Origin of the sequence: Arcticibacter tournemirensis, from assembly GCF_006716645.1 — a bacterium.
Taxonomy (GTDB): Bacteria; Bacteroidota; Bacteroidia; order Sphingobacteriales; family Sphingobacteriaceae; genus Arcticibacter; species Arcticibacter tournemirensis.
Window position 1 is genome coordinate 3,111,818 of record NZ_VFPL01000001.1, and the last position, 57,671, is coordinate 3,169,488.

46 protein-coding genes (2 of these 46 running past the window's edge) are annotated in these 57,671 nt (G+C 42.9%); 25 read left to right on the forward strand and 21 right to left on the reverse strand.

Features of this window, described 5'->3' with window-relative positions:
* The 4 genes from BDE36_RS13160 to BDE36_RS13175 all read right to left on the reverse strand — a co-directional run.
* On the reverse strand, window positions 1-1,078 hold the 5' portion of the coding sequence (locus BDE36_RS13160; RefSeq protein WP_128769012.1) for an anthranilate synthase component I family protein. The gene continues 206 nt to the left of window position 1, outside the view; 1,078 of the gene's 1,284 nt are visible here — the first part of the coding sequence; the start codon lies at window positions 1,076-1,078; its stop codon lies off the left edge, out of view.
* Between the two features lie 16 nt (window positions 1,079-1,094).
* Window positions 1,095-2,369, reverse strand: coding sequence for an adenylosuccinate synthase (locus BDE36_RS13165; protein ID WP_128769013.1), 1,275 nt, complete (start codon window positions 2,367-2,369; stop codon window positions 1,095-1,097).
* Between the two features lie 17 nt (window positions 2,370-2,386).
* Window positions 2,387-2,860: a Fur family transcriptional regulator gene (locus tag BDE36_RS13170; RefSeq protein ID WP_128769014.1), complete on the reverse strand. Its 474-nt coding sequence runs from the start codon at window positions 2,858-2,860 to the stop codon at window positions 2,387-2,389.
* Window positions 2,861-3,048: 188 nt separating this feature from the next.
* Complete coding sequence (locus BDE36_RS13175) at window positions 3,049-5,280, reverse strand: RelA/SpoT family protein (RefSeq protein WP_128769015.1); 2,232 nt, start codon at window positions 5,278-5,280, stop codon at window positions 3,049-3,051.
* A gap of 119 nt (window positions 5,281-5,399) precedes the next feature.
* Here BDE36_RS13175 and BDE36_RS13180 point away from each other — a divergent pair, with 119 nt between their 5' ends.
* Window positions 5,400-6,026: a DUF4294 domain-containing protein gene (locus BDE36_RS13180; RefSeq protein WP_141815245.1), complete on the forward strand. Its 627-nt coding sequence runs from the start codon at window positions 5,400-5,402 to the stop codon at window positions 6,024-6,026.
* 146 nt (window positions 6,027-6,172) lie between these two features.
* Window positions 6,173-6,892 carry a bacillithiol biosynthesis deacetylase BshB1 gene (gene bshB1 / locus BDE36_RS13185; protein ID WP_141815246.1) on the forward strand — a complete coding sequence of 240 codons (720 nt, stop codon included), beginning with the start codon at window positions 6,173-6,175 and terminating at the stop codon, window positions 6,890-6,892.
* A 12-nt stretch (window positions 6,893-6,904) separates the two neighbouring features.
* On the opposite strand, the gene lat is transcribed toward bshB1, so the two are convergent.
* Entirely contained in the window at window positions 6,905-8,236 is a 1,332-nt protein-coding gene (lat, locus tag BDE36_RS13190; protein WP_141815247.1) for an L-lysine 6-transaminase, read from the reverse strand.
* A 47-nt stretch (window positions 8,237-8,283) separates the two neighbouring features.
* Complete coding sequence (locus BDE36_RS13195) at window positions 8,284-9,192, reverse strand: 1-aminocyclopropane-1-carboxylate deaminase/D-cysteine desulfhydrase (RefSeq protein ID WP_141815248.1); 909 nt, start codon at window positions 9,190-9,192, stop codon at window positions 8,284-8,286.
* Between the two features lie 172 nt (window positions 9,193-9,364).
* Between BDE36_RS13195 and BDE36_RS13200 the strand changes: the two genes are divergently transcribed.
* From BDE36_RS13200 to BDE36_RS13235, 8 genes are all read left to right on the forward strand, one after another.
* Window positions 9,365-10,402 (forward strand): RluA family pseudouridine synthase, encoded by a 1,038-nt coding sequence (locus BDE36_RS13200; RefSeq protein ID WP_141815249.1) that lies wholly within the window; start codon window positions 9,365-9,367, stop codon window positions 10,400-10,402.
* A 36-nt stretch (window positions 10,403-10,438) separates the two neighbouring features.
* Window positions 10,439-11,272, forward strand: a complete 834-nt coding sequence (locus BDE36_RS13205; protein ID WP_141815250.1) for an aminotransferase class IV — start codon at window positions 10,439-10,441, stop codon at window positions 11,270-11,272.
* 337 nt (window positions 11,273-11,609) lie between these two features.
* Entirely contained in the window at window positions 11,610-14,051 is a 2,442-nt protein-coding gene (locus tag BDE36_RS13210; protein ID WP_141815251.1) for a DUF5686 and carboxypeptidase regulatory-like domain-containing protein, read from the forward strand.
* A gap of 286 nt (window positions 14,052-14,337) precedes the next feature.
* On the forward strand, window positions 14,338-15,651 hold the full coding sequence (locus tag BDE36_RS13215; RefSeq protein ID WP_141815252.1) for an ammonium transporter: 1,314 nt from the start codon (window positions 14,338-14,340) through the stop codon (window positions 15,649-15,651).
* A gap of 306 nt (window positions 15,652-15,957) precedes the next feature.
* Window positions 15,958-17,037: a COX15/CtaA family protein gene (locus BDE36_RS13220; protein ID WP_141815253.1), complete on the forward strand. Its 1,080-nt coding sequence runs from the start codon at window positions 15,958-15,960 to the stop codon at window positions 17,035-17,037.
* Window positions 17,038-17,103: 66 nt separating this feature from the next.
* Entirely contained in the window at window positions 17,104-19,116 is a 2,013-nt protein-coding gene (locus BDE36_RS13225) for a thioredoxin domain-containing protein (protein ID WP_141815254.1), read from the forward strand.
* Between the two features lie 69 nt (window positions 19,117-19,185).
* Entirely contained in the window at window positions 19,186-19,683 is a 498-nt protein-coding gene (locus tag BDE36_RS13230; protein ID WP_128769026.1) for an FKBP-type peptidyl-prolyl cis-trans isomerase, read from the forward strand.
* A 222-nt stretch (window positions 19,684-19,905) separates the two neighbouring features.
* Entirely contained in the window at window positions 19,906-20,238 is a 333-nt protein-coding gene (locus tag BDE36_RS13235) for a hypothetical protein (protein WP_141815255.1), read from the forward strand.
* Window positions 20,239-20,256: 18 nt separating this feature from the next.
* On the opposite strand, the gene BDE36_RS13240 is transcribed toward BDE36_RS13235, so the two are convergent.
* From BDE36_RS13240 to BDE36_RS13250, 3 genes are read right to left on the reverse strand one after another with little or no spacing between them, the layout of a single operon-like run.
* The gene (locus BDE36_RS13240; RefSeq protein ID WP_141815256.1) at window positions 20,257-20,889 is read right to left on the reverse strand and encodes an HAD family hydrolase; all 633 of its coding nucleotides are present in this window, start codon (window positions 20,887-20,889) and stop codon (window positions 20,257-20,259) included.
* Window positions 20,890-20,894: 5 nt separating this feature from the next.
* A complete protein-coding gene (locus tag BDE36_RS13245) occupies window positions 20,895-21,500 on the reverse strand; it encodes an LEA/WHy family protein (protein WP_141815257.1) in 606 nt (201 codons plus the stop codon).
* A gap of 56 nt (window positions 21,501-21,556) precedes the next feature.
* Entirely contained in the window at window positions 21,557-22,246 is a 690-nt protein-coding gene (locus tag BDE36_RS13250; protein ID WP_202618145.1) for a class I SAM-dependent methyltransferase, read from the reverse strand.
* Window positions 22,247-22,336: 90 nt separating this feature from the next.
* On the opposite strand from BDE36_RS13250, the gene BDE36_RS13255 reads away from it, so the two are divergent.
* Window positions 22,337-23,113: an SDR family NAD(P)-dependent oxidoreductase gene (locus BDE36_RS13255; protein ID WP_141815259.1), complete on the forward strand. Its 777-nt coding sequence runs from the start codon at window positions 22,337-22,339 to the stop codon at window positions 23,111-23,113.
* Between the two features lies 1 nt (window position 23,114).
* Here the strand turns inward: BDE36_RS13255 and BDE36_RS13260 are convergent, their stop codons facing one another.
* A complete protein-coding gene (locus BDE36_RS13260; protein WP_141815260.1) occupies window positions 23,115-23,696 on the reverse strand; it encodes a hypothetical protein in 582 nt (193 codons plus the stop codon).
* A 78-nt stretch (window positions 23,697-23,774) separates the two neighbouring features.
* Between BDE36_RS13260 and serC the strand changes: the two genes are divergently transcribed.
* The 5 genes from serC to BDE36_RS13285 all read left to right on the forward strand — a co-directional run bounded on the left by serC (window position 23,775) and on the right by BDE36_RS13285 (window position 28,367).
* Window positions 23,775-24,842 carry a 3-phosphoserine/phosphohydroxythreonine transaminase gene (gene serC, locus BDE36_RS13265; RefSeq protein WP_141815261.1) on the forward strand — a complete coding sequence of 356 codons (1,068 nt, stop codon included), beginning with the start codon at window positions 23,775-23,777 and terminating at the stop codon, window positions 24,840-24,842.
* Between the two features lie 90 nt (window positions 24,843-24,932).
* Window positions 24,933-25,886, forward strand: coding sequence for a D-2-hydroxyacid dehydrogenase (locus BDE36_RS13270; RefSeq protein WP_202618144.1), 954 nt, complete (start codon window positions 24,933-24,935; stop codon window positions 25,884-25,886).
* 100 nt (window positions 25,887-25,986) lie between these two features.
* On the forward strand, window positions 25,987-26,913 hold the full coding sequence (locus BDE36_RS13275; RefSeq protein ID WP_141815262.1) for an L-lactate dehydrogenase: 927 nt from the start codon (window positions 25,987-25,989) through the stop codon (window positions 26,911-26,913).
* Between the two features lie 93 nt (window positions 26,914-27,006).
* Entirely contained in the window at window positions 27,007-27,645 is a 639-nt protein-coding gene (locus tag BDE36_RS13280; RefSeq protein WP_128769035.1) for a carbonic anhydrase, read from the forward strand.
* A 35-nt stretch (window positions 27,646-27,680) separates the two neighbouring features.
* Window positions 27,681-28,367 (forward strand): hypothetical protein, encoded by a 687-nt coding sequence (locus BDE36_RS13285; protein WP_141815263.1) that lies wholly within the window; start codon window positions 27,681-27,683, stop codon window positions 28,365-28,367.
* Here the strand turns inward: BDE36_RS13285 and BDE36_RS13290 are convergent.
* The 10 genes from BDE36_RS13290 to rpsA form a co-directional block, all read right to left on the reverse strand.
* Window positions 28,364-29,656 carry a bifunctional folylpolyglutamate synthase/dihydrofolate synthase gene (locus tag BDE36_RS13290; RefSeq protein ID WP_128769037.1) on the reverse strand — a complete coding sequence of 431 codons (1,293 nt, stop codon included), beginning with the start codon at window positions 29,654-29,656 and terminating at the stop codon, window positions 28,364-28,366. The two genes, BDE36_RS13285 and BDE36_RS13290, sit on opposite strands and share 4 nt — an antisense overlap.
* A 182-nt stretch (window positions 29,657-29,838) precedes the next feature.
* Window positions 29,839-30,657: a RodZ family helix-turn-helix domain-containing protein gene (locus tag BDE36_RS13295; protein ID WP_128769038.1), complete on the reverse strand. Its 819-nt coding sequence runs from the start codon at window positions 30,655-30,657 to the stop codon at window positions 29,839-29,841.
* Between the two features lie 4 nt (window positions 30,658-30,661).
* On the reverse strand, window positions 30,662-31,057 hold the full coding sequence (locus BDE36_RS13300) for an ExbD/TolR family protein (RefSeq protein ID WP_128769039.1): 396 nt from the start codon (window positions 31,055-31,057) through the stop codon (window positions 30,662-30,664).
* Window positions 31,058-31,067: 10 nt separating this feature from the next.
* Window positions 31,068-31,766, reverse strand: coding sequence for a MotA/TolQ/ExbB proton channel family protein (locus BDE36_RS13305; protein WP_128769040.1), 699 nt, complete (start codon window positions 31,764-31,766; stop codon window positions 31,068-31,070).
* A 5-nt stretch (window positions 31,767-31,771) separates the two neighbouring features.
* Complete coding sequence (locus BDE36_RS13310) at window positions 31,772-32,776, reverse strand: HU domain-containing protein (protein WP_141815264.1); 1,005 nt, start codon at window positions 32,774-32,776, stop codon at window positions 31,772-31,774.
* Window positions 32,777-32,816: 40 nt separating this feature from the next.
* Entirely contained in the window at window positions 32,817-34,484 is a 1,668-nt protein-coding gene (locus BDE36_RS13315) for a TonB-dependent receptor (RefSeq protein ID WP_128769042.1), read from the reverse strand.
* A gap of 4 nt (window positions 34,485-34,488) precedes the next feature.
* On the reverse strand, window positions 34,489-37,515 hold the full coding sequence (locus BDE36_RS13320; RefSeq protein WP_128769043.1) for a tetratricopeptide repeat protein: 3,027 nt from the start codon (window positions 37,513-37,515) through the stop codon (window positions 34,489-34,491).
* A 325-nt stretch (window positions 37,516-37,840) separates the two neighbouring features.
* A complete protein-coding gene (locus BDE36_RS13325) occupies window positions 37,841-38,779 on the reverse strand; it encodes an aspartate carbamoyltransferase catalytic subunit (RefSeq protein ID WP_128769044.1) in 939 nt (312 codons plus the stop codon).
* 16 nt (window positions 38,780-38,795) lie between these two features.
* Entirely contained in the window at window positions 38,796-39,338 is a 543-nt protein-coding gene (gene pyrR / locus BDE36_RS13330) for a bifunctional pyr operon transcriptional regulator/uracil phosphoribosyltransferase PyrR (protein ID WP_128769045.1), read from the reverse strand.
* A 96-nt stretch (window positions 39,339-39,434) separates the two neighbouring features.
* The gene (rpsA, locus tag BDE36_RS13335) at window positions 39,435-41,399 is read right to left on the reverse strand and encodes a 30S ribosomal protein S1 (protein WP_128769046.1); all 1,965 of its coding nucleotides are present in this window, start codon (window positions 41,397-41,399) and stop codon (window positions 39,435-39,437) included.
* A 214-nt stretch (window positions 41,400-41,613) separates the two neighbouring features.
* Between rpsA and BDE36_RS13340 the strand changes: the two genes are divergently transcribed.
* On the forward strand, window positions 41,614-41,832 hold the full coding sequence (locus BDE36_RS13340; RefSeq protein WP_141815265.1) for a hypothetical protein: 219 nt from the start codon (window positions 41,614-41,616) through the stop codon (window positions 41,830-41,832).
* An 11-nt stretch (window positions 41,833-41,843) separates the two neighbouring features.
* Here the strand turns inward: BDE36_RS13340 and cmk are convergent, their stop codons facing one another.
* Entirely contained in the window at window positions 41,844-42,539 is a 696-nt protein-coding gene (cmk, locus tag BDE36_RS13345; protein ID WP_128769048.1) for a (d)CMP kinase, read from the reverse strand.
* Between the two features lie 205 nt (window positions 42,540-42,744).
* Between cmk and arfB the strand changes: the two genes are divergently transcribed.
* The 8 genes from arfB to BDE36_RS13385 form a co-directional block, all read left to right on the forward strand.
* Window positions 42,745-43,098 (forward strand): alternative ribosome rescue aminoacyl-tRNA hydrolase ArfB, encoded by a 354-nt coding sequence (arfB, locus tag BDE36_RS13350; RefSeq protein ID WP_141815266.1) that lies wholly within the window; start codon window positions 42,745-42,747, stop codon window positions 43,096-43,098.
* Between the two features lie 529 nt (window positions 43,099-43,627).
* On the forward strand, window positions 43,628-44,572 hold the full coding sequence (locus BDE36_RS13355) for a hypothetical protein (RefSeq protein ID WP_141815267.1): 945 nt from the start codon (window positions 43,628-43,630) through the stop codon (window positions 44,570-44,572).
* A 414-nt stretch (window positions 44,573-44,986) separates the two neighbouring features.
* The gene (locus tag BDE36_RS13360; RefSeq protein WP_141815268.1) at window positions 44,987-45,235 is read left to right on the forward strand and encodes a hypothetical protein; all 249 of its coding nucleotides are present in this window, start codon (window positions 44,987-44,989) and stop codon (window positions 45,233-45,235) included.
* Entirely contained in the window at window positions 45,232-45,645 is a 414-nt protein-coding gene (locus BDE36_RS13365) for a type II toxin-antitoxin system VapC family toxin (RefSeq protein WP_141815269.1), read from the forward strand. The genes BDE36_RS13360 and BDE36_RS13365 overlap by 4 nt, the downstream gene beginning before the upstream one ends.
* 300 nt (window positions 45,646-45,945) lie before the next feature.
* Window positions 45,946-50,070 (forward strand): hybrid sensor histidine kinase/response regulator transcription factor, encoded by a 4,125-nt coding sequence (locus BDE36_RS13370; protein ID WP_161993421.1) that lies wholly within the window; start codon window positions 45,946-45,948, stop codon window positions 50,068-50,070.
* 275 nt (window positions 50,071-50,345) lie between these two features.
* A complete protein-coding gene (locus tag BDE36_RS13375; RefSeq protein WP_161987626.1) occupies window positions 50,346-53,498 on the forward strand; it encodes a SusC/RagA family TonB-linked outer membrane protein in 3,153 nt (1,050 codons plus the stop codon).
* A gap of 4 nt (window positions 53,499-53,502) precedes the next feature.
* Complete coding sequence (locus BDE36_RS13380) at window positions 53,503-55,230, forward strand: RagB/SusD family nutrient uptake outer membrane protein (RefSeq protein WP_141815272.1); 1,728 nt, start codon at window positions 53,503-53,505, stop codon at window positions 55,228-55,230.
* 26 nt (window positions 55,231-55,256) lie between these two features.
* A protein-coding gene (locus BDE36_RS13385) for a SusC/RagA family TonB-linked outer membrane protein (protein ID WP_161987627.1) crosses the window boundary here: on the forward strand, window positions 55,257-57,671 show its 5' portion. It continues 642 nt past the right edge of the window; the window shows 2,415 of its 3,057 coding nt (coding positions 1-2,415); its start codon is at window positions 55,257-55,259; its stop codon lies beyond the right edge, outside the window.

Sequence of the window (57,671 nt, forward strand, 5' to 3'; positions counted from 1 at the left end):
CTGAAAAGACCCCTCGTTTGGTTAGCTCGTATTGTTCTATCAGCTCCATTGCGCTCACTTTAGGTGCGCCTGTCATTGAGCCCATAGGGAATGTCCGCTTCACTATTTCTGCATTTTGAAGCGAAGGATCGGCCTGGCACACAACCGTGGATATCATCTGATGGACATGCCGGAACGTATAAATGCCGAAAAGCTCTTCGACTTCTACTGTGCCGGGGATTGCACATCGGGTTAAATCATTCCTCACCAGGTCTACTATCATAACGTTTTCTGACCGCTCTTTCTCGTTGTTTTTTAGCTCATCCTTTAAGAACTTGTCTGTTTCGGCGTTCCCACCGCGCGCTGAAGTACCCTTGATAGGCTGGGAGATGAGTTTGTTATCCCTGCGGCATAAAAACCGCTCGGGCGTAGCAGAAATGATGAACTGTTTTCTAAGCTTAAAAAAAACCGAAAAGGGAGCAGGTGATAAATTGTTAAGCAGTTTGAATGCGGTTACAGGATCTAGTTTCGCATCAGTAGCATAAAACTCCTGACACAAATTAACTTCATAAATATCTCCTCTGGCAATATGCCTTTTTATCTGATGAACAGTGTCGATGTAACTAGCCTTGCTGAACCTGCTTTTAACACTTCCTTTAAAGAATATCGGAACATCCCGCACTGTTTCCTTTTCTATCAGTTGGGCCAGCTCAGTGGCATCAGGAGACTGTATTTCGACAATATTCCCTCTGATAATTATCAAATGGCGTGGCACAAAAAAAAACAAGTCGGGGAATTGAAGGTGATCCGGATTTTCAGAGCTTAAATCCTCAAGCTCATTTTTCAGGTCATAACTGAGGAAACCTGGAATCCAGCAATTATATTGACTGAGGAAGAATTCCAGCTTTTTAAAGCCTTCATCTTTATATGAATCAACTTCATGCAAGACGTCGGCAGCAATTAAGGTGTCAAATGCCGAATAACGATCGGAATATTGATTAGAATTCAAAAAACAGGCCACTTCTTTCGAAGCGGCCCATTGTAAAACCTTGTCTTTAAAAACAGAGATATTCTCCGGATAATGATATACAGTTTTCATTCCCGGAGTAATGTGATTAATTTAAGACTAATGTTTGGACACGATCAGGTCCTACAGATAAATACTTCACAGGCACTCCTACCTGTTTTTCAATGTATTTCACATAAGCCATCAATTTTTCAGGAACTTCTGCAATCGTTTTAATGGAGGTAAGATCTTCGTTCCATCCCTCAATTTCTTCCAATACAGGCTCGGCCTTTACCGTACAGATATCGTAAGGCATATAATCAATTACCTCACCATTGTATCGGTAATGAGTACATGCATATATCTTTTCAAAGCCACTCATTACGTCTGCTTTGGTCATTACAAGTTCTGTAACGCCGTTTAGCATTACTGCATATTTCAAAGCCGGAATATCAATCCAGCCGCAGCGTCTTGGTCTTCCTGTAGTAGCACCAAATTCGCGTCCGACAGTCCGAAGCTCTTCGCCGGTTTCATCAAATAATTCGGTAGGGAAGGGGCCACTTCCTACGCGAGTGCAATAGGCTTTAAAAATGCCGATTACCGATCCTATGTTCCGTGGTGCAACGCCAAGTCCGGTACATGCTCCGGCAGCAGTGGTGTTAGATGATGTTACAAATGGATACGATCCAAAATCAACATCCAATAAAGTTCCCTGCGCTCCTTCTGCGAGCACTGTTTTTCCTTCAGCAAGATACTGATTAACGAAGTGTTCGCTATCTACCTGAGGGATGGTTTTAAGAAAATCAATCGCCTCAAAGAACGTCTTTTCTTTTTCTGAAAAATCAGGGACATCACCGTAGTGACTAAGTATAGATTTATGCTTGTTAACAAGCTTCTGATATCTTTCTTTGAAATCCGGCAGTAAGGTATCGCCAACGCGCAGTCCGTTACGGCCTGTTTTATCCATATAGGTCGGACCAATTCCTTTTAGCGTTGAACCAATCTTTCCTTCACCCATCTTGCTCTCAGAAGCAGCGTCAAGCAGCTGATGAGTGGGCAGAATAAGATGTGCCTTTCTCGCAATTACCAGTTTTTTTGCAGCAAGAGGATCAAACCCGCTTTTTCTCAGGGTATCCAGCTCCCTCTTTAGGATGATAGGATCAATTACGACTCCATTGCCAATGAGGTTCATGTTCCTTTCATTGAAAATTCCCGAAGGAATTGTGTTCAGAACATATTTCTGATTGTCAAATTCAAGAGTATGACCAGCATTTGGTCCACCCTGGAAACGTGCAATCAAATCATATTTGGGACTAAGGACATCAACAATTTTTCCTTTACCTTCGTCGCCCCACTGAAGGCCTAACAATACATCAACAGCCATGAATATTTGGGAATATTTTAGTTTTTTAAATAAGATTCACAGTAACCTTCTTTCAGTTTGGTGCAGTTACCGTAGAGATTCAGAGAATGGTGTTTGATTTCAAATTTAAGAAGTTCACCCATCATACTTTGTATCTGCCCAACCCTTGGATCACAAAACTCCACTACTTTTCCGCAATCAATGCAAATAATGTGGTCATGTTGTTTGTATCCGTAAGATTTCTCAAACTGGGCCATGTTTTTACCAAACTGGTGTTTGGTAACGAGATCACACGAAACCAAAAGCTCAAGTGTATTATAAACCGTTGCGCGGCTCACCCGATACTTCTTGTTTTTCATGTGAATATATAGGGATTCTACATCAAAATGATCGTTACGCGAATAAATTTCTTCAAGGATGGCAAAACGTTCCGGCGTTCTTCTCAGATTTTTATTTTCGAGGTATGCCTCGAAAATCTTTTTTACCATCGCTATAGTTTCTTGTAAAGGCATATATTTCCTGACTCAGCGTTCAAATTTATCTAAAAAAATAAGAAATCTTAAATTTAGCACATAAATAAAGATGTTTGGTGCTTCGAACCGGAACGCAGATACGATTAAAAGTATATCTTCATCTACATATAAATGGTTATTATCGACTTTTATTATCGCCGCTTTACATATCCTGGCTATTTTGTTTCTTAAGATAGTCCAAATACTTTTTGCGGTTCTGAATCAAAGCGGGTAACAGATGTAACTCCCTTAACCTGCTTTAATTTCTTTATCAGATTTTCCAGGTGATGAGTGTCGTTCACATAGACCATAATGGAGCCTTCAAATATACCCTCATTGCTATCCACAGTAATCGATCGCATGTTCACCTTGAAGTCGTTGGAAATGACAGTGGTTAATTTATTAATCAATCCAACTTCATCAATACCTGTAATCCGTAATCCTGTTAAAAAGGCAAGTTCCTTTTGTGACGTCCATTTTGCTTTCACTACGCGATACCCGTAGTTGGCCATTAATTTAGTGGCGTTCGGACAATTAGTACGGTGTATCTTGATGCCATCGTTAACCGTAATAAACCCAAACACATCATCACCAGGGATAGGATTGCAACAAGATGAAAGCTTATAGTCGATCTTTTGCATATCCTCGCCAATAAGCAGCGTATCGCTGTCTTTTGCTTTAACCTTATTAATGATACCTTCAATTTGGTTAGAGTCGATCCTCTCAGGAGTACGGTTTTCGACCGTTTTTTCAGAAGCCTGAAATTCTTTCAGGCTTTTTAAGTCGAAGCTGCCTTTAGCTATATTGTAAAAAAGCTCAAGCGTTGAGCTGAATTTAAAGTAGTTGGATATCTTATGAATATTTTCTGTGTTGTAGGTTATCTTAAGCGACTTAAGCTTCCTTTCCAGAATTTCTTTGCCTTCCTCTGCCACACGGCGTTTTTCTTCCTTTAGAGAAGATTTGATCTTGGCTTTGGCTTTCGCTGTTACAACGAAGTTCAGCCAGTCTTCCTTTGGACTTTGCTTAGAGGACGTTATAATCTCTACCTGGTCGCCGTTCTGCAGCTTATGTGACAGAGGCACCAGTTTATGATTTACCTTGGCGCCAATACACTTAGCTCCCAGGTCAGAGTGGATTTCAAATGCAAAGTCGAGTGCGGTGGCGTCCAGAGGCAGCTGCATTAAAGCTCCCTTTGGAGTGAAAATGAAAATTTCATCGGAGAAAAGATTCATTTTAAAGTCGTCGAGGAAGTCAAGGGCGTTTGATTCAGGATTCTTAAGAAGTTCCCTCACTTTTTGTATCCACTGATCCAACCCGCTGTCTGACGACGATTCTTTGTATTTCCAATGAGCGGCAAAGCCTTTTTCCGCAATTTCATTCATTCTTTGTGTTCGGATCTGCACCTCCACCCACTGTCCTTTAGGGCCCATAACGGTAGTGTGCAGCGACTCATACCCATTAGCCTTAGGCGATGATACCCAGTCGCGTAACCTGTCGGGGTTAGGGCGATACAGGTCCGTTACAATAGAATATGCTTTCCAGCAATCTGCTTTTTCGGTTTCGGGTTTGCTGTCAAGGATGATCCTGATGGCAAAAAGGTCGTATACCTCTTCAAAGGGAACGCCTTTTTTTCGCATCTTATTCCATATGGAATGAATAGACTTTGGACGGCCATATACATCAGCATGTAAACCTTGTTCTGTCAATATCTCCTTTATAGGCCCGATGAACGCTTTTACATATAGCTCACGCTCAGCTTTCTTTTCATTTAATTTCCTGGCAATAAACTTATACGTTTCAGATTCGGTGTACTTCATGGAAAGGTCTTCCAGCTCCGACTTCATTGCATAAAGTCCCAGGCGATGTGCGAGGGGCGCATATAAGTATATCGTTTCTGAGGAGATCTTAAGCTGCTTATCGCGCGGCATATGATCCATAGTCCGCATGTTATGAAGCCGGTCCGCAAGTTTTATCAGGATAACCCTTACGTCGTCGGCAAGGGTAAGCAGCATTTTCCTGAAGTTCTCTGCCTGAAGGGAGCTGTTGTAATCAAAGACCCCCGATATTTTGGTAAGGCCATCAATTATTTTAGCTATTTTCTTCCCAAATTCACGCTCAATATCTTCAAGAGTTATGGCGGTGTCTTCAACAACATCATGCAACAGGGCACAAACAATAGATGTAGTTCCAAGCCCAATTTCTTCGGCCGCAATCTGGGCCACAGCTATAGGATGGTATATATAAGGCTCCCCCGATTTTCGCCTCATATCCTTATGGCTTTCGAGCGCGAGTTCAAACGCCTGCCTGATCATGCGCTTGTCGCCCTTCTGCATCGTTGGTTTACAGGCTTTGAGAAGCGCCCTGTAACGCTTTAATATTTCCTTTTTTTCAGCCTCAATATCAATTACTAATTCGTTCATCTTCAATCCTCAGCGATCCTGCAAAAATAATGGTGTAACTTATAACTTTTGGGTTACTATTTCGTACTATATGTAATTAATAATTGTACGAATAAGTGTATGTTTGTACTAACTAAGATATGAAAAATTTTCCTCTTTTCCTTTTTTTTAGCTTGTTTTTCCTGCAATTTTCTAATGCCCAGGAAAAATTTGATCCAAATGTAAAGGGCAAGAATGATACCATTCGTGTTGCCGTTACCAAAGATGATAATGGTGAATTCATTCCCTGGATACCACTTGCCGATGTTAACATAAGAGATTTCCGCATTTTTGCTTCCGCCGAAGCGAGGGCGCAATATAACCGGTTACGATATAACGTCCTTAAGGTTTTACCCTACGCGAAATTTGCCCGTGACCGCTATAGCCGGCTACACGAAGACCTGGCGCTGACCGACAAGCGCAAAGAGCAGAAAGTTCTGGTGAAAGCCTGCGAACGGGAGATTAAAGACATGTTTAACCGTGAGATAAAGAACATGACCATTACTCAGGGGGAAATATTGATTAAGCTGATTGACCGCGAAACCGGGAATAGCAGCTATGAGCTGGTGAAACAGTTAAAAGGTGGTTTTACCGCTTTTTGTTACCAGTCTGTTGCCCGGGTTTTTGGGCACAACTTAAAACAAAAGTATGATCCGCAGCAGGAAAGGGATATTGAAAATATCATACAACGTTATGGCTATTACAATTCGCCTTATAATTACTATTAATGGCTTTGCTGTCGACGATTAGTTTCAGCGATCCAGTATAGTTACCTTGCTTGTATCTTTGTTATCCCTATTGATTCCGCTCTAAAATAAATACATCAAACTTAAGCTGAAGGCCTGAACGCTGACAGCTGAATGCTAATATATATATGAAAATAGACCTTCTTGTTATTGCTGTACATCCCGACGATGCTGAATTAAGTTGTTCTGGTACCCTTTTGAAGCATAAAGCTTTAGGGAAGAAAACTGGAGTAATAGACCTTACAAGAGGCGAGCTGGGCACCCGCGGCAATGAAACAACCAGAGCAGCCGAAGCTGCCGACGCTGCCAGGATCCTGAAGCTTGATGTTAGAGAAAACCTGGGTATGAGAGACGGATTTTTCAAAAACGACGAAGAACATCAGCTAATGATCATCAGGAAGATACGTCAGTATGAACCGGAAATTATCATTACCAACGCCCTGACAGATCGTCATCCGGATCATGGAAGAGCTGCCGGCCTGGTAAACGATGCTGCTTTTCTTTCGGGCCTGGTAAAGATAAAAACCGAACTTGATGGAAAACAGCAGAACGCATGGCGGCCTCGTCTCCTGTTGAATTTTATACAGAACGCATATATAAAACCAGATATAATAATTGATATTACTCCCTTCTGGGAGGAAAAAATGGCTTCAATTGCAGCCTACAAAACGCAGTTTTACAACCCTGATGCGAACGAGGAACATGAGACGTACATTTCAAGCCCGGAGTTCGTAAAGGTTATTGAAGCGAAGGCGCGTGAATTGGGAATAAGCATAAATACAAACTATGCAGAGGGCTTTACATGCAGTAAGTTGTTGGGCGTTGATAATTTGTTTGAGCTGAAATAGCAGTACTTTCTCTTATAGTTCTTTCAGGATTTTTCCCATAACCTCAATTCCCTGGTCTATATGCTCATTTTGCATTATCAACGCAGGCCTGAAGCGAATTGAGTGACTGCCGCAACCTATAAATATCGTGTTGTGATCGAAGCCTTTACGGATAAACTTGTTACGTTTAATTGTATCTGGGAAATCGAACGCGCTCAGCAGTCCAAGGCCTCTCACGTTCGACACTACAGGATACTGATCTGATAAATTTTTGAAGCATTGCTGAAGATAAGCGCCGGTATTCGCGGCATTTGCTACGAGTTGATCCTCCTCAATGATCTGCAGTATTTTAGAAGCCCGCACCATATCGGTGAGGTTTCCGCCCCATGTTGAATTAAGACGGGAAGGAACGGTGAAGACGTTCTTGTCAATCTCGTCAACTTTTTTCCCTGCCAGTATCCCGCATACCTGCATTTTCTTGCCGAAAGCGATAATGTCGGGTCTGGCTTTTTCTCCAAAGTGTTCATAACACCAGAATTTTCCTGATAGCCCTACGCCGGTCTGAACTTCATCGTAAATAAGGAAACAGTCGTTCTCATCTGCGAGAATACGGAGCTGTTCAGCAAATTCGGCCCTTATATGGTTCTCGCCGCCTTCTGCCTGTACTGGCTCAATGATGATGGCACACACATCATCTTTGTTATCCAGAAATGCCTGTTTTATCTGCTTAATAGCTATAAGCTCTCTTTCTTCAAGGTCGCGTAGTTTTTCATCCGTTAAAGGAAAACTGATAGCAGGCGTGGTTATTCGCGGCCAGTCGAATTTTGCATACCATTTGGTTTTATCGGGATGCGTGTTTGTAAGGCTCATGGTATAGCCCGTCCGGCCGTGAAAAGCATGTTCAAAATGAATTACTTTGAAACCGCGTTCCTCAGTATATCCTTTCCTGAAGTTCTTCTGGACTTTCCAGTCCATAGCGGTCTTGAGTGCGTTTTCAATTGCCAATCCGCCACCTGCTATAAAAAATGCATGAGGCAGATAGTAAGGAATAGCTATTCTTGAGAATGTAGCCACAAATTCTGCATACTGCTGCGTATAAATATCGGAGTTCGAAGGGTTGCTTAATGCTGCAAGCATCAGGTTTTTCTTAAACGTCTCGTCGCCCAGCATTTTTGGATGATTGTAACCCAAAGGAACAGAGGCAAAGCATGTAAAGAAATCCAGCATATTTCTGTTGTGCTTTGAGTCGTACATGTAAACTCCGCTACTTTTCTCCATGTCAAAAACGAGATCGTAACCATCGGCCAGAATATGCTTTCCTAATACTTGATGAACGTTTTCTGCTTCTACTGATAACTGATACATACCAGGTCCTCCTTAGAAACAAATGTATTAAAAAGATGAGCTAATTGTTAGTGCCCCGACTGGGTTTTAAAAGTCATTTTTTCCTTCAGGCCCAGGAGACCGAATAAACCTCCTGTATGAACAGCTAGAATATTAGTTCCGGAAGGAAAGTAATCCTGTCTGATAAGATCGAATACACCGTACATCATTTTTCCTGTGTATACCTGATCGGCCAGAATTCCGGTAGAAGCTGAGAAATCAGAGATGAAATTTAAAAGATCAGGCTGTGTTTTGGCATAACCACCGAAGTGATAGGAGTTATGGATCTCATATAAAGGATTGTCAATGAAGTGTTTATTAACCTCTTCTTTTAGAAATTCTGCACCTTTTAAAACCGGAATTACATGAAGCAACGCTCGGGAATTATTAATTAGCAACCCCTTTAGAATACCGGCTGCGGTAGTGCCGGTACCTGCTGCGCAGAATATATGCTGATAGTTCCCCTTTAACTCTGTCACTAGTTCCGAACATCCCTGTACGGCCTCGGCACCGGCGCCTCCTTCATCTATAAAGAAGGCCGAGGTATCATTGCTGTAAAAAGTGTCGAAGAGAAGTCTTTTATTTCTGTAAGCATCCCGCTCTGTGAACTTTAATTCCATGCCAAACATCCTGCAAAGGAAAAGTGTCTCGCTCGCTACGCCTTCGCCTCGCACAAAGGCAGTTGCTTTAAACCCGAACTTCGCCGCTGCACAGGCTGTCGCCAGAAGATGATTGGACCATACTCCTCCGAAAGTTATCAAATGATTTTTGTCCTCTTCTCTTGCCTTTATTAGATTGTACTTCAATTTTCTCCATTTGTTCCCCGAAATGAATGGATGGATCATGTCGTCCCTTTTTAAAAACACCCGCACCTCCTTTTCTTTAAAGAGGGGATGAAATATTTCTTCTTCCGGACTATATATTTCGAAGGCAAACATTGGGCAAAGGTACTGCGGGAAGTTGAAATGCGGAAGGTGAAAGTTGAAAGTCTAAAGTTTAATGTTGAAAGCTTAAAGGTGAAAGTATAAAGCTTAAAGTAATATTTCTGAAACTGATTTCTGATGGCTCAAATAACGCCAAACGAGAAGCGAAAAATATTACTTTTGCGGAATGCTGGAAGAAGAAGATCTTCGGGAACCTGATGAACAGGACTTGTACGAACACCTCAGAGTCGTAGTAGACAAGGGACAGTCGCTGTTGCGGATTGATAAGTTTTTGATGCATCGGATTGAAAACGCTTCTAGAAATCGTATTCAAAGCGCAATAGAAGCCGGTAGTGTGCTTGTTAACGAGAAGATCGTTAAATCGAGTTACAAGGTAAAACCCATGGATGTGATTTCTGTGGTGCTTCCTCATCCGCCAAGAGATACAGAAGTTTACCCTGAAGATATACCGTTGAATATTGTTTATGAAGATGACGATGTCCTGGTTATAAATAAGCCGGCAGGAATGGTTGTTCATCCGGGCTACAATAATTACTCGGGGACTTTGGTGAACGGACTTGTATTTCATTTTCAGCAACTGCCTCAGCTTCCCGGAAATGACGGCAGACCGGGGCTTGTTCACCGGATTGATAAAGATACCTCGGGGCTTTTGCTTATCAGTAAGAATGAACGCTCTATGGCCTGGCTCGCAAAGCAATTCTTCGATCATACCATAGCAAGGAAATATATGGCGCTTGTTTGGGGCGACCTTGAAGAAGACGGAACTGTAAGCGGTTATATTGGCCGAAGTATAAAGGACCGGCGGGTAATGGATGTATATGATGATGAAACCAGGGGTAAATGGTCGGTTACCCACTATAAAGTGCTCGAGCGCTTTAATTATGTCACTCTCATTGAGTGCCAGCTTGAAACCGGAAGAACCCATCAGATCAGAGCCCACATGAAACATATAGGTCATCCTCTTTTTAGCGACGCCACGTATGGGGGAGACAAAATTCTTTCAGGAACTATTTTTAGTAAATATCGTCAATTCGTTGTTAACTGCTTCGACCTTATTCCCCGCCAGGCGCTGCATGCCTTGTCGTTAGGATTTATACATCCCTCCACGAAAAAGTTTATTCATTTTGAATCAGATTTACCCGCTGACTTCCAGGCAGTGTTGCAGAAATGGAGAAATTATATTGATAGCGGTAAATCACAATAGGCTTTTTGGGGTTAGTATTAAAGAACTTTGAACTTTATGAATTTTATTAATTACAACGGAGAAATATTTCCGGCAAATCAACCGGTACTCACAACAGGAAACCGCAGCTTTAAATACGGTGACGGTTTGTTTGAGTCGATGCGGATGATACGTGGAGAACTTCGCTTCGCCCACCTCCACGCTGAAAGGCTGCGAAATGGAATGAAGGTACTTGGGTTTGAGGGCTATTCGTTGATTGATGAGACTTTCCTGAAAGAAAAAGTAGTTGAGCTCGCCATAAGAAATGGCGAAGGCGAAAATGCACGCGTTCGTCTCACTGTATTTCGTGATGCTGAAGGTCTTTATAGCCCCCTCGGAAATAAGTTTGGGTATGCCTTTGAGATGACCGGAAATAAAGAAACTTCCTATACTGCGAACACTAAAGGCTTGATTGTAGATGTTTTTGAGGATATAACGAAGCCCGTAAACTGTTTGTCTAATTATAAAACATGCAACTCGCTGATTTATGTTATGGCCGGAATTTTCAGGAAGCAGAACTCTCTGGATGACGTCTTTATTCTTAATCAGAATGGCTTTCTATGCGAATCTATGAGCTCGAATGTTTTTGTACTCTTCGACAAAAAGCTGTATACCCCTTCTCTTAATGAGGGCTGTATTGCAGGAGTTATGCGTAGTGTAGTTATGAAAATCGCAGCTGAGATCGATTTACCCGTAATAGAAGCACAAATAAATCCCGATATCTTAAATGAAGCGGAAGAAGTGTTTCTTACTAATGCAAGCCGTGGGATTCAGTGGGTGATGGGCTTTAATAGCAAACGTTATTTTAATAAGCTGTCGAAAATACTGATGAATAAATTAAACGAAGGATAGTGCCTTAAAAGTTCTCGTCGTCAGTGTCAACAACGGTCGCATTACCAAGTTCGTATTGAATATAGGTAAACGCTGTCGCAAATAATAGTATAATTCCCATATAGAATGTTATTTTTTTTGTTATGTCAAACATCGGTTTTACATATAGTATTTAAAATGACAATGGCTTTGCAATTAAATGATTTGGAGCATATTATAGAAGGAATCTGCAGTATTTGTAGTTTTTGTATGCAGTGTAAAGAGAAATTTGTTAAATTATACTTTTGTTACTGAGCTCAGACTGAGAGGATAAAACTTTGAAAGATTGTGTAGGATGTACCAAGAAACGAACTATTGAATGCTAAAGGCCCTTTTTATTGTTTTTATATTTTCAGTCTCAGTTACCTATGCCCAGGGGCCGGTCCAGGTCTCGGGCAAGATTACAGATGAAAGCGGGAAACCGGTTTCTTTTGCCTCTGTCTTTATAAAAGATACTAATATCAGTACAATGGCAAACGAAACAGGCAATTACAGGATATTATTGAAGCCTGGGAATTATATGTTGACTTGCAGATATGTTGGTTTTAAAAGTATTGAGAAAGAGGTGAACGTTCAGTCTTCCCTTGTATTAAATTTGACACTGGAGGAGGACATATATAAACTAAAAGAGGTAAACGTAACAGCAGGTAAAGACGACGCTGCTAATTCCATAGTCAGGAGTGTAATATCAAGGAGGAAGTTTTTAAGAGCTGTTCCTTCCTACCAGTGCGACGTTTATACCAAAGGGATACAGAAGTTGCTTGACGCGCCAAAAAGAATATTGGGAACAAACGTTGCCCGAACTTTAAATCTCGACTCCAACAGGCAGGGTATTCTTTACCAGTCAGAAACGAAGTCGAAATTTTTCTTCAGGTATCCGCAGAAAAAGGAGGTAATGGAAGCCTCGAAGGTAGCTGGAGACAATCAAGGATTTAGCTTTAACCGAGCTCTTGACCTTCAGGTTAATTTTTATGATAACACTCTTAACTGGCCTGCCCTTGGAAACCAAAGCTTTGTGTCGCCTGTAGCTTATAATGCATTCAATTATTACAGGTTTAAGCTAATTGGAAGTTCCCAGGAAAATGGAAAGACAATCCAGAAGATCAAAGTTATTCCAAAGAGCCGGTTTTCTCCGGCATTTTCAGGATATATATACATCCTGGAGGATGATCCAAGGCTGTATAGTGTAGACCTTATGCTGACAGAGCATGCCCGGATCAATTTTGTGGACACTCTTCATATTAGTCAGCATTTTTCGGAAATAGGAGATATGCACTGGCTCCCGTCCGACATAACAATCCGCTTTAACGGAAAGGTACTGGGTTTTAACTTTGCAGGATATTATACAGCCCTATATAGTAATTACAAAACGGATCCCGTCTTGCCCGACGACTTTTTCGATGAGGAGATCCTTAAGATCGATACAAGTGCCAATAAATATAACGATACCTGGTGGGCAAACAACCGGCCGGTTCCGCTGACTCGGGAAGAGGAAGATAACTATGAACAGCATGATGTTATGGGGGACGCCCAGAAAACCAGGGCATATCAGGATTCGGTACAAAAAGAATTGAATAAGTTCAGGCCTCTCCGCTATATTGTAGCGGGACAACGAATAGAAAATGTATCAGAGAATAGCTTCTGGTACGTTTATCCTTTGCATAGTACCATATTTTACAATACGGTTGAAGGGTGGGGACTAAGGTTGCGGGCCAGGTATGTTAAACGGTTTAGCCCTTACAGGTCACTTGAGGCAGAGCCGAATATCAGGTATGGCTTTTCTAGCGAGGTTATGAATGCGAATGCAGAAATAACTTACCGGACAGATTCACTTAGGCACACCAGTTTTACAGTTAGAGGGGGGAGTGATTTTTTGGATTTAAACAATAGGGGAACCATTAATCTTTTCTATAACACCCTTACAACGCTCTTTGAAGGCAAGAACTATTTAAAGCTATATCAGGCTAAGTTTCTTTCCTTAAGCGGACAGCGTGAAGTTGCCGATGGCCTAATGTTTACTGCCGGGGCAGAGATAGCCAGACGTTTTCCGCTGCAAAACTCCTCATCGAATCCCGTATTCCGCAAAACAGCGGAAACCATTACATCAAATAACCCGCTAAGTCCAGGCTTTGAAACAGAGGTGTTTCCGGTGAATAACTCTCTTAGTATAGAAGCGAAAATTTCCTACACGTTCGGTCAGCAATATACCTCCAGGCCTGACGGTAAGATTTTTGAACCGGCCAGGTATCCCACTATAATGATTGACTACCGTAAAGGGATTCCCCGTATCTTGAAGTCGGCAGTTGATTATGATTTTATTTCGGCCGATTTATTTCAGGACAAGATCAGAACCGCGTTATGGGGATATAGCTCCTTTTATCTGTCGGCCGGAAAGTTTTTAAATACATCGTCACTTTACTTTCCCGACTGGCATCATTTCACAGGTAACCAAACCGCCGTTTATAATCCGCTTTTCCCTAATTTCCACTTTCTGGATTATTATGCTTTTGCTACCAACGACCGCTTTTTTGAAGCTCATTATGAACATAATTTTTCGGGTCGCTTTATCAGAAAAGTTCCTCTTTTAAGAAAGCTTAAACTCGAAGAAATTATAGGAGGGGCCTATCTAACTCAGCCTCAGAATAGTTATAAAGAGGCTTATATCGGATTCCAGCGCCTAATGTTTCGAATAGATTACGGGTTTTCCTGGACACCTGGCCGGGAGATGTATAGGGCATTTCGTTTGTTTTACGGTTTTTGACGTTTCAAGAGAGTTTGTTTCTTGTTTATCGCTGTTTTGATCTCTGATCTTGTGGATTATTAATTGTATTCCTTTTACTTTGTTCGTTGTTGATTGTTTATTGAATGATTTAATAGATTTTTTAGCATTATTCAGTAAAAAAAATAATCATTTTGATATCTTCTTTATTGAATAACATATAAATGTATGTTTTTTTAAAAAAAAGCTCGATAATTTTTTGTTTTTATTAAAGTTTGTACTATTTTCAAATAAAAATTCTCCATAGTATTAACTTTAATTTAGAAAAATGAAAAAATTGTTACCGTTTCTATTGTTAATTGTCGCGGTAGTGCTTGGTCTTGCATTCCCTTCTGTTGAATTATCAACCGTCGCTGAAAATAAGATCGACACAGGCGATACTGCCTGGTTACTAGTATCCACTGCTCTTGTATTACTAATGACCCCCGGTTTGGCTTTCTTTTATGGAGGGATGGTCCGGAAAAAGAACGTTATCTCAACAATGTTGCAGAGTTTTATTTGCATGGGGCTTATTACTGTTTTATGGGTAGTATTCGGGTTCAGCCTTGCTTTCGGCGAAGACGTAGGAGGGCTCGGAGTCATCGGTAATCCCGCTACATTTTTCATGATGAAAGGAATGCTTGGAAATGCATCATGGTCGCTTATGCCAACTGTTCCATTGGTGTTGTTTGCCATGTTTCAGTTAAAATTTGCAGTTATCACCCCTGCATTAATAACCGGCGCTTTCGCAGAAAGGATACGCTTTAATTCTTATCTCATTTTTCTTTGCTTATTTATGGTGTTCATTTATGTGCCTTTGGCACATGCAACCTGGCATCCCGATGGAATGTTCTTTAAGAAAGGGGTGCTGGATTTTGCAGGTGGCACCGTTGTGCATATGTCTGCAGGTTGGGCCGCTCTGGCTTCCGCAATCTTTTTAAAGAGCCGTACTAGTCCCGAGCATTCTCCTGCACGCATCAGTTATGTTATACTTGGAACAGGTTTACTTTGGTTTGGCTGGTTCGGTTTTAATGCTGGTTCTGCCGGCGGTGCTAATCCGCTTGCTGCTACGGCGCTCGCTACAACAACTACAGCCTCTGCTGCCGCTGCCATGGCCTGGGTGTTTTTCGATATGTTCAGAGGTAAAAAACCTTCAGCCTTAGGTGCTTGTATTGGCGCTGTTGTTGGTCTGGTGGCCATCACTCCCGGAGCAGGTTTTGTTTCTGTGCCTCACTCTCTGGTAATAGGCACCGTTGCAGCAGTAGTAAGCAATCTGGTAGTTATCTGGCGCTCACGCACCAATCTTGATGATACACTAGATGTATTTCCCTGTCATGGTGTAGGCGGAATGGTAGGTATGCTTTTAACCGGCGTCTTTGCGAGTCAGAATGTCAATTCGGGAAATACCACAGGTAACGGACTGTATTTCGGTGAAACGCATTTGTTTTTCACTCATCTGATTACACTTATTCTGGTTTCTGCATTTGCCTTCTTTGGTTCTTATATTCTTCTGGTTGTAACCAACATGATCAGCAGGCTTAGGGTATCTCCGGAGGATGAAGTAAGGGGACTAGATGCATCGCAGCATGACGAAGAGCTTTAATATTAAACAGGCTCAATAAATACTCTTTTTATTAATGGGAATTCAAACCGGATTTGATTCCTGATATAAATTAACAGCAGCGGTACTGAAATTACCGCTGCTGTTTTTGCTAAAAATACCCTTCAGCAAAACGATTTTCTCCGGTGCTATGTACACTAAGAGTGCCCTCTAAACCTTCACAATAAAAGGACCAGCAGCCGCTATTTCTTATTACACCGCTCAATAACACATCGTCAGCACATCAGCGCTTTGTTATGGCGTAACAATTTTTAACCATCCAAACTAATTTATACTTTTGAGCATCTTATGGACACAATTTCTTTAAAGAAAAACAGGCCTGTTGCTATCTGGTTATTGGTGGGAGCAGGTATGATCATCATTCAGGTATTACTGGGAGGCATTACCAGGCTAACTGGGTCTGGACTATCTATAACCGAGTGGCAGCCTATTCTGGGAACTCTGCCACCTATGAATGAGAAAGCCTGGCAGGAAGCTTTTGAAAAATATCAGCAGATAGCTCAGTTTAAATATATTAACAGTCATTTTACCTTAAGCGATTTTAAATCCATTTATTTCTGGGAGTGGTTCCATCGCGACTGGGGGCGGTTGATGGGGGTAGTCTTCATTATTCCCTTTGTCTATTTTTTAGTTAAGAAGAAGATCAACCGTAGTATGATTCATCCTATGATCATTCTCTTCCTTCTCGGTGGCTTGCAAGGGATAATTGGATGGATTATGGTACAAAGCGGTATAGGTACCGACCTGGTTTATGTGAGCCATATCCGGCTCGCAGTACATTTTATAGCGGCGCTTATCCTTTTGTGCTATGTTGTATGGTTTGCGCTAAAGATTACAGTACCTCAAAGTCAGCTCAGTTATGCCCCCGCTGCTAAATCCTTAAATGTTTGGTTGCTGGTTTTGTTAACTATTCAGCTTGTTTACGGCGCTTTCATGGCTGGTACACATGCTGCGTTGGCCGCGCCTACCTGGCCGTCGATAAACGGTATGTGGTGGCCTGCTGATTATATGCTTACACAGGGCAGCTTCAGTGCTGATATAACGCACAATCTAATCAGCATCCAGTTTATTCACCGAAACCTGGCATATCTCATCACTATTCTGGTGTTTTGGTGGACTTTTAAAGTTTCGAGACTTCCTCAAACCAGCACTTTGTATAAACTGCGGTTCATGTCGTTAATATTGGTGATTATACAGGTTACACTTGGCGTTCTGGCTCTTTTAAACAGCGTAAACGATTATAAATTACTTTATAGCATACTCCATCAGTTTGTAGGCATTTTGCTCCTTTTATCACTGCTGATAACCTATTACTTTAGTCTTAGGATTAAGATCCCTGTAAAAGCTGCTGCTGTTGCAACGATATAATTACTTAAGCTATACTCAAACTTTTGCGGCTTCGTTGAATTACAATATATAGTTAAATAAAAAAACATGCCCAACCGCTTAAGTAAAGAAACATCACCTTACCTGTTACAGCATGCAGAAAACCCTGTGGACTGGTTCCCATGGGGAAGCGAAGCATTGGAAAAAGCGAAGAACGAAAACAAGCTGATCCTCATAAGTATCGGTTATTCCGCGTGCCACTGGTGTCACGTAATGGAACATGAAAGCTTTGAAGATGCAAGTGTAGCGGAGATAATGAACGAGCATTTTGTGTGCATTAAGGTCGACCGTGAAGAGCGGCCGGATATAGACCAGGTATACATGCTCGCTGTTCAATTAATGACGGGTCAGGGCGGTTGGCCCTTGAACTGCATATGTCTGCCTGATCAAAGGCCCGTTTATGGAGGGACATATTTTCGTAAAGACGACTGGAAGAAACTTCTTCAGCAATTAGCTGCTTTCTGGGAACAAAACCCCGGAGAAGCAGAAGAATATGCCGAAAGATTGACTCGCGGTGTGCGCGAAACAGAGAAATTACACTTGCTGGATGAATCTGTCGAATATTCTGAAAGTGACCTTGCAGACATTTTGAGATCCTGGAAAAAAACTTTTGATCCCAAAGAAGGCGGGTACAACCGTGCTCCTAAGTTTCCCCTGCCGAACAACTGGCAGTTTATGTTGAGATACGCCAGCCTAACGAAAGATGATAACATCGCAGCTGCAACGTTCCTAACCCTTCAAAAAATGGCTTATGGAGGAATTTATGATCACATAGGGGGTGGTTTCGCCCGTTATTCGGTGGACGGCCACTGGCACGTGCCTCACTTCGAAAAGATGCTGTACGACAATGCTCAGCTCGTAAGTCTTTACTCGGAAGCATGGCAGTACAAAAAGGACGAACTGTACAAACAGGTGGTGTACCAAACATTAGAGTGGGTTAAGAGGGAGATGACTTCGCCCGAAGGCGGTTTTTATTCGGCTCTTGATGCAGATAGCGAGGGCGTAGAAGGTAAATTCTACACCTTCACAAAAGATGAGTTAGCAGAAGTTCTTGGAGAAGATGAGGCAAAGATCTTCAGCACATATTTCAATGTAACAGAAGAAGGAAACTGGCCGGAAGAAAGAACCAATGTCCTGATGAGAAGAGAAAGTGACGAGGCCCTTGCATCTCAGCTGAATGTCTCTTTGTATCATCTTCAGGAAAGTATCCGGACTTCAAAGCAAAAGGTTTTTGATTATCGCGCGAAAAGGATCCGGCCCGGGCTGGATAACAAAATACTGGCAGGCTGGAATGGACTGATGCTGAAAGGATACGTTGACGCCTACCGGGCTTTTAACGAAGAGAGCTTCCTCAGGCAGGCCTTATCTAATGCGGATTTTATCTGCACCGTGTTAATGGAAACTACCGGCGCTCTCAAAAGAGTATTCAGAAATCAGTACACAAACAAAGCTACAGAAACGGCCTTCCTTGACGACTATGCTTTTGTTTGCGATGGACTTATCGGGCTTTATGAAGTAACGTTCGATGAAAAATGGCTTTTTGAAGCCAGAAGACTGGCTGAGTATGTTTTAACGAATTTCTATGACCCTGGTACAGGGATGTTCTATTTCACCTCGCAGAATGATACAGAACTCATCGCGCGAAAGCATGAGATTACCGATAACGTTATACCCGCCTCTAATTCTGCAATGGCTCTGAATCTTTTTAAGCTCGGACATTTTTTCCAGCAGGATGACTATGCCGAACAAGCCGATGTAATGCTGAAGAATATATTTCCGCAAATAAAGAGCTATGGATCAGGATTTTCAAACTGGGCGATTCTGCTGCTGTATAAGATATACGGTATATCGGAGATCGCCATTACAGGACCCTTAGCGGAACAGAAAAGGCAGGAAATTGAAAAAAACTTTATTCCGAATAAAATTCTCTTGGGAGGTAGCTCAGGAAGTTTACCTTTGTTGCAGGATAAATGGGATAGTGAAACCAAAATATTTGTTTGTAAAAACAGAACTTGCCGCTTACCCGTTACAGAAGTAGAAGAAGCATTAAAACTGATATAATATTTATTGCGCAGTAAATCTGTGTGATACAGGAGCTATCCTGGCCAACTTTAATTTTAGAGAATGATTATGAAAATTCAACCAAACAGCGTGGTGGCGCTTACATACGATCTGTATACCATCGACAATGGAGAGGAAGTATTTGTTGAAAAAGCAACAGAAGAACAGCCGCTGGTTTTTCTTTACGGTGTAGGCATGATGCTCCCAAAGTTTGAGGAAAATTTAACCGGACTTTCAACCGGTGATAGCTATGACTTTCATCTTAATGCTGCTGACGCCTACGGTGAAAAGGATGAAAATGCCTTTGCTGAGCTTTCTTCCGACATGTTCCAGGGAATGGACCTTCCTGAAGTAGGATCGGTGCTTCCATTGCAGGACAATCACGGAAATCAGTTCAGAGCACGCGTAACCAATGTTTCTGATACTGCTGTCAATGTCGACCTGAATCACCCTATGGCCGGACTGAACCTTCACTTTAAAGGTCAGATCCTGAACGTTCGCGAAGCTACCCAGGAGGAGTTGAACCACGGTCATGCTCATGGAGCTGATGGCCATTCAGGACACTAATATGTAGTTTTATTTAAAGAAAACGGGGCCATAAGCCCCGTTTTTTGCTTATATAGAGTGCTGATATTGTGTTAATGGACTTATTAATGAAAAGATTATTCAACGCCAACGTCTTATCAGGGATTGCTTAACACAATATTAAATGTTAAATATTTAGGGGTTTATATTTAAATAGTTACCTTTAACATAACGAACGTTATCCATTATTAAACACAATTCGAAATGCAATCATCGGTTAAGTTTCTAATTTGCTCTATTACTTTCATAGGCATCAATGCGAGTGTTGCACTCGCAGCGTCAAAAGATTCGGTTAATCATATTGTTCGTGTGCCTTCACTTCAAAAATCGATTAAGGCAACAGAGGTACTAAACGATTCTAAATTCGTCTTTAAACCAGGCGACGTAAACAGCAGAATGCCGGTATTAAGCAGAAAGGATAATTGTGTTGCTATCCCAAATTTATATCAAAGCGAGCTGTCTTACTTTGCGCTGCCTGCACTTTCTCTAAAGAGGGACTCCATTAGCAAAAGGCCTGCGCTTCGTCTATCAAAATAGTATTTTATCATTCTGCTGTTACGACCGCGAAATAATATCCTTTATTAATTCAAAATCCTTGCTTTTATAGGTGGCGATATCATCTTTGTGATTATCATCCGGATCGTATAAAAATGTCTCTATACCCAGATCATTTGCCGCTTCAATTTCCGATTCCGGATCATCACCGATAACAAGAAGATCGTCCTTCTGTAAGTTGTTTTGCATCATTATATTCAAAAAAACGTCCCTCTTCGTCATGCTGGTGGTATCGGGGTCGACAATGAATATATCCTCAAAATGCTTTTCTATCCTCAGGCTCTTAATCTTGCTCTGCTGGAGCTTTAGAAAACCAGTTGTTACCAGGTATTTAGTTATAGCAAGATCTTTGATGAGGTTATAATCCTCAAATGGCTTCATCGCTTCGTCGTAGGTAGCATTACGAAGCAGATCCATCCCTTTTTCGGTCAGTTCCCTGTTAAACTTATAAGTATCGGCAACTTTCTGAAACGGCTTTTTCATGATATCTTCAATAGCCGCGTTGAAGTCGCCGCCGCTAAACTCCTGCCTGTACTGATCCATAAGTTTAAAAAGAGGGGCAAAAAGCTTATCAGCGATTGATTTAACAGGATAGATCGTATTGTCGAGATCAAGAATCAGGGCACGTTTCATATCTATCAAAGCAATATTTTCCTGGTGATCTCTTTATCTATTGTAATATATCCCGGATACTTTATCATTTTATTTCCAACGCCGATAGTTGGTTTTATTTTTATCGTCAGGATACTTTTCTTGTCGCTTTTTTCATCTCCGGCAGCAGAAAGGAAATCCATAATATCCTGCTGAGCCTTACTGTCAGAGAGAGCCTTATAGATATTCGTACTTATACGGATAGGCACCAATGTTGTACCTCCATTAGGCTCCACCTTAATAGCTCTGTCTATCAGTCCCCCGGCAAGCTCATGGTTCTTTATTAAAATCTTGTATTCAAACTGATTAATAGCGGCCAAAGCAGCAGATGGGTTTTTTATCTGCAGGTTAAGTCGTCCTTCCAACGGAACATCTTTTCGCAGGAGGGCAAGCGCAAGCCTAGGGGTTCTCAGTATATCGAAGCTTTTTGAATTAACAACCTGCATCACATTCATATCAGCGATATAGATACTGTCGGCAGACGTAATCTCATAACGGCATTTCTCAAACGCTTTGGCTCTTTCAATCTGCTTGTTTATACCGCATCCGGCAACTGAGAATGAGAGGAGAGCAAAAAAAAGTATTTTCTTCATAACTATTTAACGTGGTTTAACAAAAAAGGGTATCATTTGCAGAAATATTGTATTCCTCACTTCTTTAATTCAAGCGAAGCCAGGTACTGATCCTGTCCATCGTCATGAAGGAGCCGGAAGTTAAATCCTTCTGCGGAAGCAATATCAGCAATTGTGCGCCAGTCCACATACAGCCAGCGAAACCAGGGCCCTTTATTTCCCCTGTATTCATACTGATACGCGATTTCCCCATAGTAGAAGTCTTCGGGCAAGTCGCCATCCTGATAAAGATAGGCGATATCAGAAGAATCGAAAATAATTTGCCCGCCAGGATTAAGCAAATGCCTGGCATGATTCAGAAAAAGATGGAGTCCCTCAATTGTTCCGCAAAGACCAATTCCATTCATTAACAGGAGTAAAGTGTCAAAGGGTTCGTTCCTGAAAGCGAAAACGTCATCGTTGATAACCTTGTTAACTCCCAGCGTTTTCATAATCAGGCATGCCTGAGTGCTTTGTTCAAGGGCAGTAACATTGCGCCCCTGTTTCTGCATCATTAAAGCATGGCTGCCAACACCCGCGCCAATATCGAGAATTTTCCCCCGGCTATATTCAAGGGCGAGGAGTTCGAGCTCAGGCATATCTTCCTCTGTTCTAAAAAACACGTCCACTGGCATCTCTTCGGGCTCTGCATAGGAATTATGAAGCCACAAAGTTTCTGCACGTCCTTTGTAATAGTAATCGGATAAAGCCTCCCCAAATATGTCCACGCGCAAATCTACACTTAAAATAATAAAAAAGAATTCCAACCAATGCGACAGCCCGTTGTTTTAGATGCTATACATTACTTAACAGAAACTATGAAAAAACTAATTGGGAAAGTGGCTTTTATTACAGGAGCCGACTCCGGAATAGGCAAAGCTACAGCAATAGAGTTCGCCAGTGAAGGTGCCAGCGTTGTTATATGTTATCACAGCGACAGGAATGGAGCTGAAGAGACCCTTTCCGAAGTAAAGAGGCATGAGCAGAAGGGTATAGTGGTCAAGCTCGACGTTAGTGATGAACAGGAGGTTGAAAGGGCTCTGGATGAGGCTATCGCAGAGCTCGGTGCACTCGACATTCTGGTAAACAACGCCGGAGTGAATGGTTCGGGTATAAAAGTGGCCGATATGGATACAGATGTGTTCGACAAAACCATCAGGACTAACCTGTATGGAACGTTTTTCTGCTCCAGGAAATTTATCAGGTACCTGAAGCAGAGCAGCCGCCGTGGTAAAATTATTAATGTGAGTTCTGTTCACGAAGAAATTGTTGCGCCCGGAAACGCCGATTATAATGCTTCTAAAGCCGGCATTCGTAATCTGATGCGAACCTTGTCGCTCGAACTTGCAGAGGACGGAATTAACGTCAACAATATAGCCCCGGGCATGATCCTCACACCGATGAACCAGGAAGCTATGGACGATCCGAAAGCAAAACACGAACAAACAGAGAATATTCCCATGAAAAGGGCAGGGCAGCCGGAAGAAATCGCAAAACTGGCCGTATTCCTGGCTTCTTCTGATAGCGATTACGTTACCGGATCAACCTACTTCATGGACGGAGGGCTTTCATTGAATATAGGTCAGGGAGCGTAACTCACAACCCAACGCAAGGCACTTCCTTAAATTCGATAGTGAAACCGGAAGTATCCGACAACGATTCTCTTCCGGTTTTCGGATCGATTGCATAGGCTTTTTGCAGGATTGTTTCCTTTAACAGCTTGAATTCCACAGGCAGGCTATCCTGCTGACCCTCTTGCATGTATGTCCAGATTCCTTTGATAATATCGCCGTTCTTGGTGCCTTTTATAGTTCCGGCACGGCCGTCTTTTTCAGAGGGTATCCACTTGAGGTCTCCTTTTACGTTATTCTCAAAAATCTCCAGATGGAGGACCGTGGTATCCTGGTTTTTGGTGCCATCGTAGTGTTCAAAACAAAGAGTTGGATTGAGGGTCGCGCTGGTCACAGAATCTCTTTTTGACGCAGTGTCGGTGTTAGTGCTCGCATTTTTGTCCTTTCCGCTATTACACGCATATAGCAGGTTTAGAGACACCAGCAGAGCAACAAGCATTCTTTGTAATTTCATAATATTAGTTTGTATTCCTGTAACAACGATAGCAGCATTAAGTTTACCCTCAACATTGAGAATTGTATTTATTTCGTCAGTATCTTTCTCCATTTATTAAAATTCCGCTAATTTTTCGTTAAAGAATCGATAAATATTATAAATTTGGCACTTCAACAAACAAACTAAACAATGAAATATAATTTCGGCGCTGGTCCGTGTATTTTACCGCAGGAAGTATTTAAACAGGCATCTCAAGCAGTATTGGATTTTAATGGTACTGGTTTGTCGATATTAGAAATATCGCACAGGGCGCCCGAGTTTGAAGCTGTAATGGATGAAACGCTCCAGTTAGTGAAAGAACTTCTTAATGTTCCGGCCGGATATTCAGTATTGTTTTTGCAGGGAGGAGCCAGCTTACAATTCTCTATGGTTCCCGCAAACTTATTAGGTGAAGGGCAAACAGCAGCTTATCTTGATACCGGAGCATGGGCAAGCAAAGCCATGAAGGAAGCTAAGCTATATGGAAATGTAACTGCAGTTGCTTCTTCAAAAGAATCCAACTATTCTTACATACCGAGGGATTATGAAATTCCTTCTGATGCCGCTTACTTTCATTGCACATCGAATAACACCATTTTCGGAACAGAGCTATTTGAATTCCCGAAATCACCGGTGCCAATGGTTAGCGATATGTCTTCAGACATGTTCAGCCGCACGATCAACGTGGAGGACTTCGGATTGATCTATGCGGGAGCTCAGAAAAACATGGGGCCTGCAGGCGTTGTACTCGTAGTCATAAAGGATGAGCTCCTGGGTAAATCAGGCCGCAAGTTACCTTCAATGCTTGATTATAAGATTCATGCTGATAATAAGTCCCTTTACAATACACCTCCGGTGTTTTCAATTTATACTTCTATGCTAAACCTCAAGTGGCTGAAGGCCAAAGGAGGTGTAGCGCAAATTGAAAAGGAAAATATTGCAAAAGCAGCAGCACTTTACGAAGAGATCGACAGAAACCCTGTTTTCAAAGGTACTTGCAATGTTGAGGATCGTTCAAGGATGAATGTTTGCTTCGTAACAGAGAATCCTGAGCACGAAAAGCCTTTCCTTAAGTTAGCAGAGGAAAGAGGTATGATCGGCATCAAAGGACATCGCAGTGTCGGAGGGTTCAGAGCATCCATTTATAATGCTTTGCCGATCACAAGCGTACATGCTCTGGTCGACGTAATGCGTGAGTTTGCACAGAAAAACGGTTAAATCCTTACTGGATCAAAACCACTTTTCATACACACCTAAGGTCAGACCAGGATTATTATCCTGGCTTCTGATAACATAATAAAGAAACAAATGATAAGAATACTAGCAAATGACGGTATAGACGCAGTGGGTAAGCAGTTACTTGAACAAGCCGGTTTTACCGTTGATACAGAAAACATCCCTCAGGATCAGCTCCCCGAGGCGTTGAAAAACTATGACGCTATTACAGTCCGCAGCGCTACCAAAGTAAGGAAAGATCTTATTGACGCCTGTCCGAATCTACGACTTATAGGCAGGGGCGGTGTTGGTATGGATAATATTGATGTTGAATATGCAAAAAGTAAGGGAATAGCTGTTGTAAATACGCCTGCTGCATCATCACCCTCAGTTGCCGAACTCGTTTTCGCTCACCTGTTTACAGGCATTCGTTTCCTGTATGATTCTAACCGGAAAATGCCTGTTGAAGGAAATACTAAATTTAACAACCTTAAGAAAGCGTATTCTGCAGGTATTGAGCTTAAAGGTAAAAAAATAGGGATTATAGGATTCGGAAGAATAGGTCGCGAAACAGCCAAGATCGCTCTCGGTCTCGGTATGGAAGTTCTCGCATATGATCTCTACGAAGTGCCTTCTGAACTGGAACTCAACCTTGCCGGTGGTGTAAACGTAAAGGTTCCCGTGAATAGGGTTCAGTTTAACGAGCTGATCACCGATGCCGACTTCATCAGCCTTCATATTCCTTTCCTGGATAAGCCTATTCTTGGTCCCGATGAATTCAGAAGGATGAAAACAGGAGTAGGTATCGTAAACTGCTCACGCGGCGGAACAATTGATGAAGTTGCGTTAATAGAAGCAATCGATTCGGGCATTGTTGGATTTGCAGGTCTCGACGTATTTGACAACGAACCGGCGCCGCGCGCTGAGATCCTGAATCACCCTAAGATATCGCTGACCCCCCACATCGGAGCTGCTACCAATGAAGCTCAGGAAAGAATAGGAGTGGAGCTGGCCAGCCTCATAATTGATTTCTTCAAGAAGAGCTGATGGTTATACAGCAGGAACTCTCTAGATAAAATAAAAGATAAGGTTGTGCAAACAGTTGTACAGCCTTATTTTTTATATAAAGGACGTAAACTTAAAGACAATGCCGTTAACTGCAAAAAAGACAAGGGTAGTCGTTATTGGTGTAGGGGCCGTTGGCTCTACAACTGCCTATACACTTCTTCTCCGCGAAAGGATGGATGAACTGGTGCTTATCGATGCTAATAATGAGAAAGCATTGGGGGATGCCCTTGATATGAACCATGGCCTGCCTTTTCTTGGACAATCTAAAGTATGGGCCGGCACCTATGAAGACTGCCGTGAGGCTGATATCATCATCATTACAGCAGGAGCCGCGCAGAGGCCTGGCGAATCACGGATTGATCTTTTGAAACGTAATGTTTCTATCTATGAGAGTATTACAACGGAAGTACTTAAATACAATACCGACGGGATTCTGCTGATTGCATCGAACCCTGTCGATATTATGAGTTACTTTACATGGAAAAAGTCGGGATGGCCGGTTAACAGGATCATAGGGTCGGGTACGCTGCTGGATAGCGCGCGGTTCAGATACCTGATCGGAGAGAAGCTCCAGATTGACTCGAGAAGCGTACATGCGCATATCATCGGCGAGCATGGCGATTCGGAGCTTCCCCTTTGGAGCCTTGCTAATATTGCAGGAACGGAACTCTCACTCTCGGACGAGGCCAGAACCGAAATATTTTCAAATACAAAAGACGCAGCATATCAGATTATAAAGGCTAAAGGCGCCACTTATTACGCTATAGCACTCGCACTCGACCGTATCTGTACCGCGATCCTGCATAACGAGGCCGCTGTCCTCAATGTATCGACCCTGCTTGATGATTACCACGGCGTATCCGGAGTGTATCTTGGAGTACCGTGCATAGTTGACAGAAATGGGGTTCGTGACGTTTTAAAACTAAATATCAGCAGTGACGAAAAAGAACTATTGCAGCAATCAGCAGCAAAGTTAAAGGAGATAATTGCTTCAATTGCTCTTTAGCCTTAATGACCGGATACGACATAGTAAGATTCGCGAATGATAAGACCTATTGAATATTAAGAGTACTGTATATACATTTGTAAAAACAAGTAAATGGACGCTTACGATCAGGTATTTGAGAACAACCGGAAATGGGTTCTCAGTAAAAAAGACGGTAACCCCAACTTCTTCGAAGAGCTCGCCAGGGAGCAACGCCCTGAATTTCTCTATATAGGCTGCTCGGACAGCCGTGTTCCTGCGAATGAAATCATGGGGCTTGAGCCCGGAGAAGTGTTTGTTCACCGTAATATTGCTAACGTAGTGAACAGCATCGACTTAAATTGTATGTCGGTAATCAATTATGCTGTTGTTCACCTTCAGGTGAAGTATATTATTGTGTGCGGACATTATGATTGCGGCGGCGTTAAAGCAGCTATGGAGCCGCGTGATTTAGGTGTTCTCAATCCCTGGCTGCGTAACATTCGCGACGTATACCGTCATCATCAGCAGGAGCTGGATGCTATAGCCGATAACAGGATGCGTTATAACCGTCTTGTTGAGTTAAATGTAATAGAGCAGTGCGTAAATGTTATAAAAACGGCCGAAGTGCAGCAGTGTTATAAGGCAAACGGTTTTCCAAAGGTGGCTGGCTGGGTATTCGATCTGCACGGCGGAGAACTCATTGATCTGAATATCGATTTTACAGGACAGCTTAAAGAGATTCAAAAGATCTATAACCTCGACGTAAAATAAGCGGAGTTGCTGCTATAACCCGTTATTGTATTTAAATGACGCGACTACTTTTACTTTTTACTTTTTGCTCTTTCGTTTCGCTTGTATCAGCCCAGGAGAATTTCAGAAGATATACAATCGGCGCGTTCGCCGGAATAACCACAAACAGCAGTGATTTGCCGAAGGCTGGAAACGAGACCGTGTTCGGCGGTGGAGCAGAAATTTACCTTACCAAATTCCTGAGCGGAGGAATGAGCTTTCAAAAAGGAAAACTCTCGGGAAGTGAAAACAGAAGCACTCAAAGGTACTTCCTGAATGAGTTTACTGCAATCTCCTTCAACAGCAAGGTCCATCTGGGGCAGTTTATTGGAAGAAACAAGGGGCGGTACCAGGTTAATAATGAAGGGCTTCCGAAGCGGGTATTGAAGGGCATTTATCTCGGAACAGGCGGAGGACTGCTGAATAGCAGCCAGAGCAGGATACAACGTACCCCTCTGGCCGGAGCAGCATCCTATATTTATGTAGGACAGAACAAAAATAAAGAATTGTTTATCCCTGCGATGCTTGGTCTGGATATTCATACCAGCCAGGAGCCGGGTCTTATTTTTACAGTACAATACACAATGAATTTTGTGCTTGGAGATAATATGGATGGCTATTTAATTTCTGGCAGTAAGAATGATACGTTCAGTACACTTAGCCTTGGCATTAAATATGCTTTCGGTCGTCTGCAGTTGAACTAAGGAACAATTTCTGCCACAACAAAGGTGCTTCCCCCTATAAAGATCATATCATCCTCTGAGGCGGAAAATCTCGCTTCAGAAAGAGCTTCGGTTACCGATGTGAAATATCGACCCTCAAGGCCCCTGATATTAGCCTCCTGAGCAAGGTCCGCTGCTGGCATAGCCCGTTCAATAGAAGGCTGACAGAAATAATACGTTGCGTCCTTTGGCAGCAAAGCCAGCACCGAGGAAATATCTTTATCTCTGACCATGCCGATCACCATATGAAGTTTATCGAAGGCAGTTGCATGTATATTTTTTAAAACCTCTTTAATACCATCTTCATTGTGCCCTGTATCACAGATAATCAGCGGTGCCACACTGAGTGTCTGCCATCTCCCCATTAGTCCCGTAAGCTCTTTCACTCGACTTAATGCCCTTGCAATTTCTTCGATCAGGATCGCCAAGCCTTGTTTCTGTAATTCTTTTACAGCGCTGAGAACGGTCTTTATATTTTTTAACTGGTAAGTCCCTGTAAGATCGAGTGTAAAGGAAAGAGGGGTGCTGCCATCAACAGGAAGAACAGAGATATTTAAGGCCTCTGAATCATGTACAGCGTTTGATAACACGTTCCATTCTTCAGACGCAAAAACGATAGGAGAGTTGTTCTCTGACGCCTTGCCAAGAAAAACTTCCGATACAGCGTCCTGTTTTTCTCCAATCACTACCGGAACTCCCGGTTTAATAATACCCGCCTTCTCAGTTGCTATCAGCGGAAGCGTGTTTCCAAGAATACTTACATGATCGTAACTAATATTGGTGATCACGGATAGGAGCGGTGTAATAATGTTCGTAGAATCGAGCCGGCCACCCAGTCCCACTTCAATGATTGCGATATCCACCTTCTCCCTGGCGAAATGCTGAAAAGCCATAGCAACGGTCAGTTCAAAGAATGAGGGTTCAATTTCCTCAATATTCTTCTTCTGCTCCTCGGTAAAGGCGATCACCCTTTCTTCCGGAATCATTTCGCCGTTCACCCGGATACGTTCCCTGAAGTCCTTAAGATGAGGAGATGTATATAAGCCTGTTTTATATCCCGCTTGCTGAAGTATAGCTGCCAGCATATGCGAAACAGAGCCCTTCCCGTTTGTTCCCCCTACATGAATTGTTTTGAACGTGTTTTGAGGATTACCTATACGCTTACAAAGTTCAATGGTATTGGTAAGATCTTTCTTTAATGCAGAAGAGCCTACCCTTGAAAACATCGGCAGGCGTGAATACAAATAGTCAAGTGTCTGCTGGTAAGACATAGCTTAGTATTGAGTATCAAGTAGCAAGTAGCAAGTAGCAAGACTGGTACATAAGGAAGTATTATATCTACGCATATCATAATGCCTGATACTAAATCGCTAATATCTGTAATACATGTCTTGATACCTGATACTAACTACTTGATACTAACTAACTAACTAACTAGCTACCTGATACTAATTTACTTTACTTTAAAATTAAAAACCACCACACCAATCTGCACATCCGGTGCCGATTCAAGCTGATTCAGGCTGGCGCCCATTACTGCCTGTTCGCACTTTCTCCAAAGTGACTGGTCAGACAACGTGGTACCCTTCACACCAGCGCGTGCATATACAACTTCGCCTGATTTGTCTACTCTTATCTCAACATATACCTTACCCGACTGCTGTCCTTCATCATTAATTCTGGGAAGGTTTAAGAAATGTCTGCCGGCAAGAGTTAGTTTTGTATTCCCGAAACCAGAGCCACCTTTACCATAATTTGACGCCAAAGGATCACCATCCGGGTCTCCCTGATTTCCAGGAGTGTTACCTGTTCCGTCTCCACCACCTGTTCCTGTACTTTTCTTGCCCTTATAAAGTGCATTCTGATTTACCACAGGTTTGCTTTCCTTAACTTCCTTTGACGGCGCAGCCACCGGGGAAGACGTCGGCTTCTGAGGAGTACTAACGGCAGGTGCATCTTCACTTTCTTGGGTAACGACAGATTTCTCGCTGCTTTCGGCAGAAGGTGTTGGGACGGTCTCTGCATCCGGAACTACCCTGTCAGGTGGTGTATTATTAGCATTGGGATCCACAGAAGGTTCCTCAATACTCATAAAATCATCCCCCATACCTACTTCAGAAGTACCATAGTTCACTACGATTCCTCCGGTGCCCACTTCCTGCGGAACAGGCATCCCAAAGACAATCAGATAACTTATCAGCAAAAACGCAGCCATTAGTCCCCCCGAAAGGAGGAGGGCTTTAGGATAGTTATTTTCTTCCTGGTATTGCATGATTTTACTTCGGTTCTGTTGCTAAAACAAGTTTAACTCCCATTTTGTTAGCAATATCCATTATCTGTACTACATCCTGTATCGCAACTGTCCTGTCCACGCTCAGGATGATCGTTAGTTCCTCAACTTGTTGCTTATATACCAAAAGCCTTGGCTGTATTTGCTCGAGTGCTATCGGTTGCTTGTCAAGAAAATATTCCAGGTCTTTAGTAACTGCAATACTAACGGTTTTTTTGGATATGGATTGTCCCGAATCTGAACGCGGAAGCAATAACTTTATCACGTTCGGATTCGTTACTGTCGAGGCTATCAGGAAGAACAACATCAGGAAAAACATGATATCGTTCATCGCAGAAGTTTGAACTTCTGCAGCCGGTCGGTTTCTTCTTCTTAAATTCATAATCTCCTTTCTACCGTCCTGGTTCTTCTAACAGGTCGATAAACTCAATAGCGTCCGTTTCCATCTTAAGGATCACGCGGTCAACCATTATGTTTAAAACATGATAACCTACGTAAGCAAAGATACCGATCATCAAACCGGTTGCAGAGGTGATCATTTTTTCGTAAAGACCTCCCGAGATGATACCGATGCTGATGTTATCGGATAATGAGATATTATAGAATATTCTGATAACACCTGATATGGTACCAACGAACCCAAGCATGGGAGCAATACCAGCAACGATGCCCAGGATACTGATGTTCTTCTCTAGTTTCGAAACCTCAAGCTTTCCTACGTTTTCTATAGCGCCTTCGATATCTTTAATAGGCCGGCCAATTCTCAATAAGCCTTTTTGAAGCATGCGGCCCAGCGGCGTATTGCTGTTACGGCAAAGAGCTACTGCCGAATCAAGTTTTCCTGATATAATGCTTTGTTTTACCTGAACCATAAGATTCGATTCGTTTCGCGATGCCTTCCTGATGGTTAGATATCTTTCAATAAATATAACGAGGCCGAGAAAGGCAAGTATTCCCAGAGGAATCATTACCCAGCCTCCTTTTACCAACAGGTCCATAAATCTCAATTCCTGCGCCTGTTGTGCTGCCTGCGCTGCAGCTGTCGCAACGGTGTCGGGGTTAACTGTAGAATCAATCTGTAATAGAAACATGTGTGTTATTGTTTTATTTTATCTTTAAATGTAAATATCCAGGCTTCCGGGTTAAAGCTTTTTTGAATTCGCCTTTTTTCCTGGTTTGCTTCCTCATAGGTATTATATGAACCCAGGCTTATTTTAAACTTAGGTTTGCGTGTGTCTTCAATGATCCTGGCTTTAACGCCACGGTTATGCATGACCTTTAAATAGGTTTCGGCCTCAGAGCGTAAAGCCAGTGAAGCGCCTATCACTTCATACGTAGGGGTGACTTCCACCGGTTTATCAGCGGCCGGAGCCTTAATGCCTGCAGAGTCTGTAACTTTAGGCGACTGAGCATTTGTGGCCGGTATACTGTCTTTTTGTGAAGTGGTGTCAGGAACTAATGCTGGAGCGGCTGCTGGTGCCTGTGGCTTATTGGCCGATAGCGGCCTGTCTGCCTCCAGGTTGAAAAACTGAGGGTAGAATACATAGGTTAAGCTGCCTGCAATCAAAAGCAAGATGGCTATCACTCCAATGGCCTGCCAGATGTTTGTTGGATTAGCTGGTGTATCTGCTTCTGCTGGTGCGGCCAAAATAGGTTCATTAACAGGAGGCAAGGGTTGTGCCGCCCTCTTCTGAATGATCGAGAAGGCTGGATCCTTGATTGGCAACAAACCAAACTGCTCGCCGGGCATCAGAGTTGGTTTCATAGAAAGATGACCGTGCGCGGTATGAAGCGTGCCGATAGGCGATAGGTTCGCGCTGCCATCTGTTTCCAGCGAATGCCGGATACTATCCGTGAATTTATTGATAAAATACCGGGAAGAAGCTTCCGAGATTTTCTTGGCAAAAGAAACATATCTTATCAGTTCACCATTAACTGATTCTACCGCTTTAAAGGCTATTTCTTCAGCAGGTGGATATAAAATACCGTTCTCTCTGTCGTAACGTGCAGATATCTTCTTCTTATAGAAGGTGCCAATACCGGGAAGGCCTATTTCATTGTGATCTTTTAGTAGTTCCGATATATACAGCGCAATATCCATCCCGGTAAAAATAATCTAAAATATTTATGCAGCCAAACTATCAGAAGGAATAGTTTAATCCGCCAATAACATTTAACCCAACTTTAGGATAATACAAATACCTCTCGTATTTATTGCCAAAGATATTATTGACACGAAGGAAAATACCCACCTTTTCTTTATATAAATACTCAGCTCCGGCGCTAAAATCGACATAGCTCTTAAGCTTTACAATTTCAGGAGTTTGCGAACCTGAATAGATCAGGGCCGAAGTTTTATCATTAACTACAATCTCACCATCAATAGTGATCTTCTTGTTAATGGTAAAGCGTGCGTTTGAGAATAATCTGAAATCGGGCTGAAACCATGCTTCTTCCTGAGTATCCATATTGTAATTATTGATATTCAGTCTTCCCAGCCAGCTTAACTGTTCAGATATTTTCACACTTATCTCGCCCTCCAGTCCGGTTACCTTAGCATCGTCATAGATCACATTAAAGCGTTCCGGGCGTGTAATGTCATTCCTGAACAGGGGCATAGATTCCAGCTTTTTGTAAAAAAGCATAGCCTTATAGCCAAATCCGGCTCCCGCGTTTCCTTTGATACCACCATAGGCGTATGTTTTCTCAACTGCATTGCTGATAGCTAAATTACTGTTCAGATAAGGGTTTAAGTTGGAGAGTTCCCTTATGGTCGACTTATTTACGTTTCCTGTAAAACCTCCAAAAACCGTTGCAAACTCCGGCACGATAGGGACTTCTGCTGTTACTGCCGGAAACAGGTTAAACCGCGACGCATCTCCAAATTCCTGAACCAGGTTCACACCGATAGAAAGCTTATAGGTAGGTCCCTGCAGTTTTATATAAGGGTTAGCCCTGAAAATATGGTTTCCGATGGATACCGAATCTTTGGTTTGAGTGAAATCTGCTGATGTATTAAGTCCTATGTTAAACTGTTTCCAAACTTTATTGTAAAAGCCACTCAGCGCCAGAGAGGTTTCTTTCGCATTAAACTTGTCGGAAAGCAAATAGCCATCTGCCTTCAGTGCGTAATCCGACGTTTCATTCTCTCCGTAGTTCTTTATCAGCTCACCCCGGAGACTAACGGTACCATACCTTTGTTTTTCAGGATTGGCGTTAATAGGGCGAATTGAATCTCGCATTGTTCCATAAAAGTAAGTCGAGTTACGGTCAAACCCAAGTTCGCCGTTCAGTGTGATTTTATCCAGCACACTTTTGCCGAAGATCCCTATTTCCTGCCTCGAAAATTGCTGCTTACTTAAGTTCCCTTCCTGGTTGAAATGTTTGAAAAACGCTCCTGCTTGCAGCGCCTCATCCGGACCGGTATTAAGATATAATTCCGCCAAACCAGTACTGAAATTCCCAAAACCCAATTTTGCATAGCTATGAGTAAGAGGGCGGTCAATCTGTAATGAAAGCGGCTGCGCCTGCAGCTGTCGGATATCACTGTTCAATTCGAGCTTCTTATCCAATACAGAATATTTAAGCTTCGACTTCATCGCCTTGGTACTGTTCAGATCGGGGCTCCTTCTGATCTTTGCCGCATCAGCGAGCACCGGTTTATATGGACGTTCTACAACAATTTCTTCGGTGAGTGCTCCCGTAGGCTTATCAGTCTTTTTCTCCTCCGGTTTTTCCTGTGCAAAAGAAGCAGCAGACACCAATAAAATAGAAAGTGTAAGTTTATACTGAATATTTTTGAGTCTCATTGTACTATTTCTTCTTGTTAAGTTGATCAAGCTTTTCTTTGGCAGTCGGTATAATCTCGTCCTTGCCTTCATAATTATCAATTACACTCTGAAGCGTGCTTTTTGCCTGAAAGATGTCTTTTAAAGCCACATAATTATCGGCCAGAAGAATAAATCCCTTGGTAACCCAGTAATCATGCGATTCCATTTTTACCAGCTCAAAGATGGTCTTCTGCGATGCTTTATAGTCACCGCTCTGGTATTGTAAATAGGCAACGAGGTACTTGGCTTCAGCTCCCGTAACCGTTGTTGTTTTAGCGGCTACATCTGTAAGCTCTTTTAGGCCTGCAGTTGTATCACCTTTCGCCAGATACGCTTTACCTGCATACAATCCAGCACGGCTCTTATCCTCTTCAGACGACCTGTTAAATTCCCGTACCAGTTTAACATACTTCAGAACATCATCGGGCATATTCATCGAGCTGTAAGCCTCCATCAGGTTGTTCACTGCAAATCCGTAGTTTGCTTTGTATTCTGATGTAAGCTCAAGCTTTTTGAGATATACAACCGCCTCGTTATATTTCTTTTGTTGTAAGTAGAGCTTCGATATGCTGATCAGCGCTCTTTCCGTATACTCGCTGGTCCAGTCGTTCAGAATGAACGTATAATCAGGAATTGCCTCGTCAGGACGGTTCAGCTTAACCAGGCTCTCAGCACGGATAAATTTAGCATGCTTTTCGTAAATAGGTTTCGGGAACTTATCGAAATAAGCATTCACTGCGTCGAAAGCGGCCTGATAATCGCCTCTCAGGAAAAGGTTATTCGCCGCCTGGAAGGTAATATTATCCTGCTCCGAAGTACTCAGGTTACCAATGCTCGTGGTATTGGCATAAGCAAGGAACCCGTTTGCGTCGGCTTTATCAAGATAGATATTTTTGATCGACTCAAGGGCAAGCTTCGCTTCATCGGTGGTGGAATAATCCTTCACAACCCTCTGGAACGTGGCCAGGGCGCCCGCATCGTCATCCTGATTATATTGCACCAGTCCGATAGTAACCAGCGCCCGCGGCACATAACTGCTTCTCGGATATTTCTCTATTAAACCCTCTAAATCAGTCTTTGAGCGGGCGTTATCACCTTTAACAAAGTACGTATAGGCTATTTCAAAGCCTGCGTCATCGGCGTAGTTTGAATTCGGGAACTGCTGTAAAAGCGACTGATGCGTTGCGATCTTAGCGTCGTTCTGCCCCTGAAGGCCTTCGATCATACCTCTTTGGAAAAGAGCATAATCCTTGCCGTCGCTGTTCCACGCAATCACCTTATTATACTGCTGAAGGGCCGATCCATAGTTTTTAAGCACGAAATAAGAGTCGCCGAGACGGAGAGTGGCATCGTTAACCGTATTCTTGTCTTTATCGTCGCCTCCTAAGAAACGAGCGAAATAATTAGCGGCCTTGCTATAGCTTTCATGCTGAAACGCCGAATACCCCAGTGCATAGTTTGCGAAATTATAAACATCGGTTTTGCGCGCAGCCGGCATAGCCAGGAACTTTTCAAACTGAGCTACAGATTCGCCATATTTACGCACCTCAAACATCGCCTCAGCCAGCCAGTAAGTAGCAAGCGCATGCAGTTCATCATCGATAGCATTGTTCTGCGAACGCATAAATAAGGAGATACTATTCTCAAAAGCCCGTTCATTGTAGAACTCAAGTCCTCTGAAATAGGTTACCTTCTGATAAACCGCTTTTGTTTCTTCATTTTTATTCTGGATGGTTTCCAGGATATTTACAGCCTCTTTATAGTTCTTGGTAGAAAGAAGCACTTCGCCCAATAAGGTCTTTGCTTCATTGATCTTGGCCGAACGGGGATATGTTTTAATAAATTGCTGAACGGCGTCCAGAGCTACTGAATAAAAATCAAGCTCATACGATAGCTTGGCGTAGTTTAGCAGACCTTCTTCTTTTAATTTGGGATCGAAATCCAGTCGCGACGCCCTGAAAAATGCATTTCTTGCGCTCTGCTTATTGTTTGTTTTGATGAAGGCCTGTCCCAGTACAATCATCCCGTTCTGGTAATGAACATCCGGACTGCCCATTTTCTCGAGCTCTTTAATCGCTTTCTGGGGATTATTAAGCTGCATATAAATATATCCCAACTGGTAATTATCCTGGTTGTTTTGAGTCTTGCCGGCATCTAAAGCCTGAAACTTCAGGTAGTAGTCAAGCGACGTTTTATAATCAGACCGTGCAAAATAAGTTGCGGCAACAATTCTGTACATTTCAGGCTTATACTGCGCATCGATAACATCGATAGCAGGGATCGTATACGCTAAAACATCGTCGTACCGTTTATCGAGAAAATACAATGCCGATATATAGTATGGATAGCTTGCCTGATAAGCTGTAGAGTTTTTTAACCGTTCAAATTCCCTCAGTGCAGTTTTATAGTCGGCGCTCAGGTAATTCAGGTAAGCATAATAATAAATGGACGATTCGTTATAGTCGCCCTTTTCATCTTTAAGCTTTGCAAATAAAGGCTCGGCATCGTTATACCGTTTAGTGGAGAAGTAGGAGTAGGCGAGCTTAAAGCGATACTCATCGTTTTCTTTTCCGGCAAGATTAGCAGCGCTGGTTTTAGTAAACCATTCTATCGCTTTTTCATAATTCTTCCGGGCAAAGAACGATTTCCCCATTTGAAAGTAGGCCGACTTTGTATTGGCACTTGATGGATACTCACGGATGAAAGCCAGGAACAGGCCTTCGGCGTTTGTATTTCCAAGCTCCAGTGCACATACCGCCTGGTAATACTGTGCATTCTCCTTGAGTAAGGAGATCTGCTTGTTATCTGCAAGCGACTGCGACGAAGGCGAAGTGCGCGACTGTTCCACTTTACTGAACTGTTCGCTGGCAGCAGCATACTTAGCCTTTTGAAAAAGTTCAATGCCGCTTTTATAAGCCTGATTTATAGTAAACCACTCTGTTTGCTGAGCGTTTGCTGCTAAAAGTGATGAGCAAAATATTGAGGTAAGCAGAATATATTTTCTAAGCATGTCTTATTGTAAAATTGCGAAGTTAACAGTTATAGACAGATACATTGGCATAAGAAACTAACAGATGTTGAAAATCTGCCAAAAGTAACGTTTCTGCGTTCAAAAGCGAAATTTGATTGTGAGGAATTAGATTTGAGAGATGAGGAACCTGATGTGAGAGATAAGAAACTAGTGATGAGTAATTAGACAAGAGATGCCAGATATGCGATATAAGGACTTACATTATCCGTATTGATTATCCAATACTAGTCCTTTCCGTTTTCCTCCTGTATCACTTAACCCTTAACTTTCAACCTTCAACTTTCAACTCTCAACTCAACTCCAATCACGGCTTCTGTCCCGCCAGAAGATACAACACAGCCATTCGGATAGCCACGCCATTCTCTACCTGGTCGAGTATAATAGATTGTTTGCTGTCGGCTACATCGCTGGTTATTTCCACTCCTCGGTTTACCGGACCGGGGTGCATGATGGTTATCTCCTTATCTAAAGAATTAAGAATTTGCTTGTTGAGTCCGTAGAGCATCGAATATTCTCTGAGTGAGGGAAAATACTTAATATCCTGGCGTTCGAGCTGAATCCGGAGCATATTGGCAACATCACACCATTGCAAAGCCTTCAGAAGGTCAAACTCCACCTTCACGCCCAGCGTATGAATATATTTGGGGATGAGGGTAGTAGGTCCGCATACCATTACTTCGGCGCCGAGTTTATGCAGACAAAGGATATTCGACAGCGCCACGCGAGAATGAAGGATATCTCCAATTATCGCCACCTTTTTTCCTGCTACATCGCCATATTTCTCTCTTATAGAAAATGCATCGAGCAAGGCCTGTGTAGGATGTTCATGAGCGCCGTCGCCTGCGTTCACTATTTGAGCATTCACTTTACGGCTCAGGAATACACCAGCGCCAGGGTAGGGGTGCCGCATTACGATCATATCCACCTTCATAGCAAGAATATTATTCACTGTGTCGATCAGCGTTTCGCCCTTACTAACAGAAGATGAAGAGGCCGCAAAGTTAATAACATCAGCCGACAGACGCTTTTGGGCCAGCTCAAAAGAGAGCCGGGTTCTGGTGGAATTTTCAAAAAAAATATTGGCAATAGTTACATCGCGCAGGGAGGGAACTTTTTTGATAGGACGGTTAAGCACGTCCTTAAAGGTATCAGCAGTTTCAAAAATTAAGCGGATATCGTTTTCGTTTAAGTCTTTAATTCCCAGAAGGTGACGTGTACTTAGGTTCTGACCTGGTTCTGCCATTGTATATATATTCAGTTTATTTCTCAGACAACAAAATTACCTTATCCTCACTATCGGCTTCCTTCCAGTTAACAATAACTTTCTGGGAGTTAACAGAATCTACCTGTATACCGATATAGTTTGGTTCTATTGGCAGATCTCTGGAATAACGGCGGTCTACCAGCACTAGTAATTCAACCTTAGCTGGCCTTCCGAAAGCAAGCATAGCGTCGAGCGCCGAGCGGATGGTCCTTCCGGTCCATAGTACATCATCAACCAGTATCACCTTCTTTCCTTCGATAATGAAATCAATCTTCGTAGCATTCGGAACAAGCGGACCCTCGCGCCTGCGAAAGTCGTCCCTGAAGAAGGTAATGTCGAGATTGCCGTTTAATATTTTCGTCGCCGGAAGAATGTTCTGTAATTCGGCAGCAATTCTGGCTGCCAGGAACGGACCTCTTGGTTGGATACCAAGAATAACCGAATCAGAAAAATCATTATGATTTTCAATCAACTGATGACAAAGTCTTTTGATTGTTATCTGAAACTTTTGTCCATCGAGCAGAGTTAAGTTTTGCATCAGTTTGGATTTGGCCAAAAATAAAAAAAATATGATATACAACGAAAAAAGCCCTGCCGATTTTGCGGCAGGGCTTTAATTTATCAGAATCCGGTATTACTCGGCTTCTTCGTCAGATTTCTTAGCTTTACGTGCCTTGTTTTCAGCACCTTCCATCTGCTCTTTCAATTGTGCAAGAACGCCCAGATCACCTAAGGTAGATCTTTCAACAGATTCTTTCACTTTTTTAACTGCATTAGAAGTAGCTTTCTGATCATTCTTCTTCTGTGAAACTTCAGCAGAACGAGCTTCAGATCTTGCATCTTCCCAGATACGTGAGTGGGAAACTACAATACGCTTAGCATCTTTACTGAATTCGATAATCTTGAATTCAGCAGTTTCGTCTACTTTAAGAGGCTTGCCGTCTTCCTTGATAGAATGTTTGCTTGGAGAAAATCCTTCAACACCATAAGGTAATGCAACAATAGCGCCCTTATCACTTACTTTAAGAACTGTACCTTCATGAATCGAATCTAAAGTGAAGATCGTTTCGAAAGTGTCCCAAGGGTTTTCTTCCAGTTGCTTGTGACCTAAGCTAAGCTTACGGTTTTCTTCATCAAGCTCAAGAACTACCACATCCAGCTCTTCACCAACTTTAGTGAATTCATTAGGATGGTTAACTTTCTTAGACCATGAAAGATCTGAAATGTGAATCAGGCCATCGATACCTTCTTCAATTTCAACAAACACACCGAAGTTAGTCATGTTCTTAACAACAGCTTTGTGCTTGCTTCCTACAGGATATCTGGCTGCAATGTTCTGCCATGGGTCAGGAGTTAACTGTTTAACGCCAAGGCTCATCTTCCGCTCGTCGCGGTCTAATGTTAATACCTGAGCTTCAATTTCGTCTCCAACCTTAAGGAATTCCTGAGGATTGCGCAGGTTCTGCGACCATGACATTTCTGATACGTGGATCAAACCTTCAACACCAGGGGTGATTTCAAGGAATGCACCGTAATCAGCAACTGTAACAATCTTACCTTTAACCTTAGAACCAACTTCAATAGTAGTATCAAGTGATTCCCAAGGATGTGGTGTAAGTTGTTTCAAACCAAGGGCAATACGTTTTTTCTCGTCATCAAAGTCAAGTACAACCACATTGATCTTCTGATCAAGTGACAATACTTCCTTCGGATGCTCGATACGGCCCCATGAAATATCTGTAATATGCAGTAAACCGTCAACACCGCCAAGGTCGATAAACACACCGAAGTCAGTGATGTTTTTAACGGTTCCTTCAAGAACCTGACCTTTTTCAAGCTTAGCAACGATTTCTGTTTTCTGGTTTTCAAGATCGTCCTCAATAAGAACCTTGTGAGATACAACCACATTCTTAAATTCGTGATTAATCTTCACAACCTTGAATTCCATTGTTTTGCCAACGTAAATATCGTAATCACGGATTGGCTTAATGTCAATCTGAGATCCCGGTAAGAAGGCCTCAACACCCATGATGTCAACGATCAGACCACCTTTAGTGCGGCTCTTAACAAAGCCGGTAATGATAGTGTCGTTTTCCAAAGCTTCGTTGATGAGCTCCCATGACTTCTGAGTTTTTGCACGCTTACGTGAAAGAACCAACTGACCATTAACGTCTTCCTGAGATTCAACAAAAACATCAACCTGATCACCAACCTTTAGGTCCGGTGTATCACGGAATTCGGAAAGAGATACCATACCATCAGATTTAAACCCGATGTTAAGTACTACATCCTTGTTGTTAATTGATACAACAATACCGGTGATGATCTCACCCTTGCTGATCGAATTAAAAGTACCGGCATACATTTCTTCAAGTCTGGTACGTTCTTCTGAACTGTAGTTACCAAAACCTTTTTCGTCTGCATCCCAATCAAAATCGCCTGAAGGCGTTACCAGTGTTTTAGACTTAATGTCTTCAATTGACAATGAATCAGCTTCTGACTCAATGTTTTCTTTTTCTTTAACCGTCGTGGTTTCTTCGCCATGGAGTTCTGCTGATTTAGCATGTAGCTCCTTTTCTGCTTCTTGTTTTTTGGCCATTAATTAATTTTTCTCCTTTTTCCTGATTTAAATCAGGACTGCAAAGGTAGGTAAATTCATTTTTATTCTGAAGAAAATTTATTTATTATTTTATTGACTCACAGAACGATTGAACGCATTTGCCAGTAGTTGATAATGAATAACATAGCAAAAAAATAAAACTTATCTACGTTCGGGTCTGTTACCTGAATACATCAGTTAAATAAATATTACCATGAAAAACCCCGAAGATAGAAACAATGAAATATCAAAAGGCGAGGATGAAATTTCGGCCGCAAAAACAGATGTGAACGCAACAGAGAAACCTGCCGACGATGGCTTCAAAACCTCGAAAGATCATAAGCATCGTTTGAGTTGGGAAGTTCCTCATGATGAGCAGATGTTTGACAATACCAGTCCTTCTGCCGGCGAAAACGAAGAAAAAGGGGAGTAAGTCTCCCTTTTTTATGCTTCATCCTGGTTGCAGTTCGCAAGAAAAGGCTCGATTTTCTCCAGCGCAAATTGAAGCTGATCTTCTTCAGTCAGTTCTGTATTATCAAGAATAATCGCGTCATGTGCTCTCGACAAGGGACTTTCCTTGCGCGTAGTATCTAAATAGTCGCGATGTGCTATGTTTTCAAAGACCTCTTCCAGTGTACTGTTTTGTCCTTTGGCTGCGAGTTCTTTAAATCGACGCTCAGCTCTTACTTTAGGGTCTGCAGTCATGAATATCTTAACCTGGGCGTCAGGAAAAACAGTGGTGCCGATATCACGGCCGTCCATAACGATGTTTTTCGATTTCCCCATCCGTTGCTGCTGATTGACCATTTCATCTCTGACAGCCTTTAAGGCACTCACTTCACTAACTTGCTGCGAGACCTGCATTTGCCGGATCTCTTCAGAAACATCTTCTCCGTTCAGAAGAATATGGGTCTGATAATCCCTGGAGTGAAAGTTAAGGTGGATATTCCGCAGCGCTCCGGCAACCATTTCTTCATCGGCCAGGTCGATATTATTCCTTAGGAAATACAAGGTAACAGCCCTGTACATTGCACCTGTATCGATATAAATAAAGTGAAGTTTTCTGGCAAGGCCTTTAGCGAGAGTGCTTTTTCCGCACGAAGAATAGCCGTCTATAGCTATTACAAGATTGTTGGTCATCACAGGGGCAAAGGTATCGTTTCGTGTTGATTTTAAATAATTGAAGATTAAAAAATAGTTAGCGGTATATCCGCTTTACAACTTCAGATGGCATCCGGAGGCAGGATAAATAACTGATATAATTAGGCTTGCTCTTGCCGGAGCCGGCAAACTTTGCCGGTACTTTTTTTATATAGCAGATATTTTTCTTTGTCTAAATTTGGGGATGGATTTTTCTAAAGAGGATTTACTCCCCGGTATCAGCTTTAAAACCTCAAGAAGCGGAGGAAAAGGAGGACAGAATGTAAATAAGGTTTCGAGCAAAGCAGAGTTGAATTATAACCTGGAAGAATCTTCCATATTTAACGACTTGCAAAAAGAGCGCATAAAAGAAAAGCTTTCAAACCGCCTGACAGCCTCGGGTATGATCCAGGTGATAAGTGATGAGGAAAGAAGTCAGTATCTTAACAAGGAGCGCTGCCTGGATAAACTCTTCCACCTGCTTCGTAAAGCACTGCATGTTGCCAAACCAAGAAAAGCAACCAAGCCATCCAAAGCCTCTGTAGAAAAGAGGCTCTAGGAGAAACAACAAAAGGCTTTAAAAAAACTAAACAGGAGAAGGGGAGCCGCTGATTTTTGAGGCATTCATTGCCTCTTTTGTCATTGTCTGTTTTAAGTTCTTAGGACCGTCTGGCTATTAGTCAGTCAATCATTATTTTATAATCCCGAATTTTTCTTCTTGAATCTTGCTTCCCCCTGTTCTGTACCCAGCCTGTAACTCTTTTTAAACCCCGTCACTACGTTAGCGTCCATATTACGTAATGAGTGCGTTAAAAGTCCGTGTTTTGATATTAAAACACGGACTTTTAACATAGTTTTTATATTGTTTGCCTGCAAAAGCTGAAATGCAGTCCAAACGCGGTTCATACCCTTATACAGCGCGTTTTCAGATCGCCTTGCTGTACCTCCTGAGCTAATCCGCTCTCTTTCAGAAGAAAGCGTTTTAATCTTTCACGAAAAAAGATTTCAATTTTTTTATGTTTTTCATTTTCAGGATCCCTAAATTAGCTTCATAAACCAATCCGATGTTCATCTAAACCAATAGGTACATGGCAATCATACAAGGCAAATATTTAAGGGGAAGCGTAGGGAATTACGCGTTCCGCAAGGTCGGCAACCGCAACATTATACAATCTAAACCAGGCCGGGGCACGGTCCGTCAAACGGAGGCCACGCGTGAGAGCAGCGCCGAGTTCGGGCTGGCCAGTACAGCAGGCAAGATGCTTCGGTATGCCTTTGGGAACCTGTACGGGTATGAGTATGATGGCAGGATGATGAACAGGATGGTCAGAACACTTACCGAAGTGATCGGCAAGGACGACAGGCCTCGGGGACAAAGGGAAATCACCGGCGGAGATATCAGCAGGCTGAAGGGCTTCGAGTTCAATGCGGCGGCCCCTCTGCGCAACCAGTGGAAGCTGACACCGGAGGCCAGGATGGATGAAAAGGGAACGATCCGGGTGAGCTTTCCGTCGTTCGTGTATCTAAAAGACCTGACGCCATCCTCCAGCTACAGCTATTGCATCATCAAGGCCCAGGTGATCGCCTTCGACTTTAAGAACAGCCGGTACAAGAGCCTTGGAGAAGAGAAGCTGGAAGTGAAACTGATCACCGGGCGTCAGGAGGCCACCGAATGGACGTTTGAGTCAGACGTACCGGAAGGATGTTTACTTCTGGTGGGGTTCTCTCTGAAATACTACCGGAACAATAACGGGATCCTGGAGATCGTACAGGACCGTTCAAAACACAGTTCAACAGAGATCATCGGTAGCTTTATCCGTCCTGGTCGGGAAACGTCGTATGAGGAACCACCGCAGATCATCCGGGTATCCAAATACGAATCATGGGCACCGGATTCAGGCTGGCGAAAGGTCGAGTTAAACAGCAAGGCCTATAACAAGCTGCAAAGGCAAAGGCTGAAACAGGCAAAGGGGAAGAGCCCGACAGTGGCGAAGGAGAAGACAAAGGATAAGGATGGCTGGACGAAGATGTAATTTGCCACGGGCTGCTATCTGTAAGTACCGACTTACATTCGGAACCAGAACGCTGAATAAAACGGATCTTTGCAGATGCCGGAAGGTACAAAAGCTCTTAATCTGTGGGGTCCTGAGTTCTGGCCTCAGCGGAGGCAGACCGTTAGCTGCAAGTTAACAACAGCACTATAAAACATTGACTAACATAAATTTAAAGACATAACTATGGAGTGAATTTTTGACGGATAGGAACTGCAGGTGTAACGCTAAGGAAAAGGTCTCAACTCCCTTTTTCTAATAACGAATTATAGAACAGACAGAAATGAGATTGAAAACGACATAAGCTAATTTCAGACTTTACAATGCCGTGTTTTTAGGCGACAAACATATGGCAAATTTTTTGATTATCTTTGTTATAATTTGAAAGGAGGAAAGATGAAAACAGCAAACTTGAATACAACCCTGATTGACAGCTATTATAAATTGCTGAAAAGTCTTAGTCCCAATAATAAATTGGAACTTATCGCCCGACTTTCAAAGTCGATGAAAACCTCTAAAAAGCGAGAGAATGAAATTTCTCTTGAATCTTTATACGGTTCTTGGGAATCAGACCAAACCGCAGATGAATTTATTGCGGAACTTAAAGCCGCAAGAAACTTCACCCGTAAACGTGAAGAATTGTGAAAAAATTCTTACTCGACACCAATATTTGTATCTATTTCTTAAAAGGGCAGTTTGACTTGCATCGTAAAATCAAAGCGGTTGGTGAAGAAAACTGTCTTTTGTCTGAAGTGACGATAGCCGAGCTTAAATACGGCGTTGAAAATAGTGTGCAGAAAGAAAAGAATCGAAAAAATATGGAAGCATTTATTGCTAAATTCGATATTCTTCCAATTTTCCCTGTTCTTGATATTTACGCAAGAGAAAAAGCCAGGCTGAAAACCAAAGGCAGCATATTAGACGATTTTGACTTGCTTATTGGAACAACTGCTGTTTTCAACAACCTTATTTTGATAACAAAAAACGTAAGTGACTTTGATAGACTTGCCGGAATTGTTATCGAGGATTGGACAACCGACCGATATAAAGTCTGATTGTACCCATTAACATCTGTATTCATTAAGCTTAACACATCATTTGCTTCTTTATTTAATTCTCTTTTTATCCCTTGAAATACCGAATTGCCTATTTGGTCGCTACGTGTAGCTAAAGGATGAACAGGGAACGTGACCAACAGCGATTTTTGACACTGTAGAAAGGAATGAACGGCGAGACTCTTCAATTGCAAACTGAAACCGAACTGCAAGGAAAAAGCATTATCTTTAGCTCCGACCATTAAATTTAAATAAATGTTTTTCGGGAGGTTGCGCAAAGGATTCATAATTAATGCTTTATTGATATTAATTTCGATATCGGCATCGGCGCAGCAGGGCCAGCTTAAATTTAAACATATTTCATTCAGAGAGGGGCTGGCTCAAAGTCCGATTTCCTGCATTTTTCAGGATAGTCAGGGCTTTATATGGATCGGTAACTGGAAGGGACTGACGAGGTATGACGGAAATGAATTTCGAACCTTTAAACATGACGACACGGATAGCACAAGCCTGAGTAATAACAGGGTAAATGCAATAGTAGAGGACGCAGAGAATAACATGTGGATCGCTACGGCTAACGGAATAAGTTGTTATAACCCTAAAATAGAAAAATTCAGGTCTATTTTAAGTATTAATGTCAAAGGCGGCAAAAACTATATTTCGTCTGTTCTTGCCGATCAGCAAAAGAAGATCTGGGTAGCAACCTTCAGCGGAGTAAAGCTTGTCAAAGATCATCAGCTTCAAGATATCCCGGGGTTCAAGAGACGAAGTGATTCCAGCCTCTACAATGGTGTTACGTTTACAATATTCAGGGATTCGGGAAATCGTATTTGGACGGGGACGAAACGCGGACCAGCATGTTTCGATCCTGTTTCCCGAAGGATCATTGAACTTCCCCCGGTTATAAAGTCGAATGCAGGCCTGATGGCGGCAAAGATCCTGGTTATACGGCAGGACAGACAGGGGGATATTTGGTTCGGCACGGAGAGTTCAGGTGTTTTCAGATATAGCGCCCGGCAGAACCGGTGTTACCAATACCGGCATTCTGAGGCTACGGCTTCCAGCTTGTGTTCAGACTGGATTAAAGACATACTGATAAGCAGGGATGGTAAAGTATGGATTGGAACAAGAGGCGGTATCAGTCTTTTGCAGGACGACGGTAGCTTCCTGAATTACGAACACCGGGCAGAGGATCCTGATTCTATGAACGACAGCACTGTATGGAGCCTTATGCAGGACAGCTCCCTTAATATCTGGATCGGTACCTTCGCCGGAGGTATCAATCTTCTGTATCAGGCTGGCAATAACTTTACCAATATAGGCGAACGCATCGGCAGTAAACAGGGGCTGAATCATCCGGTGGTAAATGCAGTGGCTGAAGACCCTGACGGAAGTTTATGGATAGGAACTTACGGAGGTGGTATAAATCACGTCAATTTGAAGACGGGCGCATTTCAGTATTATTCTGTTCGCCCCGACGGGATGGACAGACCCACAAACGGTGTGAAATCCTTATTTCAGGACGATAAAGACAATCTCTGGATTGGTACACTCGACGGCCTTTATCGCTTTAACAAACGAACGCATGCCATTAAAAACTTCAGCTTTCCTGTTAATGAGGGTAAGCTAAGCGAAAACCTGATCAATACCATCCTGGTGGATGGCGGAGGCGTATGGGCAGGTACAAACGGTGGGGGATTGCGTTATATTAATGAAGCTGGCAAGATAACAACCTTTCGCCATGACGAGAAAGATCCGGTATCCCTATCCGATAATTTCGTTACTTGTATCAGAAAAGACGACAGGGGTAATATGTGGATTTCTACTCAGAACGGGCTTAACTATTTTGATGTCCAAAAGCAGAAGTTCACCGCAAAGTTTAGAAGGTCAAAAAAAAATTCCATCAGCAACAATACTGTTCTGACATTATTAATTGATTCGAAAAAACGGTTGTGGCTCGGAACTGAAGGGGGAGGGTTAAATTGTTACGATCGCAACGGAAAAAGGTTTTACACCGTAAGATTTGCTGATGGTCTTTCTGATAATGTTATCCAATCGATTCAGGAAGACAGGTCGGGCAACATTTGGGTAAGCACTGACAATGGTATATTTAAAGTTCACACAGCAGGGCTGCGCTTCCCGTTTAAGCCCTCTCTTCTTAAAGTTACCTATTATAATTCGAACGACGGCCTGGGTAGTAATCAGTTCTCTACCAATGCCGGACTTCGGACAAGTAAAGGACTGCTGGTCTTTGGCGGAGTCAATGGCCTTACCCTGTTTTCTCCCGAGGCCATAGTGAAAAATCGTTTCATTCCCAAAGTAGTTATCACGGGCTTATTTGTAAGAAATAACCGTGCGGTAATTGGAGAGGAAGGTTCACCTTTGAAGCAGGCCATAAATTATACGCGGGAAATTACACTGAATTACGACCAGCGTTTCATCTCTGTTAAATTCGCGGCACTCAACTTTATTAATCCCGCCAATAATCAGTACGCTTATAAGCTGGAAGGGCTTACAAACAAGGAGGACTGGCATTATGCTGGTAACCAGTCTGCTGCCACCTACACTAATTTAGGTCCGGGTGATTATACATTCGTAGTTAAGGCGGCGAACAATGATGGCCTCTGGAACAACGTCCCAGCCACCTTAAAGATCACGGTTCTGCCGCCCTGGTGGATGACGTGGTGGGCTTATCTTCTTTATGTATTGACGATAGGTTCTATCGTTTTTGCTACTATCAGATTTTTCAGGATCCGGGCAAAGCTTAAAAGAGATCTGTTTTATGAGCAGCTTCAGAATGAACGGCAGCAAGAGCTGTATCAGATGAAGCTTAACTTCTTTACGAATATTTCTCATGAGATCAGAACTCCTTTGACGCTGATCGTTGGTCCCCTGGAGAAGCTTATCAGCAGTGCTTTAGACAATGCCGTTGTCCACAAGCAGCTGATCCTTGTAAAAAACAATGCCGACCGTCTGATGCGTCTTGTAACAGAGCTGCTCGACTTCCGGAAAGTGGAAACCGGACATATGAAGCTGCATTTTTATGAATGCAATATTGTTAAGTTCACAAACGAGATATTTCTTTCTTTTCAAAATATCGCCTTAAGTCGTAATATAGAATATACATACCACGCCGATTCTCCGGATCAGCTGGTTTGTTTTGATAAAGATCAGATGGAGAAAGTCTTCTTCAATCTGCTTTCAAATGCATTTAAGTTTACTCCAGATAACGGGCAAATCACTCTATCAGTAAAGACGTTGAACAAGAAGGGCAACGAATGGGTAGATATTATTATAAGGGACAATGGAAAAGGCATACCAGAAGAAAGTCAAAAACTTCTGTTTAATAATTTCTTCCAGGCGGACCAGTCAAAGTCGCATTTAGGGACGGGTATCGGCCTTGCTTTATCAAAGAGTATCGTGGAGCTGCATAAAGGCGAGCTGAATGTTTATAGTGTTCCGGCGACGGAAGAAATAGCAGGGGAGACTACGTTTACCGTTTCCCTGCGAACCGGACGTTCTCATTTAGGTGACGAAGAAATACAGCCGGACTATATGAATAGTGAGGATACATCCATCTATCGGATCCAGCAGGAAAAGGAAACATTGGGGGTATCGGAAAAAGGAGTTTCGGCTGATAAAAAATATTCAGTGCTGGTGATTGAAGACAATGCTGAGGTTCGAAGTTTCATCTCCGGTTCGTTGAGTGATTACTACTACGTTCATGAAAGTCCTGATGGATTGAAAGGGCTCGCTGACACCTTCAGTCTGATGCCCGACCTCGTTATCAGCGATGTGATGATGCCTGGAATGGATGGACTTGAGGTTTGCAGAAATATAAAGTCGGATGAGAGGACCAACCATATTCCCGTAATTCTTCTCACAGCGCGCGCCACATTTATACATCAGGTGAACGGGCTCGAAAATGGCGCAGATGCCTATATCACCAAGCCTTTCAGTATCCAGCTTCTCGAATTGCAGATACATAACATTCTTGAAGCTAAGGAGGTTATACGGAAGAAATACAGCCGTGAGGTAATCCTTCAACCTAAAAACATAGCCATTACCTCACCGGAAGAAAAGTTCCTTCACAAGTTAATGGAAATTGTGGAAAGAAATATCGACAATGACCAGTTTGGAGTTCAGGAACTGGTGGAGGAGATCGGGATGAGCAAAACGGTGCTTTATAAGAAGGTGCAATCGTTAACCGACCTTTCGGTTGCCGACTATATAAAGTCAGTTAGATTGCAAAAAGCCGCTATGATGCTTAGCCAGAATAAAACCGGCATTGCCGAAGTTGCCTTTGCCGTTGGTTTCAACGACAGGAAGTATTTCAGCAAAGAGTTCAGGAAACAATATGGTTTATCGCCTACCGAATATATTAATCAAAATTCGCCGGCTCCGGTTGGACAAACGAACGCTTAAAACGTTTTCGAGCCAATTTTACCCCTACTAAAGGAAGTTTCTACCCCTTCTTATTACAACGTAAGACACATATTTGCCTAATCAATTTTATAAACAAATGAAAGGAAAAGCGCAATTATCCAACTGGAGAAGGCTAAACAGATGCTTATATCACCGGCTGTTCGCTATATCCGGTAAATTTCCCTGACTCCATATTATAAAACGATAAAAGAGCAAAACTCTTTAACAGGATCAATCAATAAAACCATGAGAATTAAATGAATAATTTTTACAAAATGAAGTATTTTAAACCGGATCTGCTCTTACAACATGTAGGGAGGTCTGCCCTTTGTTTAGTATTGTTTTTGATGATAGGTGTTGCACCTGCCGCTGCCCAGTCAAAAATCATAACAGGGATTGTGAAAGACCAACAGGGGGAAGTGCTGCCAGGGGTAAGTGTTCTGGTAAAGGGAACAAGCACCGGTGCAGTTACAGACATTAACGGCAAGTACCGTTTGGCTGTACCGGGGCCCAAGGCTGTTCTTTCATTCAGCTTTGTAGGCTTGGGAACTCAGGAGCTTGCTGTTGGAGACAAAGCAGTGCTCGATGTTACACTAAGAGATGATGCCAAAAGCCTGGAGGAAGTAGTGGTAGTAGGTTATGGCGTTCAGAAGAGAGCAACATTAACGGGAGCGATTAATACCGTAAGCAGTAAAGAAATTTTACAGTCGCCCACTTCGAATGTTACCAATAGCCTGGCCGGACGGCTTCCCGGGGTCTCTGTTATTCAGCAGAGCGGGCAGCCCGGACTTAATTCTTCTACTATTAAGATCAGGGGAGTAGCCACATACAACACCGGAAACCAGGGGGCTATAGTTATAGTAGATGGTGTTGAGCGGAATAGCTTTGGCGACATAGATCCGAACGAAATAGAGTCTATATCAGTGCTCAAAGACGCATCCTCCACAGCAATTTTTGGTATCCGTGGAGCAAACGGCGTGATCATCGTGACAACGAAGGCTGGTAAAGAAGGAAGTCCCCGGATCAGTTACACGGGGAATGCCAGTATACAAACCTATACAGGAATTCCCAAAGCAGTCAATTCTTACGATAATACGAGGCTGATGAATGAGGCACGGATAAACGATGATCTTCCAGCCTTATGGACAGACCAGCAGCTGGAGAAGTTTAAAGACGGATCTGATCCTCTTGGTTATCCGGATGTAAATTGGTTTGACTACGTAACACGGAAATATTATCCGCAAACACAGCATAACCTGAATGTGAGCGGGGGAACTAAAATCGTAAAATACTACGCATCTGTGGGCTACCTGTTTGAAGACGGTATTTTCAAGAAATTCGATTCTCCATACGGAATTCGTTCAACACCTTCTTACAACAGATACAATTTCCGGTCGAACCTCGATTTTAATTTCACAAAAGATCTTCAGATGAGCGTACGCCTGGGCGGACGTCTTGGCAAACGATATATGCCTTCGGGCCCGACGGGATCGAGTTTCGCTTATGATAATATGAACGGGATGATCTCGCGCATACTTCAGACGCCCTCTTTCGCTTACCCGGTTATGTTACCTGATGGAAAAATCACAGGAAACCAGGAAGTAGGTACAAACGTGTGGAACCCCTATGCTGTATTGACACGCTGGGGAACAAGGAATGACGATAATAACTCAATTGAAAGTACTTTCGACGTAAATTATAAGCTGGATAAACTGGTAAAAGGCTTATCATTTAAAGGGCTGTTTGGCTACGATTCCTACTATAACAGTACCGCGCGCCGTGCCGCCTGGTGGGCATCGTATCTATATGACCGCGAAACCGGCGAAACTAAGCTTGCTGGCGACAGCAGGGACCGGGACGAGCCGCTCGGAGACATCAGCTCGTCATACGATGGAAGCATCAAAATGAACCTTCAGCTCGGTTTTAATTACTCAAGGACCTTTGGCCGTCACAATCTGTCGGCAGTTTTACTTGCTACAAGGCAATTGAACCAGTTTGAAGGCGACGGTAAAAATGCAGCTCCGGAAGCAGTACAGGGAGTGGTGAACCGCACTACGTACAATTTCGGTGAAAAGTATTTTGCCGAGATAAACATGGCCTACAATGGTTCTGAGCAATTCGCACCATATACCATAAGCAAAGGTAAGCAATATGGTTTTTTTCCTGCAGCGTCTATAGGCTGGACCGTCACAAAGGAAGAGTTCATGAAAGATGTTACCTGGCTTAATTATTTAAAGATTCGGGGGTCATACGGTAAGGTTGGAAATGATCGCCTTTATAAAGGCGACGATAAGCTACGATTTTTATATCTCACAGAATACTCCCGCGTAAGCAATGGCGTAACTTTCGGAATCCCAGGACAGCAGACCGGCAGGCCTATCGTCGATATACTTTCCCGCGGAAACACGGAGATTACCTGGGAAACGGGTGTTAAAAGAAATATTGGATTTGAAAGCCGGTTTCTTAAGGAGAAGTTAACGTTGAATGTCGACCTGTTCGAGGAAACCAGGTCCGATATCCTTTCTGAAAGAACGGTTAGCCGGGGTGCTGGTCTGCTTACCTTCGGCGACAATTATCCTTATCTCAACGTTGGTAAAGTGAAGAACAAAGGGTATGAAATTGAACTTAACTTCAGGGATAGGACAGGGGAGTTTGGCTATGGGATCAATACACAGTTTTCGTTTAATAAGAACAAAATTCTTAATGCCGACGAACCCTTATACATGCCTGGTTATCAAAAGACAGAGGGAAAACCAGTAGGTCAATTCTTTGGATATCTGACGGATGGCTTTTTTACATCAGAAGAAGACATTGCCGAGTATAGTTCAAGGATCACACCCATTGGAAATGTTATTCCCGGTGACCTGAAATATGTGGATTATAACCAGGACGGAAGGATCAATTCGGATGACCGCGTCCCTATCGGCTATTCGAGAAACCCGGAATATATTTTCAGTTTTTCTCCCAACTTCTCATGGAAAGGGCTCTCCCTGTCTGTATTGCTGCAAGGCGTAGCCAACGTAAGTTCGGATGTGGTTCTGACCGAGAAGAATAATGGTTTTCAAATATATGAACATCAGCTTAACCGCTGGACACAAGAAACGGCGGCTACGGCGACATGGCCTGCCCTGCATTGGAAGGGTAATAATTATTATAATTATCAGCTCAACGACTTTATACTTCAGGACGCCTCTTATATCAAGCTCCGGAACGTTGAAATATCTTATAACTTCCCAAAGAAGTGGCTGCAACCACTAAAGGTTTCTTCGCTGCGGTTATTCTTTAGCGGCCAGAACCTGCATACCTGGACAAAGTTCAAGATGTATCTTGATCCCGAGGCCTTGAATGACTTTAATACGGATTTTTCTAAGCAGTCCATTTATCCAACCTCGAGGATTTATAACCTGGGAGTAAACATTCAATTGTAGAGACATGAAAAGAATAACCATAGTAATATATACATTCATTGTGCTTTCGCTGCTTTCATCCTGCGTAAAGGATTACTTGAACAGGGCGCCTGACATAGCACTTACCGAGGAGGCTGTGTTTGCCGATCCGACCCTTGCTTCGCAGTTTGCGGATAATGCATATAATTTCCTGGTCAATGATTATGCGCGTTTGAACGGACATAGAGGTATTACAGGCCAGTTTTCGGATGAAGCGGTGTCGTCTAATAACGACGTATCGATCCGAACGATAAACCAGGGAAATTACCACGATCATTATGAACGGGGAGGTGAAGGGATCAACGATATAAAGGATGTTTACTGGAGATGTTACCAGGGAATCAGGATTACAAATGTGGTGCTTTCCAAGCTTGAAACCACTCCCTGGCCTGCTGACGGCGTTTTAAAGACCAGAGTGGAAGGAGAAATGCATTTTCTGAGGGCTTTCTTTTATTTTGAGCTTACGAAACGATTTGACGGAGTAGTGCTGATAAAGGACGCGTTCGACCAGTTTGATGATATCGACTTTCCGAGGAATAGCTATGAAGAATGTGTGGCTTTTATGCTGGACGAACTCAATATTGCAGAGGATAAACTCGAACTTGACTACTCCGCGGGCGACTATGGAAGAGCAACCAAAGGAGCTGTTATGGCGCTGCGCGCAAGGGTCCTTCTGTATGCTGCCAGTCCTCTGCATAACGCAGGTGATGATCTTACCAAATGGGCAGATGCAGCTGATGCTGCGAAAAAGGTGATTGACCTTAATAAATATACTCTTACAGGGACAAGTTACGACCAGGTCTTAAACATGGCTCAATCTGATGAGTATATTATGATCAAACCACGGGGACCGAGGGGAAATAACGATGGAATTATAGTTGACTTTGCACAGTCGCCAGGTTCCGGCGGTACTCAGGGTACGCTGAATCCCACTCAAAACCACGTGGACCTTTATGAGGTTGTTCAGCGCGCAGTCCCCACTAATCCTAACAGCCCCATTGTGAGCAGTGCGCCGTTAGTGAATGGCAGTGCGCCTGGTTACAACGAGCAGAAACCATATGAAAACCGCGATCCCCGATTCTATGCAAACGTCATCTATAATGATATGCCATGGCAGGGAAGAAGAATGGATATGTACAGCCAAAAATCGGGTTTAGGGTACGACTTTATCGAAGGAAATACCAATTATACTGTTACGTGCTACTATTCCAAAAAAATGTGGCCCGAAGTGTATAAGAGGAATGTTTCAGGATCTACGCTCATCAACTATATCTTCTTTCGCTATGGGGAAGTCCTTCTCAATTATGCAGAAGCAATGAATGAGGCCTATGGTCCCGACGCAGTCCCCAACGGATATACATTAAGTGCGCGTCAGGCAATACAGCAAGTGAGGGACAGAGTAGGTATGCCTTCACTACCGGCGGGATTAAATAAGGATGACATGCGTGCCCGCATAAGGAACGAACGGGCAGTGGAACTGGCATTTGAAGATTTTCGCTGGTATGACATTCTGCGCTGGAGAGCTAAAGAGATTATAACACAACCCATGTTTGGAATGAGGGTAGTTAAGAATGCAAATGGGTCTTTCACCTATACCCGCACCAGGCTGACCAGTTCCTATCAGAAAGTTCATGAGCCTTACATGGATCTTTATCCTATTCCGAGAAGCGAGATCTATAAAAGCCAGAAATTAAAGCAAAATCCGGGATGGTAATAAGAACACATTTAATCTATTTTCAAATGAAATCGAAGATTTTAATATATATACTACTCCTGGCCTGTGTTTTGTCGGGCAGGGAGGCTGCAGCGCAGGATCCCGATAATACAGTGACAGCAAGCGGGATTTTAAAGGAAAGTAACGGACGTCCTGTAGAAGGTGTTACCATTCTGATTCAAGAAACAACTACTGAGAACAAGAGTTTACCTGACGGCCGCTTTTCAGTAGAAGCAACACGTAAAGACTTGGTTATATTCAAAAAGCAAGGGTATAATACGGTTATTAAGCCGGCGTCGGCACTCAATAGTGCAGTAGTTATCATGACGCCATCCCTTATTGACGCGGGCGACGACGACGATGTGGCTATTCCGTTTGGCGTTCGTAAGAAGAGGAATATTTCGGCCTCAATCAGCACTGTTTCGGGCTCCGACTTACCCCGACTTCCTATCTCATCACTGCCTAATACATTAGCCGGCAGGTTGCCGGGTTTATATGTGCAGCAGATGGGGTCGAGGCCAGGAACAGATGATGCTTCCTTCCTTGTTCGCGGACGATCATCTTACAATAGTAATCAGGCTCCTTTAATATTGGTTGACGGCGTTGAAAGGGATTTCGTTAACATGGATGTTAATGAAGTTGAAACTATAAGCGTACTTAAGGATGCAGCGTCGATCTCCTGGTATGGAATGCGGGGAGCCAACGGCGTGGTTTTAGTTACAACAAAACGGGGAAGCGCAACATCAACTAAACTGACTTTTGATGCCCAGGGCGGAGTTCAAATGCCGGTCTATAAAACGCGTCCACTGGATTCATATTCTTATGCTACCCTGTTCAATCAGGCGAAGATAAATGATGGTGCGGCTCCTCAATACAGCGAGGCAGACCTTGCTGCTTATCAGAGCGGTTCTGATCCGTACAAGTACCCCAATAACAATTACGTCGATCGGTTTTTGGGAGATGCCGCCCCGATACAGCGATACGTGGCAACTGTTAGCGGCGGAAATTCATTCGCTAAGTACTTTACATTGTTGAACGTATACAACCAGACAGGCCTTCTTAAAGGAGACGAAAATTCGAAGTATAAAACGAATGCGAACTACAGGAAGTATAATTTCAGAACTAACCTCGACCTGCATGTTACGAAAACACTTGATGCAACGATTGATTTCGGTGGAAGGGTAGAAGAGATCAGGTATCCGAGCTCGGGCATCCAGACTTTTATGAGCACTATTAACACCACTCCTCCCAATGCATTTCCTCTCCTGAATCCCGATGGTACTTACGGTGGTTCAAATCTCTTCAGTGGAAATCCTCTGGCGATGCTCAACAGCAATGGAAATATTAATGACCTGGCACGGACACTTCTGGCAACAATTAGTGTGAGGCAGCAATTGAATTTCCTGAAGGGGCTGTCTGCGAATGCGTTGTATAGCTACGACATTCAGGGGATGTACCAATACGGTTATACTCAGAATTATGCAAGGTTCGGTTATGACAGTAACGGGCAGTTGGTGCAGATCGGATCTGATGAGAATACACCAGTAAATTACAAGAGCAGCGCCTTCACTGGGAATGTGCGGAGCAATGACTTTTGGATTGGCCTCGATTATGATAAAACTTTAGGTGAACACATATTTAACTTTTCAACACGTCTGCAGAGAAGAGTTCTCGCGGTTCCTAATGCACTCGATCAAAAGAGGGAAGGAATATCGAACAGACTTTCTTATAGTTTTAAGTCGAAATACTTTGCGGATATAGTAGCTACCTATTCAGGTTCGCAGGAGTTTGAACCAGGCAGAAGGTTCGGATGGTTTCCCGCAATTTCAGCCGGATGGATCATCTCCGACGAAGATTTCTTTAAACCGGCAACCTCGTTTATTGATTATCTAAAAATCAGGGGCTCATATGGTGTAGTAGGGAGTGATGACGTCAATGTGCGGGCATCCGCTTTTTATAACTATTATAACAGGAGCAGTGAAGGATATAATTTCGGGACAAGTTATACCAACGCCAACGGCAGTTCAGAGGGGTCGCTGGCGAATCCCTATCTCACCTGGGAAAGGGCAAAGAAGGCAAGCATAGGTTTTGATGCAAAGCTTTTTAAGCAATCTGTCGATGTTTCTTTTGATTATTTTGATGAGCACAGGGACCATCTTCTTACTTCCGACATTCTACCGCGAACGATCGGTCAAAGCAGGGTTCAGGTTAACGAAGGAAAAGCAAAGTATTCAGGATATGAAACCGCCCTCAATTTTAGAAAGTCATTCAATAAGGTTACTCTTGGCCTTAACGGCAACTTTACATGGGTAGAAAGTAAGGTACTTGCCTTGAATGAGGCGGCAAATCTTCCTGCATTCCAAAGTGAGGTGGGCGGGAACATCGGCCGGGTAGCCATCTTTAACCGCGAGGGGGACATTACATACCAGCGCTTGTTCCTG

Coding starts and splice junctions, on each gene's coding strand:
- BDE36_RS13165 (WP_128769013.1), bottom strand. CDS start 2,369: ATGGCTGTTGATGTATTGTTAGGCCTTCAGTGGGGCGACGAAGGTAAA.
- BDE36_RS13170 (WP_128769014.1), bottom strand. CDS start 2,860: ATGCCTTTACAAGAAACTATAGCGATGGTAAAAAAGATTTTCGAGGCA.
- BDE36_RS13175 (WP_128769015.1), bottom strand. CDS start 5,280: ATGAACGAATTAGTAATTGATATTGAGGCTGAAAAAAAGGAAATATTA.
- BDE36_RS13180 (WP_141815245.1), top strand. CDS start 5,400: ATGAAAAATTTTCCTCTTTTCCTTTTTTTTAGCTTGTTTTTCCTGCAA.
- bshB1 (WP_141815246.1), top strand. CDS start 6,173: ATGAAAATAGACCTTCTTGTTATTGCTGTACATCCCGACGATGCTGAA.
- lat (WP_141815247.1), bottom strand. CDS start 8,236: ATGTATCAGTTATCAGTAGAAGCAGAAAACGTTCATCAAGTATTAGGA.
- BDE36_RS13195 (WP_141815248.1), bottom strand. CDS start 9,192: ATGTTTGCCTTCGAAATATATAGTCCGGAAGAAGAAATATTTCATCCC.
- BDE36_RS13200 (WP_141815249.1), top strand. CDS start 9,365: ATGCTGGAAGAAGAAGATCTTCGGGAACCTGATGAACAGGACTTGTAC.
- BDE36_RS13205 (WP_141815250.1), top strand. CDS start 10,439: ATGAATTTTATTAATTACAACGGAGAAATATTTCCGGCAAATCAACCG.
- BDE36_RS13210 (WP_141815251.1), top strand. CDS start 11,610: ATGCTAAAGGCCCTTTTTATTGTTTTTATATTTTCAGTCTCAGTTACC.
- BDE36_RS13215 (WP_141815252.1), top strand. CDS start 14,338: ATGAAAAAATTGTTACCGTTTCTATTGTTAATTGTCGCGGTAGTGCTT.
- BDE36_RS13220 (WP_141815253.1), top strand. CDS start 15,958: ATGGACACAATTTCTTTAAAGAAAAACAGGCCTGTTGCTATCTGGTTA.
- BDE36_RS13225 (WP_141815254.1), top strand. CDS start 17,104: ATGCCCAACCGCTTAAGTAAAGAAACATCACCTTACCTGTTACAGCAT.
- BDE36_RS13230 (WP_128769026.1), top strand. CDS start 19,186: ATGAAAATTCAACCAAACAGCGTGGTGGCGCTTACATACGATCTGTAT.
- BDE36_RS13235 (WP_141815255.1), top strand. CDS start 19,906: ATGCAATCATCGGTTAAGTTTCTAATTTGCTCTATTACTTTCATAGGC.
- BDE36_RS13240 (WP_141815256.1), bottom strand. CDS start 20,889: ATGAAACGTGCCCTGATTCTTGATCTCGACAATACGATCTATCCTGTT.
- BDE36_RS13245 (WP_141815257.1), bottom strand. CDS start 21,500: ATGAAGAAAATACTTTTTTTTGCTCTCCTCTCATTCTCAGTTGCCGGA.
- BDE36_RS13255 (WP_141815259.1), top strand. CDS start 22,337: ATGAAAAAACTAATTGGGAAAGTGGCTTTTATTACAGGAGCCGACTCC.
- BDE36_RS13260 (WP_141815260.1), bottom strand. CDS start 23,696: ATGGAGAAAGATACTGACGAAATAAATACAATTCTCAATGTTGAGGGT.
- serC (WP_141815261.1), top strand. CDS start 23,775: ATGAAATATAATTTCGGCGCTGGTCCGTGTATTTTACCGCAGGAAGTA.
- BDE36_RS13270 (WP_202618144.1), top strand. CDS start 24,933: ATGATAAGAATACTAGCAAATGACGGTATAGACGCAGTGGGTAAGCAG.
- BDE36_RS13275 (WP_141815262.1), top strand. CDS start 25,987: ATGCCGTTAACTGCAAAAAAGACAAGGGTAGTCGTTATTGGTGTAGGG.
- BDE36_RS13280 (WP_128769035.1), top strand. CDS start 27,007: ATGGACGCTTACGATCAGGTATTTGAGAACAACCGGAAATGGGTTCTC.
- BDE36_RS13285 (WP_141815263.1), top strand. CDS start 27,681: ATGACGCGACTACTTTTACTTTTTACTTTTTGCTCTTTCGTTTCGCTT.
- BDE36_RS13290 (WP_128769037.1), bottom strand. CDS start 29,656: ATGTCTTACCAGCAGACACTTGACTATTTGTATTCACGCCTGCCGATG.
- BDE36_RS13295 (WP_128769038.1), bottom strand. CDS start 30,657: ATGCAATACCAGGAAGAAAATAACTATCCTAAAGCCCTCCTCCTTTCG.
- BDE36_RS13300 (WP_128769039.1), bottom strand. CDS start 31,057: ATGAATTTAAGAAGAAGAAACCGACCGGCTGCAGAAGTTCAAACTTCT.
- BDE36_RS13305 (WP_128769040.1), bottom strand. CDS start 31,766: ATGTTTCTATTACAGATTGATTCTACAGTTAACCCCGACACCGTTGCG.
- BDE36_RS13310 (WP_141815264.1), bottom strand. CDS start 32,776: ATGGATATTGCGCTGTATATATCGGAACTACTAAAAGATCACAATGAA.
- BDE36_RS13315 (WP_128769042.1), bottom strand. CDS start 34,484: ATGAGACTCAAAAATATTCAGTATAAACTTACACTTTCTATTTTATTG.
- BDE36_RS13320 (WP_128769043.1), bottom strand. CDS start 37,515: ATGCTTAGAAAATATATTCTGCTTACCTCAATATTTTGCTCATCACTT.
- BDE36_RS13325 (WP_128769044.1), bottom strand. CDS start 38,779: ATGGCAGAACCAGGTCAGAACCTAAGTACACGTCACCTTCTGGGAATT.
- pyrR (WP_128769045.1), bottom strand. CDS start 39,338: ATGCAAAACTTAACTCTGCTCGATGGACAAAAGTTTCAGATAACAATC.
- rpsA (WP_128769046.1), bottom strand. CDS start 41,399: ATGGCCAAAAAACAAGAAGCAGAAAAGGAGCTACATGCTAAATCAGCA.
- BDE36_RS13340 (WP_141815265.1), top strand. CDS start 41,614: ATGAAAAACCCCGAAGATAGAAACAATGAAATATCAAAAGGCGAGGAT.
- cmk (WP_128769048.1), bottom strand. CDS start 42,539: ATGACCAACAATCTTGTAATAGCTATAGACGGCTATTCTTCGTGCGGA.
- arfB (WP_141815266.1), top strand. CDS start 42,745: ATGGATTTTTCTAAAGAGGATTTACTCCCCGGTATCAGCTTTAAAACC.
- BDE36_RS13355 (WP_141815267.1), top strand. CDS start 43,628: ATGGCAATCATACAAGGCAAATATTTAAGGGGAAGCGTAGGGAATTAC.
- BDE36_RS13360 (WP_141815268.1), top strand. CDS start 44,987: ATGAAAACAGCAAACTTGAATACAACCCTGATTGACAGCTATTATAAA.
- BDE36_RS13375 (WP_161987626.1), top strand. CDS start 50,346: ATGAAGTATTTTAAACCGGATCTGCTCTTACAACATGTAGGGAGGTCT.
- BDE36_RS13380 (WP_141815272.1), top strand. CDS start 53,503: ATGAAAAGAATAACCATAGTAATATATACATTCATTGTGCTTTCGCTG.